At 61.5% G+C, this 56,544-nt stretch carries 51 protein-coding genes and 1 tRNA gene (1 of these 52 only partly in view); 25 read left to right on the top strand and 27 right to left on the bottom strand.

Annotation, left to right across the window (positions count from 1 at the left end; translation table 11 throughout):
* Positions 1–77: 77 nt before the first annotated feature.
* Entirely contained in the window at positions 78–1,415 is a 1,338-nt protein-coding gene (locus ACEN83_RS17940; protein ID WP_218474515.1) for a 2-hydroxycarboxylate transporter family protein, read from the bottom strand.
* 128 nt (positions 1,416–1,543) lie between these two features.
* On the opposite strand from ACEN83_RS17940, the gene ACEN83_RS17935 reads away from it, so the two are divergent.
* Positions 1,544–2,458: a LysR substrate-binding domain-containing protein gene (locus ACEN83_RS17935; protein WP_476200787.1), complete on the top strand. Its 915-nt coding sequence runs from the start codon at positions 1,544–1,546 to the stop codon at positions 2,456–2,458.
* Positions 2,459–3,088: 630 nt separating this feature from the next.
* Here ACEN83_RS17935 and leuD read toward each other — a convergent pair.
* The gene (gene leuD, locus ACEN83_RS17930; protein ID WP_495577927.1) at positions 3,089–3,697 is read right to left on the bottom strand and encodes a 3-isopropylmalate dehydratase small subunit; all 609 of its coding nucleotides are present in this window, start codon (positions 3,695–3,697) and stop codon (positions 3,089–3,091) included.
* 3 nt (positions 3,698–3,700) lie between these two features.
* On the bottom strand, positions 3,701–5,122 hold the full coding sequence (leuC, locus tag ACEN83_RS17925) for a 3-isopropylmalate dehydratase large subunit (RefSeq protein WP_495577926.1): 1,422 nt from the start codon (positions 5,120–5,122) through the stop codon (positions 3,701–3,703).
* A gap of 251 nt (positions 5,123–5,373) precedes the next feature.
* Here leuC and ACEN83_RS17920 point away from each other — a divergent pair, with 251 nt between their 5' ends.
* From ACEN83_RS17920 to ACEN83_RS17910, 3 genes are all read left to right on the top strand, one after another.
* On the top strand, positions 5,374–5,997 hold the full coding sequence (locus tag ACEN83_RS17920) for an NIPSNAP family protein (protein WP_495577925.1): 624 nt from the start codon (positions 5,374–5,376) through the stop codon (positions 5,995–5,997).
* Positions 5,998–6,114: 117 nt separating this feature from the next.
* Positions 6,115–6,495 (top strand): RidA family protein, encoded by a 381-nt coding sequence (locus ACEN83_RS17915; RefSeq protein WP_116582778.1) that lies wholly within the window; start codon positions 6,115–6,117, stop codon positions 6,493–6,495.
* 1,223 nt (positions 6,496–7,718) lie between these two features.
* Positions 7,719–9,707 carry a peptidase U32 family protein gene (locus ACEN83_RS17910; protein WP_495577924.1) on the top strand — a complete coding sequence of 663 codons (1,989 nt, stop codon included), beginning with the start codon at positions 7,719–7,721 and terminating at the stop codon, positions 9,705–9,707.
* A 41-nt stretch (positions 9,708–9,748) separates the two neighbouring features.
* On the opposite strand, the gene ACEN83_RS17905 is transcribed toward ACEN83_RS17910, so the two are convergent.
* Complete coding sequence (locus tag ACEN83_RS17905; protein ID WP_495577923.1) at positions 9,749–10,324, bottom strand: hypothetical protein; 576 nt, start codon at positions 10,322–10,324, stop codon at positions 9,749–9,751.
* Positions 10,325–10,435: 111 nt separating this feature from the next.
* The gene (locus ACEN83_RS17900; protein ID WP_007980517.1) at positions 10,436–10,864 is read right to left on the bottom strand and encodes a hypothetical protein; all 429 of its coding nucleotides are present in this window, start codon (positions 10,862–10,864) and stop codon (positions 10,436–10,438) included.
* A gap of 322 nt (positions 10,865–11,186) precedes the next feature.
* On the opposite strand from ACEN83_RS17900, the gene ACEN83_RS17895 reads away from it, so the two are divergent.
* Positions 11,187–11,261, top strand: a tRNA-Gln gene (locus ACEN83_RS17895).
* A 279-nt stretch (positions 11,262–11,540) separates the two neighbouring features.
* Entirely contained in the window at positions 11,541–11,969 is a 429-nt protein-coding gene (locus ACEN83_RS17890) for a TOBE domain-containing protein (protein WP_008021531.1), read from the top strand.
* A gap of 100 nt (positions 11,970–12,069) precedes the next feature.
* Here ACEN83_RS17890 and ACEN83_RS17885 read toward each other — a convergent pair whose 3' ends face one another.
* The gene (locus tag ACEN83_RS17885; protein ID WP_495577922.1) at positions 12,070–12,732 is read right to left on the bottom strand and encodes a glutathione S-transferase family protein; all 663 of its coding nucleotides are present in this window, start codon (positions 12,730–12,732) and stop codon (positions 12,070–12,072) included.
* Positions 12,733–12,888: 156 nt separating this feature from the next.
* On the opposite strand from ACEN83_RS17885, the gene ACEN83_RS17880 reads away from it, so the two are divergent.
* Both ACEN83_RS17880 and ACEN83_RS17875 read left to right on the top strand, forming a co-directional pair.
* On the top strand, positions 12,889–13,821 hold the full coding sequence (locus ACEN83_RS17880) for a GlxA family transcriptional regulator (RefSeq protein WP_495577921.1): 933 nt from the start codon (positions 12,889–12,891) through the stop codon (positions 13,819–13,821).
* 102 nt (positions 13,822–13,923) lie between these two features.
* Positions 13,924–14,898 (top strand): nitrilase-related carbon-nitrogen hydrolase, encoded by a 975-nt coding sequence (locus tag ACEN83_RS17875; RefSeq protein WP_495577920.1) that lies wholly within the window; start codon positions 13,924–13,926, stop codon positions 14,896–14,898.
* Positions 14,899–15,138: 240 nt separating this feature from the next.
* Here ACEN83_RS17875 and ACEN83_RS17870 read toward each other — a convergent pair whose 3' ends face one another.
* Positions 15,139–15,645, bottom strand: coding sequence for an HvfX family Cu-binding RiPP maturation protein (locus ACEN83_RS17870; RefSeq protein ID WP_495577919.1), 507 nt, complete (start codon positions 15,643–15,645; stop codon positions 15,139–15,141).
* 389 nt (positions 15,646–16,034) lie between these two features.
* Here ACEN83_RS17870 and ACEN83_RS17865 point away from each other — a divergent pair, with 389 nt between their 5' ends.
* Positions 16,035–17,537, top strand: coding sequence for an aldehyde dehydrogenase family protein (locus tag ACEN83_RS17865; RefSeq protein WP_495577918.1), 1,503 nt, complete (start codon positions 16,035–16,037; stop codon positions 17,535–17,537).
* Positions 17,538–17,598: 61 nt separating this feature from the next.
* Here the strand turns inward: ACEN83_RS17865 and ACEN83_RS17860 are convergent, their stop codons facing one another.
* Together ACEN83_RS17860 and cynS are read right to left on the bottom strand one after the other, a co-directional pair.
* A complete protein-coding gene (locus ACEN83_RS17860) occupies positions 17,599–18,258 on the bottom strand; it encodes a carbonic anhydrase (RefSeq protein ID WP_095967594.1) in 660 nt (219 codons plus the stop codon).
* A gap of 61 nt (positions 18,259–18,319) precedes the next feature.
* On the bottom strand, positions 18,320–18,787 hold the full coding sequence (gene cynS / locus ACEN83_RS17855) for a cyanase (RefSeq protein WP_007971791.1): 468 nt from the start codon (positions 18,785–18,787) through the stop codon (positions 18,320–18,322).
* 123 nt (positions 18,788–18,910) lie between these two features.
* On the opposite strand from cynS, the gene cynR reads away from it, so the two are divergent.
* Positions 18,911–19,792, top strand: coding sequence for a transcriptional regulator CynR (gene cynR / locus ACEN83_RS17850; protein WP_495577917.1), 882 nt, complete (start codon positions 18,911–18,913; stop codon positions 19,790–19,792).
* Between the two features lie 192 nt (positions 19,793–19,984).
* Here the strand turns inward: cynR and ACEN83_RS17845 are convergent, their stop codons facing one another.
* The 3 genes from ACEN83_RS17845 to ACEN83_RS17835 all read right to left on the bottom strand — a co-directional run bounded on the left by ACEN83_RS17845 (position 19,985) and on the right by ACEN83_RS17835 (position 23,483).
* On the bottom strand, positions 19,985–20,314 hold the full coding sequence (locus ACEN83_RS17845; RefSeq protein ID WP_043302583.1) for a hypothetical protein: 330 nt from the start codon (positions 20,312–20,314) through the stop codon (positions 19,985–19,987).
* Positions 20,315–20,837: 523 nt separating this feature from the next.
* The gene (locus ACEN83_RS17840; protein WP_116582788.1) at positions 20,838–21,341 is read right to left on the bottom strand and encodes a GNAT family N-acetyltransferase; all 504 of its coding nucleotides are present in this window, start codon (positions 21,339–21,341) and stop codon (positions 20,838–20,840) included.
* Between the two features lie 195 nt (positions 21,342–21,536).
* Positions 21,537–23,483 carry a DNA topoisomerase III gene (locus ACEN83_RS17835; RefSeq protein ID WP_495577916.1) on the bottom strand — a complete coding sequence of 649 codons (1,947 nt, stop codon included), beginning with the start codon at positions 23,481–23,483 and terminating at the stop codon, positions 21,537–21,539.
* 280 nt (positions 23,484–23,763) lie between these two features.
* Here ACEN83_RS17835 and ACEN83_RS17830 point away from each other — a divergent pair, with 280 nt between their 5' ends.
* Positions 23,764–24,132 (top strand): DUF427 domain-containing protein, encoded by a 369-nt coding sequence (locus ACEN83_RS17830; protein WP_008046975.1) that lies wholly within the window; start codon positions 23,764–23,766, stop codon positions 24,130–24,132.
* Positions 24,133–24,186: 54 nt separating this feature from the next.
* Here the strand turns inward: ACEN83_RS17830 and ACEN83_RS17825 are convergent, their stop codons facing one another.
* The gene (locus tag ACEN83_RS17825; protein ID WP_104447437.1) at positions 24,187–25,809 is read right to left on the bottom strand and encodes an MFS transporter; all 1,623 of its coding nucleotides are present in this window, start codon (positions 25,807–25,809) and stop codon (positions 24,187–24,189) included.
* 215 nt (positions 25,810–26,024) lie between these two features.
* Complete coding sequence (locus ACEN83_RS17820) at positions 26,025–27,671, bottom strand: GMC family oxidoreductase (RefSeq protein WP_495577915.1); 1,647 nt, start codon at positions 27,669–27,671, stop codon at positions 26,025–26,027.
* A 132-nt stretch (positions 27,672–27,803) separates the two neighbouring features.
* On the opposite strand from ACEN83_RS17820, the gene ACEN83_RS17815 reads away from it, so the two are divergent.
* Positions 27,804–28,691 (top strand): LysR family transcriptional regulator, encoded by an 888-nt coding sequence (locus tag ACEN83_RS17815; RefSeq protein ID WP_116582791.1) that lies wholly within the window; start codon positions 27,804–27,806, stop codon positions 28,689–28,691.
* A 133-nt stretch (positions 28,692–28,824) separates the two neighbouring features.
* Here the strand turns inward: ACEN83_RS17815 and ACEN83_RS17810 are convergent, their stop codons facing one another.
* Positions 28,825–29,922, bottom strand: a complete 1,098-nt coding sequence (locus ACEN83_RS17810; protein WP_495577914.1) for a DNA alkylation repair protein — start codon at positions 29,920–29,922, stop codon at positions 28,825–28,827.
* Positions 29,923–30,075: 153 nt separating this feature from the next.
* Complete coding sequence (locus tag ACEN83_RS17805; protein ID WP_495577913.1) at positions 30,076–31,884, bottom strand: monovalent cation:proton antiporter-2 (CPA2) family protein; 1,809 nt, start codon at positions 31,882–31,884, stop codon at positions 30,076–30,078.
* 156 nt (positions 31,885–32,040) lie between these two features.
* On the opposite strand from ACEN83_RS17805, the gene ACEN83_RS17800 reads away from it, so the two are divergent.
* Positions 32,041–32,955, top strand: a complete 915-nt coding sequence (locus tag ACEN83_RS17800; protein WP_495577912.1) for a LysR family transcriptional regulator — start codon at positions 32,041–32,043, stop codon at positions 32,953–32,955.
* On the opposite strand, the gene ACEN83_RS17795 is transcribed toward ACEN83_RS17800, so the two are convergent.
* Positions 32,945–33,721: a substrate-binding domain-containing protein gene (locus ACEN83_RS17795; protein ID WP_495577911.1), complete on the bottom strand. Its 777-nt coding sequence runs from the start codon at positions 33,719–33,721 to the stop codon at positions 32,945–32,947. The two genes, ACEN83_RS17800 and ACEN83_RS17795, sit on opposite strands and share 11 nt — an antisense overlap.
* Before the next feature lie 26 nt (positions 33,722–33,747).
* The gene (locus ACEN83_RS17790) at positions 33,748–35,052 is read right to left on the bottom strand and encodes an MFS transporter (protein ID WP_495577910.1); all 1,305 of its coding nucleotides are present in this window, start codon (positions 35,050–35,052) and stop codon (positions 33,748–33,750) included.
* Between the two features lie 215 nt (positions 35,053–35,267).
* Between ACEN83_RS17790 and ACEN83_RS17785 the strand changes: the two genes are divergently transcribed.
* A complete protein-coding gene (locus ACEN83_RS17785) occupies positions 35,268–35,873 on the top strand; it encodes a LemA family protein (protein ID WP_495577909.1) in 606 nt (201 codons plus the stop codon).
* Positions 35,874–35,897: 24 nt separating this feature from the next.
* The gene (locus tag ACEN83_RS17780) at positions 35,898–36,938 is read left to right on the top strand and encodes a M48 family metallopeptidase (protein WP_495577908.1); all 1,041 of its coding nucleotides are present in this window, start codon (positions 35,898–35,900) and stop codon (positions 36,936–36,938) included.
* A gap of 160 nt (positions 36,939–37,098) precedes the next feature.
* On the opposite strand, the gene ACEN83_RS17775 is transcribed toward ACEN83_RS17780, so the two are convergent.
* Positions 37,099–38,172, bottom strand: coding sequence for a diguanylate cyclase domain-containing protein (locus tag ACEN83_RS17775; RefSeq protein WP_495577907.1), 1,074 nt, complete (start codon positions 38,170–38,172; stop codon positions 37,099–37,101).
* A gap of 173 nt (positions 38,173–38,345) precedes the next feature.
* On the opposite strand from ACEN83_RS17775, the gene ACEN83_RS17770 reads away from it, so the two are divergent.
* The gene (locus ACEN83_RS17770; RefSeq protein WP_495577906.1) at positions 38,346–38,684 is read left to right on the top strand and encodes an FKBP-type peptidyl-prolyl cis-trans isomerase; all 339 of its coding nucleotides are present in this window, start codon (positions 38,346–38,348) and stop codon (positions 38,682–38,684) included.
* Between the two features lie 3 nt (positions 38,685–38,687).
* Here ACEN83_RS17770 and ACEN83_RS17765 read toward each other — a convergent pair whose 3' ends face one another.
* The gene (locus ACEN83_RS17765) at positions 38,688–39,719 is read right to left on the bottom strand and encodes a D-cysteine desulfhydrase family protein (RefSeq protein WP_495580888.1); all 1,032 of its coding nucleotides are present in this window, start codon (positions 39,717–39,719) and stop codon (positions 38,688–38,690) included.
* 186 nt (positions 39,720–39,905) lie between these two features.
* Between ACEN83_RS17765 and ACEN83_RS17760 the strand changes: the two genes are divergently transcribed.
* A complete protein-coding gene (locus tag ACEN83_RS17760) occupies positions 39,906–40,379 on the top strand; it encodes an MEKHLA domain-containing protein (RefSeq protein ID WP_116582799.1) in 474 nt (157 codons plus the stop codon).
* Positions 40,380–40,386: 7 nt separating this feature from the next.
* Here ACEN83_RS17760 and ACEN83_RS17755 read toward each other — a convergent pair whose 3' ends face one another.
* On the bottom strand, positions 40,387–41,508 hold the full coding sequence (locus ACEN83_RS17755) for a cytochrome P450 (protein ID WP_495577905.1): 1,122 nt from the start codon (positions 41,506–41,508) through the stop codon (positions 40,387–40,389).
* Positions 41,509–41,587: 79 nt separating this feature from the next.
* Here ACEN83_RS17755 and ACEN83_RS17750 point away from each other — a divergent pair, with 79 nt between their 5' ends.
* Positions 41,588–42,355, top strand: coding sequence for an ArsR/SmtB family transcription factor (locus ACEN83_RS17750; protein WP_495577904.1), 768 nt, complete (start codon positions 41,588–41,590; stop codon positions 42,353–42,355).
* Between the two features lie 91 nt (positions 42,356–42,446).
* Here ACEN83_RS17750 and ACEN83_RS17745 read toward each other — a convergent pair whose 3' ends face one another.
* The 5 genes from ACEN83_RS17745 to ACEN83_RS17725 form a co-directional block, all read right to left on the bottom strand.
* The gene (locus ACEN83_RS17745) at positions 42,447–43,466 is read right to left on the bottom strand and encodes a branched-chain amino acid aminotransferase (RefSeq protein WP_007976584.1); all 1,020 of its coding nucleotides are present in this window, start codon (positions 43,464–43,466) and stop codon (positions 42,447–42,449) included.
* A gap of 243 nt (positions 43,467–43,709) precedes the next feature.
* On the bottom strand, positions 43,710–45,092 hold the full coding sequence (lpdA, locus tag ACEN83_RS17740; RefSeq protein ID WP_495577903.1) for a dihydrolipoyl dehydrogenase: 1,383 nt from the start codon (positions 45,090–45,092) through the stop codon (positions 43,710–43,712).
* 18 nt (positions 45,093–45,110) lie between these two features.
* On the bottom strand, positions 45,111–46,385 hold the full coding sequence (locus ACEN83_RS17735) for a dihydrolipoamide acetyltransferase family protein (RefSeq protein WP_495577902.1): 1,275 nt from the start codon (positions 46,383–46,385) through the stop codon (positions 45,111–45,113).
* Positions 46,386–47,444: an alpha-ketoacid dehydrogenase subunit beta gene (locus ACEN83_RS17730; RefSeq protein WP_495577901.1), complete on the bottom strand. Its 1,059-nt coding sequence runs from the start codon at positions 47,442–47,444 to the stop codon at positions 46,386–46,388.
* 1 nt (position 47,445) lies between these two features.
* Positions 47,446–48,681, bottom strand: a complete 1,236-nt coding sequence (locus ACEN83_RS17725) for a 3-methyl-2-oxobutanoate dehydrogenase (2-methylpropanoyl-transferring) subunit alpha (RefSeq protein ID WP_495577900.1) — start codon at positions 48,679–48,681, stop codon at positions 47,446–47,448.
* Positions 48,682–48,866: 185 nt separating this feature from the next.
* Here ACEN83_RS17725 and bkdR point away from each other — a divergent pair, with 185 nt between their 5' ends.
* On the top strand, positions 48,867–49,355 hold the full coding sequence (gene bkdR, locus ACEN83_RS17720; protein WP_007976593.1) for a Bkd operon transcriptional regulator BkdR: 489 nt from the start codon (positions 48,867–48,869) through the stop codon (positions 49,353–49,355).
* Between the two features lie 712 nt (positions 49,356–50,067).
* Here the strand turns inward: bkdR and ACEN83_RS17715 are convergent.
* Positions 50,068–50,931, bottom strand: a complete 864-nt coding sequence (locus tag ACEN83_RS17715) for an MBL fold metallo-hydrolase (RefSeq protein WP_495577899.1) — start codon at positions 50,929–50,931, stop codon at positions 50,068–50,070.
* Between the two features lie 104 nt (positions 50,932–51,035).
* Here ACEN83_RS17715 and ACEN83_RS17710 point away from each other — a divergent pair, with 104 nt between their 5' ends.
* From ACEN83_RS17710 to nahK, 6 genes are all read left to right on the top strand, one after another.
* A complete protein-coding gene (locus ACEN83_RS17710; protein WP_007976596.1) occupies positions 51,036–51,377 on the top strand; it encodes an ArsR/SmtB family transcription factor in 342 nt (113 codons plus the stop codon).
* Positions 51,378–51,542: 165 nt separating this feature from the next.
* Entirely contained in the window at positions 51,543–52,787 is a 1,245-nt protein-coding gene (locus ACEN83_RS17705; RefSeq protein WP_495577898.1) for an NAD(P)/FAD-dependent oxidoreductase, read from the top strand.
* A 9-nt stretch (positions 52,788–52,796) separates the two neighbouring features.
* A complete protein-coding gene (locus tag ACEN83_RS17700; RefSeq protein WP_495577897.1) occupies positions 52,797–53,603 on the top strand; it encodes a sulfite exporter TauE/SafE family protein in 807 nt (268 codons plus the stop codon).
* Positions 53,604–53,813: 210 nt separating this feature from the next.
* On the top strand, positions 53,814–54,998 hold the full coding sequence (locus ACEN83_RS17695) for a porin (protein WP_116582806.1): 1,185 nt from the start codon (positions 53,814–53,816) through the stop codon (positions 54,996–54,998).
* Between the two features lie 154 nt (positions 54,999–55,152).
* Positions 55,153–56,310: a nitric oxide-sensing protein NosP gene (gene nosP, locus ACEN83_RS17690; protein ID WP_095967634.1), complete on the top strand. Its 1,158-nt coding sequence runs from the start codon at positions 55,153–55,155 to the stop codon at positions 56,308–56,310.
* On the top strand, positions 56,240–56,544 hold the beginning of the coding sequence (gene nahK, locus ACEN83_RS17685) for a hybrid sensor histidine kinase/response regulator NahK/ErcS' (RefSeq protein WP_495577896.1). Its footprint extends 2,329 nt past the window's final position; 305 of the gene's 2,634 nt are visible here — the first part of the coding sequence; its start codon is at positions 56,240–56,242; its stop codon lies off the right edge, out of view. Before nosP ends, nahK begins: the two co-directional genes overlap by 71 nt.

Here is a 56,544-nt window from a genome sequence, read left to right as displayed (position 1 = left end):
TACATTCAACATCTATGTATCAGGCACAACGCTATCGCGAGCAAGCTCGCTCCCACAGGGTTTGTGTGTTGAGAACTTCAGACAAACAGCCGCAACAGTATCGTCGCCAGAATCACCGTCGAAGCCCCGCCAATGCGCGTGGAAATCTGCGCGAACGGCATCAGCGACATGCGGTTGGACGCCGAGAGGATCGCCACGTCTCCGGTGCCGCCCAGGCCGCTGTGACAGCAGGTCACGATGGCCGATTCGATGGGGTACATCTTCATCAGGTTGCCAATGAAAAAGCCGGCCACGGTCATCGACACCACCACCGAGACGCACACCAGCACATAGCCGACCGAGAACACTTTCACCACGCTGTCCAGCGGCACGTAGAGCATGCCCAGGCCGATCATGACCGGCCAGATGAAGGCCGACGACACCAGCTTGTAAAAGGTGTTGGCGCCTTTCTCGAGTTTCTCCGGCAGCACCCGAAGGTACTTAAACAGCACCGCCACGAGGATCATCATCACCGGACCGGGAATGCCCACGACTTTTTCCAGCAGGCCGCCGAGGACGAAGAACGCGCAGATCACCAGCACCCCGGCACCCATGACGCGGAAGTCGACAAGGGAGCCGGTGTCTTCCTTGACCTTGAATTTATCGTTCTCGTCCTTGGCGCGGATCAGGGAACCTTCGCCATTGATGTTCGGGCGCTTGAGGGCCAGGCGCGCGAGAAAACCGGCACAGATGATCGCCGCGATGTTGCCGACCACGGCGGCGGGCGCCAGTTGCGCCACGTAGATATCCGGGGTGCCGCCGAGGATCGACGAGTAGGCCAGCGACAGGGGCAGGATCCCTTCGCCGATCCCGCCGCCAATGATCGGCACGATGATGAAAAAGAACGTGTGGTGAAAGCTGTAGCCCACCAGTTTGCCGACCAGCAGTCCGCTGGCAACGGCGGCCAGGGTGCCGACGAGCAGGGGAATGAACATCCGCAGCATGCCCTGGACCAGGATGAAACGACTCATCCCCAGAATGCTGCCGACCACCAGGCTGGCGATCACGAAGTACAGGAAGTTGGCTTCCTTCATGAGCATTTTGGTGGCGTCGATCGTCGCCGGCCCGAAGAAGCCGTAGAACACCAGGATCGACGGCAGCATCAGGCACAGGATGGCGCCGCCGCCGATTTCCTTGAGGATCGGCAGGCGCGAGCCCAGTTGGCCGAAGAACACGCCCATGGTCATGATCACGGCGAGCCCGCCGATCATGTTCTTGGGCAGGAAGCCCAGATGGGCAGAGAGATAAACGATGACCGCGATGCCGAGAAAGATCGGCAGCGGGATGACGCCGATTTCGTAGGCGCAGAGGCTGCGCAGGCGTTGCACGAAACCGCCGTCGGGGGCGTTAAGGGTTTGCTCGTAGGGCTTGTTCATGTCGCGCTTTCCTCATGTTGTTTTTATCGAGGATTCAGAAACCACGGTTGGCCGGGGATGGATTGCCACTCGGTAGATCGATGCTATCCTTCGCGAATAACACGATAAACAGCAAAAGTATGAGGCGTATGAACACGAATCGTGATCAATTTCCCTTGCCTGAAGACCTCAAGGTGTTCCTCACCGTCGTGCGCAAAAACGGCTTCGCCAGCGCCGCCGAGGAGCTGGGGTATTCGCCGGCCTACATCAGCAAACGCATATCCGTGCTGGAAACCACGCTCTCGACCCGCCTGCTGCACCGCACGACAAGACGCATCGCACTGACCGACGACGGTGAGCGGGTGCGGGTGTGGGCGGAGAAGTTGCTGGGTGATTTCGATGATTTTGTCGGCGAAATATCCGAGGCGCGGCAGCAGCCCATGGGCTCGTTGCACATCTGCAGCAGCTTCGGTTTTGGCCGCAACCATGTGGCGCCGGCCATCTGCGAGCTGTCGCAGACCTATCCGAAACTCGAGCTGCGCCTGGACGTGTTCGATCGCGTGGTCGATATCGTCGGCGAGGGCTTCGACCTGGAGATTCGCGTGGGGGATGACCTGCCGGGCCAGCACCTGGGGCGCAAACTGGTGAGCAACCGGCGGGTGCTGTGTGCGACGCCCGAGTACCTGGAACGGCGCGGTGTGCCGCAGTCGCTGGCTGACCTCAAGGACCACGATTGCCTGGTGCTCAAGGAGCGCAACAACGCGTTCGGCGTATGGAGCCTGACGAAGGACGGGCAGGAAGAATCGGTGCGTGTCAGCGGGCCGTTATCCTCGAACAACGGCGAGATCGTCCTGCAGTGGGCCTTGAGTGGCGGCGGGATCCTGTTGCGCTCGATGTGGGATGTGAAGCCGATGCTGGAGCAGGGGCGACTGGTGCAGGTACTGCACGATTACACCCAGAGCGCCAACGTGTGGGCGGTATACCCGACACGGCTGAGCCAGTCGGCCAAGCTGCGGGTTTGTGTCGAGTTTCTCGAGGAGTATTTTCGTCATCTGTCTCTGTAGGAGCGAGCTTGCTCCGGGCGGCGATCCGACGATGGATTCAAGAGCGCCGCGTTTAGCCAGTAAACACGCGTTATCGTTAACGACCATCGCGAGCAAGCTCGCTCCTACAGGAATCTGTTCGGCCCGTTACAACGTGGTGCCAATGGCATGCAGCCCCACCGGCGTGATTATCCTCTGTAGGTGCGCATCCCGCGTCCGCTGACCCGCAACCGTGTCGCGACCACCATGAAGGCGATGGCCACACTGGGATGTGAAAATGCCAAACGGCGCCCCAGGGCGCCGTTTTTTTACACCTGCCATACACCCCTTGTAGGAGCTGCCGCAGGCTGCGATCTTTTGAACTTGATTCGGGCCCGTCAAAAGCCAAAAGATCGCAGCCTGCGGCAGCTCCTACAAGGAAGGTCAGGTGCGTATCCCGCGTCCGCTGACCAGCAACCGTGTCGCGACCACCCTGAAGGCGATGGCCACACTGGGATGTGAAAATGCCAAGCGGCGCCCCAGGGCGCCGTTTTTTTACATCTGCCATACACCCCTTGTAGGAGCTGCCGCAGGCTGCGATCTTTTGATCTTGATTTGGGCCCGTTAAAAGCCAAAAGATCGCAGCCTGCGGCAGCTCCTACAGGATCCTTGTCAGACCAGCCAGGGATTTTCCGCCAGGTGCCGGGCTTCGAACTGGCGAATCTGCTCGGCCCGTTGCAACGTGGTGCCAATGGCATCCAGCCCCAGCAGCAACGATTGCTTGCGCAGTTCATCGATCTCGAACGGGATCACGTTGCCGTCCGCCAGTTCGATGGTTTGCTCCGGCAGGTTGACGCTGATTCGAGCCGTTGCCGGGTTGCTGGTCAACGCGGCAATCTGCTTGAGTTGTTCCTCGGTCAGCTGAATCGCCAACACCCCATTGCGCTGGCAATTGTCGTAGAAAATGCCGGCGAAACTGGTGCCGATCAGTGCGCGGATGCCCACTTGCTTCAGCCCCCAGACCGCATGTTCGCGACTCGAACCACAGCCGAAATTGGCACCCACCACCAGAAACGCAGCCTCGCTCCAGGCCGGTTGGTTGAAGATGAACCGCGGATCGGGTTCGCCGGACTCAAGGAACCTCAAGTCAAAGAACAGACCCTTGTCCAGGCCCTTGCGATCAATCCCTTTGAGGAACTGCTTGGGCATGATCACGTCGGTGTCGATGTTGGCGGCCAGAAGCGGGGCGGCGCTGCCGCTGACGATAGCGAAAGGTTGCATGGTTCAAGCCTCCAGCGCGAAGGTGCGCACGTCGGTCAAGTGCCCGGTAATCGCAGCGGCGGCGACCATGGCCGGGCTCATCAAATGGGTGCGCGCACCGGCGCCTTGCCGGCCTTCGAAGTTGCGGTTGGTGCTTGACGCACAACGATCACCGGGGGCGAGCACGTCGTCATTCATGGCCAGGCACATCGAGCAACCCGACTGGCGCCATTCAAAACCGGCATCGAGGAAGATCTGCGCCAATCCTTCGTCTTCGGCCTGGTCACGCACCATCGTCGAACCGGGAACAATCATGGCCCGCACGTGGGCCGCCACCCGTTTGCCGCGCACGACGCGGGCGACATCGCGCAGGTCCTCGATGCGCGCATTGGTGCACGAGCCGATGAAAGCGTGGCTGATCACCACGTCGCTGAGCGGCATGCCCGGCTCCAGGCCCATGTAGCTCAAGGCGCGTTGCATGCCCTGGCGCAGGATCAGGTCAGGCTGCGCGGCCGGGTCCGGCACATGCCCGCCCACCGGTGCGGCCTGATCGGGGCTGGTGCCCCAGGTGACCATGGGTTCGAGCGCCGCGACATCCAGGGTGACTTCGCGATCAAACACCGCCCCATCGTCGCTGTGCAGACCACGCCATGTTGCGACGGCCTGTTCCCACAGCTGGCCCCGGGGTGCACGGGGCTTGCGTTGCAGGTAGGCGAAGACCTTGTCGTCCGGGGCCATGAACGCGCCTCGGGCGCCGGCCTCGACGGCCATGTTGCAGATGGTCATGCGCGCTTCGACGCTGAGGTCGCTGATCGCCGGGCCGGCGAATTCGATGGCATAACCCGTGGCGCCCGAAGCGCCGATTTTCTCGATCAGGGCCATGATGATGTCCTTCGACGTGACGCCAGGCCCGAGCAGGCCATTGACCGTCACGCGCATCGTCTTCAGGCACTTGTAGACCAGGGTTTGCGAGGCCAGCAGGTGTTCGATTTCCGAGGTGCCGATGCCGAAACCGAAGGCACCCAGGGCACCGTAGGTGGTGGTGTGGCTGTCGCCGGCGGCAACGACCATGCCAGGCAGGATAAAGCCTTGTTCGGGGGCCACGACGTGCTCGATGCCCTGACGCTTGTCCAGCACATCGAACAGTTCGATGCCGAAGTCGCGGCAGTTTTCTTCGAAGTAGGACACCTGACGGGCGCCGCCAGCGTCCGGCATGGCGGCAACGCGTGTCGGCGCCGTGGGATTGACGTGGTCGACCACCGCCAGCGTCGCGCTCGGCCGCCAGGCTTTGCGACCTGCGTCGCGCATGCCGCTGAAGGCTTGCGGGCTGGTGTATTCGTTGGCGACCTGGCGGTCGATGTACAGCAGCACATGGCCCTGATCGTCGAGGGCGCAGACGGTGTGACTGTCGATATGTTTCTGGTAGAGCGTTCTGGGGCTGTGCATGGTGTGGGCTCTTGTTGTCATGCGAGATCACGGAAACGTACCCACAGCATATTCGTCGCAATTTCTGCATCAAGCGTCATTAAGTGAAGGCATTGAACACGTTGTGTGAATGATCGATGGCTGCCCCGGCGTAAAGAAATCACCTGGAACACTAGGGGAAATGCCGTAATCGATGGGGTTCTTATCAATATCCCGCCTGCGGGGGCTGCCTTAGGCTGTGGGCTTTTGGCAAACCAATGGGCGGAGTCGCCATGCGTTTTTTTGAACTGATCACTTTCACCGTGCGGGTGCGCACGGTGGCGCAAGCATTGGCGCAGATCGAGGCGGCGCTGGACGATCCGAACGTCGGCGGCACGCTGATGGGCTGCTGGGCCTCTGAGATCGGCCAGTTGAACCAGATCGCTGTGCTGCGCGGCTACGCAGATGAGCACCTCAGGCAAGCGGAACGCGAGCGTTTCCTGCTGGGGGGCGGGGCGTTTGGCGTCAACGAGTTCATCACCGATCTGCGCATCGAAAACTACACGCTGTTTCCCTTCCTCGAGCCCTTGAGTGCTGGCCAGCACGGTCCGTTCTATGAGTTGCGCGTTTACGATCTGGTCAGTAGCGGCTTGCAGCCGACACTCGACGGCTGGAGCAAAGCCATCGAGGCGCGAACCGCAGAGCAATATTCGCCGGTGTACGCGGCGTTTTATGCCACCGACGGCGCGCTGCCGCGTTATCTGCACATCTGGCCGTGGGCCACCCTTGAGCAGCGCTTGCAGGTGCGCACCCAGGCGGTCGCCGACGGCGTCTGGCCGCCGGAAAACTCCGGCCCGCAACTGCGCGACATGCGCTCGACGATCTACCTGCCGGCGAAGTTTTCGCCGTTGCAATGACGAGGGCTCGGCTGATGCGCAGTCGAGCGCTGCGCATTAGCGACGCGCCGGGAATGGCCCTGTAAACTGGCGGCGCAAAAGGCGCTTGCCTTACCCTTTCCAGCAAGAGAACTTCCAATGGCAAACCACGACCTGACCTTTACGCCTGACCTCGATGCCGATTCGATTTCCTCCGACGTCGTCGGTTTCGCCGGTGTGCTGGTCTCCACCCAGATCCCCACCCGTGCCGATGGCAGCCTGGAGCTTGGCGACATCACCCTGCAAAGCGAATGCACCCTGCAAGCGCTGAAGGTTGCGCTGGAACGTGCCGGCAGCTCCATGGACCGCGTGATGCACCTGACCATCTACCTCACCGACATGGCCGACCGCGCCGCGTTCAACGAGGTCTACAAGCGCTACTTCGCCAAGCCGTGGCCAGTGCGCGCCGCTGTCGGCGTTGCCTCGTTGGCGGTGGAAGGCATGCGCGTGGAAGTGACCGCGATGGCGGCCAAGGCCTGATCGCTGCGATACACACAAAACCCCTTGTGGGAGCGGGCTTGCCCGCGAAGGCGGCGTGTCAGCTTGCACAGGTGTTGACTGATCCAGCGCTTTCGCGAGCAAGCCCGCTCCCACAGTTGAATGTTGTTGTGCACAAATTCTGGGTACGACATGAAATCCCCTTGTGGGAGTGGGCTTGCTCGCGAAGGCGGCGTGTCAGCTTGCACAGGTGTTGACTGACCCAGCGCTTTCGCGGGCAAGCCCGCTCCCACAGTTAAATGTTGTTGTGCACAAATTCTGAGTACGACATGAAATCCCCTTGTGGGAGTGGGCTTGCTCGCGAAGGCGGCGTGTCAGCTTGCACAAGTGTTGACTGACCCAGCGCTTTCGCGGGCAAGCCCGCTCCCACAGTTGAATGTTGTTGTGCACAAATTCGGAGTACGACATGAAACCCCCTTGTGGGAGTGGGCTTGCTCGCGAAGGCGGCGTGTCAGCTTGCACAGGTGTTGACTGACCCAGCGCTTTCGCGGGCAAGCCCGCTCCCACAGTTGAATGTTGTTGTGCACAAATTCTGGGTACGACATGAAATCCCCTTGTGGGAGCGGGCTTGCTCGCGAAGGCGGCGTGTCAGCTTGCACAGGTGTTGACTGACCCAGCGCTTTCGCGGGCAAGCCCGCTCCCACAGTTGAATGTTGTTGTGCACAAATTCTGGGTACGACATAAAGCCCCTTGTGGGAGCGGGCTTGCTCGCGAAGGCGGCGTGTCAGCTTGCACAGGTGTTGACTGACCCAGCGCTTTCGCGGGCAAGCCCGCTCCCACAGTTGAATGTTGTTGTGCACAAATTCTGAGTACGACGTAAAGCCCCTTGTGGGAGCGGGCTTGCTCGCGAAGGCGGCGTGTCAGCTTGCACAGGTGTTGACTGACCCAGCGCTTTCGCGGGCAAGCCCCACAGTTGAATGTTGTTGTGCACAAATTCTGGGTACGACATAAAATCCCCTTGTGGGAGTGGGCTTGCTCGCGAAGGCGGCGTGTCAGCTTGCACAAGTGTTGACTGACCCAGCGCTTTCGCGGGCAAGCCCGCTCCCACAGAGGATCTTGGGCATTTGGCCGACGCCGATCAAATAATGTAGGAGCGAGGCTGGCCAGGCTTGCCCGAAACGCCACCGGGCAGCATACGGGTGCCGGTCGGGCGTTTCGCCGCTACAATGCACGCCTCGACCGTGACAAGCCTGACTAAAAAAACTATGTCTTTGCCCAAACATCACCTGGAATTGCTCAGCCCCGCCCGCGATGTCGCCATCGCCCGCGAGGCTATCCTGCATGGTGCCGATGCCGTGTACATCGGCGGCCCGAGCTTCGGCGCCCGCCACAACGCCTGCAACGAGGTGAGCGAGATTGCCGAACTGGTGGAATTCGCCCGTCGTTATCACGCGCGGATCTTCACCACCATCAACACGATCCTGCACGACAACGAACTGGAACCGGCCCGCCAGCTGATCCACCAGTTGTACGACGCCGGCGTCGATGCGCTGATCGTCCAGGACCTGGGTGTGATGGAGCTGGACATCCCGCCGATCGAGCTGCACGCCAGTACCCAGACGGACATCCGCACCCTGGAGCGGGCGAAGTTCCTCGATCAGGCCGGTTTCTCGCAACTGGTGCTGGCCCGTGAGCTGAACCTCAAGGAAATCCGCGCCATCGCCGACGAAACCGAAGCGGCCATCGAGTTCTTTATCCATGGCGCGTTGTGCGTGGCGTTTTCCGGCCAGTGCAACATTTCCCACGCGCAGACCGGGCGCAGCGCCAACCGTGGCGACTGCTCCCAGGCTTGCCGCCTGCCGTACACCCTCAAGGATGAAAAGGGTGGCGTGATCGCTTACGAAAAGCACCTGCTGTCGATGAAGGACAACAACCAGAGCGCCAACATCCGCGCGCTGGTCGAGGCGGGCGTGCGCTCGTTCAAGATCGAGGGCCGCTACAAGGACATGGGCTATGTGAAGAACATCACGGCCTACTACCGCCAGCGTCTCGACGACGTCCTCGAAGACCGCCCGGACCTGGCCCGCGCTTCCAGCGGCCGCACCGCGCACTTCTTCCTGCCTGACCCGGAAAAGACCTTCCACCGTGGCAGCACCGATTACTTCGTCACGGACCGCAAGATCGATATCGGCGCCTTTGACTCGCCGACCTTCACCGGTCTGCCGGTGGGTGTGGTCGAGAAGGTCGCCAAGCGTGACATGCAGGTCGTGACGCACGAACCGCTGTCCAACGGTGACGGCCTCAACGTGCTGGTCAAGCGTGAAGTGGTGGGGTTCCGCGCCAACATCGCCGAACCCAAGGGCGAATTCGAGGAGGACGGCGAGAAGCGTTATCGCTATCGCGTCGAGCCCAACGAGATGCCGGAGGGGATGTACAAGCTGCGCCCCAACCATCCGCTGAATCGCAATCTCGATCACAACTGGCAACAGGCGCTGCAACGGACCTCTGCCGAGCGTCGCATCGCCCTGAGCTGGGTCGCTCGCCTGCGTGAAGAACAGCTGGAGCTGACCGCGACCAGCGAGGAGGGCATCAGCGCCAGCGTCACCCTGGCCGGCCCGTTCGGCGCGGCCAACAAGCCGGAGCAGGCGCTGGAGCAATTGCAGGATCTGCTCGGCCAGTTGGGGACCACCCAGTACCACGCGATCGACATCAAGCTGGATGCGCCGCAGGCGTTCTTCATCCCGAACTCGCAGCTCAAGGCCTTGCGCCGTGAAGTGATCGAGGCCTTGACCCAGGCGCGGGTCGCCGCCCACCCGCGCGGCAGCCGCAAAGCCGAAACCACGCCGCCGCCGGTGTACCCGGAGTCGCACCTGACCTTCCTGGCCAACGTCTACAACCAGAAGGCTCGCGACTTCTATCACCGCCATGGGGTCAAGCTGATCGACGCGGCCTACGAGGCCCACGAGGAAGCCGGCGAAGTGCCGGTGATGATCACCAAGCACTGCCTGCGTTTCTCCTTCAACCTGTGTCCGAAACAGGCCAAGGGCGTGACCGGCGTGCGCACCAAGGTCGCGCCGATGCAGCTGATTCATGGCGATGAAGTGCTGACGCTGAAGTTCGATTGCAAGCCGTGCGAAATGCACATCATCGGCAAGATGAAGGGCCACATCCTCAACCTGCCGCAACCGGGCAGCGTGGTCGGTCACATCAGCCCCGAAGACCTGCTCAAGACCATCCCGCGCGCACCGCACTGAGTGACCGGCGAGCGCGCCGCAACGGCGCGCTCACCTGTTGTTCAAAATCCCGTGTAATTGAAGTAGACGACTGCCACGGCAACCGCGAGGCCAAAGGCTGCCAGGGCTTTTGCCTGTGCGCTGGCCTGAAATCCACTCGCCGCCTGCTCAAGGGGATGCGCGTACGCGGTGGGGTCCTGGCGGCGCTGCCGCATGGCCCGATAGCTATAGCGCAAGCCGATCAGCAGGGAAATGGCGATCAGGCCGAGGATCAGCCTGCGTATCGGTGGTTTTCCAGTGGCAGCCAGGCTGCCCTCGTGTTCACAGGCCGGACTCCCGAACTCCACCACGGAAATCGGTTGGTAGGCCGCCGGGGACTGCTTTGCATCCTGCAGCGCCGCCATCTGCTCCAGATCCAGTGCCTGATACTTCCACAGTGTCGACGATCCTTCCCGGCAGTAAGTGAACGCAACGGGGCTCGAGGCGCCGATGACGCACGCGTCATTGATGCCGATTTTTTTCAGGGTTTCGGTCGCAGACCGGGTGAAGTCCAGTTCGAGGACAGGAATGACGCCGTTGGCAGACACCGCGACCGACACCAGCAGGCCCGCCATGGCGCAGAGGATTGATAGTTTCAAGGTATGGGCGTCCTCGTTTGTAGTTTTTTTTGTTTTAAACGCGGAGTCTGGTTGCAACCTGCTCTTGCTGGAGTCTAGACGCTGGCGACAAACCCGCAGCTGCAGTCGTTGCTATCCACAGGTCTCGAGGACGGCTTTTTCAGCTCGTTTGAATTCCTGTTTGATGTCGGTGGGGATGCGTTGCTTTTTGAGTTCCTGGCCGAGGAAGGGTTGATCGCTTCGGGAGTGGACCTCGGCGTCTTCGGCCGTTATCTGTGCTTCGATGGCGGCGGCGTGTTTGTCGATGACGGCATTGACCTCGGCTTCGTTCCTGGCCGTATCGAGTGCCAGGACCAACTGGCCGGCCTCGGCTTTTTCGGCCTCGGCATAGGCTTCGACCGTCAACCCGGAGGCCAGGGCTCGCGCCTGGGTTTCCAGGCCGTTGAGATGCTCCCGGGCAGCCCTGCAGACCGCTTCCTGTCGCTGGCTCTCGATGTGTTCCCAGGTGTTCAGTCCATAAATCGCGGCCCCGACCACCAGAATGGTTGCAAAGGTGCCCATCAGTTTGCCTTTCACATTTTGCGCCCTCAAATGGCAAAGGAAGGGTGTTGAGCAAATGATTCCTGATTCCATCCCCTAAAGGAAAAGCGTAGCAGACGTGATCGGGCCGAATGTGCGCCGACCACTTCTCCGGGACCCGGCTGAACACTAAGCGTCTGTTTTAAAAAACAAATTGTTTTATTGGGGCTTCCCAGACGAGACAAAAGTTGGTAAATTGCCGCCCACTCTTGCACAGGTCCTCAGGGAACCAGTCACGCAAGCAGGCAACAGCACTTGTTGCCACTCAAGAAAGCGAGTGCCTGGCACTCATCGCAACAGATACAGGGGCGTCGCCAAGCGGTAAGGCAGCAGGTTTTGATCCTGCCATGCGTTGGTTCGAATCCAGCCGCCCCTGCCATTTTTTCTTCCTGCTCAATCAGAAAACACTCGACCGACGGTTGTTATTCGTCGATTCGCCGGTTTTTTGCGCTCGTTGTCCATGTCCCGGATGCTCCCTTGCAAACCAGCGTGCAGCCAAGGCTCGCGGACGTTCTTTGTGCGCGTCTGATGAAGATTTTCTGAGTGATCCGGCCGTCTGTCACTGAACCAGAGCTGCGCTGTAGTTGTTTCTACACAGCGCTTACACTGAAGATGCCGGGCAATTCCTAACTCTCAAGTCAAGAAAAGGACGCCTCAAATGAAAGTCAGTGCACGCAACGTATTCAAAGGCAAGGTCAGCCAGGTCCAGCCGGGCGCGGTCAACGCTGAAGTGGTGTTGACCCTGGCGGGCGGCGAGCAACTGGTTGCCGTCGTTACCATGGAAAGCATCAAGAGCCTGGGCATCGCCGTCGGCAAAGAAGCCGTCGCGCTGATCAAGGCACCCTGGGTGATGTTGATGACCGAATCGAGCGACATTCGCCTGTCGGCGCGTAACTGCCTGGAAGGCAAGGTGCTGAGCGTGACCGACGGTGCGGTCAATGCTGAAGTGGTGATCGAGCTGGCTGGCGGTTCGAAGGTCTATTCGATCGTGACCCGCGATGCGGTGGCAGAACTGGGTCTGGCAACCGGCGTCAGCGCCACGGCCGTGATCAAGGCTTCCCACATCATTCTGGGCGTTCCGGCCTGATCACACGCCGGCATTGTTCACTGATCCCCGTGATCCATTGCTTGATGGATCACGGGGATTTTTTGTATCTGCCTCCCGTTCCCCGGCCGCGTGGGTGCCTCTAGCGAAAGCGCTCCGGGATGGCCTCGGCAAACGGATACCAGGCAAACCAGGGCCTTGCCTCGTCGATCACCCGCTTGACCGAGGGTCTTTCCGTCAACCTGTCGAAATAAGCGCTCAGGTGGCGCTGATCGTCGGCAAAGGGGACGAGGGTGCTGGCGTAGAACAGCGCCGGGGCGGCGGCGCAATCGGCCATGCTGAATGCCGGGCTGGCCACCCAGGTTTTTGCCGCCAGTTGCCGTTCAAGCAGGCCGTACGCCGTTGTCAGCGCGGCGCGCTCGCGGGTCAGGTCGCCGTTGGCGGCGTTCAGGCGGTCTGCGACGATCTTCTGCATCGGCACCTGGACATGGAGGTCGAAAAAGCGATCCCACAGCCGCACTTCCAGGGCGGCTTCCCAATCGTGGGGAATCAGGTGCGCCTGGCCGGTATGAAGCCGGTCCAGATATTCAATGATCACACTCGACTCCGGCACGTTCTTTTGCCGGGTGTGATCGCGAAGCACCGGGAACTTGCCGATTGGCCACAGCGCTTGAAGTTCGGCCCGGTCGACGTCGTTGCCCAGGTCGATAACCCTTTTTTCAAACTCGATGTCCAGTTCATAGAGGGCGATCAACGCTTTGTGGCAGAACGACGAGAGCGGGTGGAAATAAAGAGTCAGTGACATCCTTCCATTCCTCGGTGAGATGCAAACCGCTTCATTATCCGTCGCCATCGGCCAATGCGCGAGGCGCTCCATCATGATGTCCGGTGCGGGCGGTTCGGGTTAGAGTGTAGATCCTGGCCTGAATATCAGGCATGCCACGTTCAGGGTCATACCGCCATGCACCAGATCGGACTCATCGTTTATCCCGGTTTTCAGGTTCTGGGGCTGGCCATGTGTGCTGCCTTCGAATTGGCCAACAGTGCCGGTGACGAGCCGTTGTACCGCATTGCCTTGTTGTCCGAGCCGGGTGGCCTGGTGCAAACGTCCGCCGGTTTTGCCGTGCAGACCGAAGCGTTCGATCAGCGCGCGTTCGATACGCTGCTGGTCCTGGGCGACAACCTGATCCGCCCGACCACTGCGGGCATGCTGGCGTTCTTGCGCCGCGCCAGTCATGGCACCCGACGCCTGGGCTCGATTTGCACGGGGGCGATTGCCTTGGCGGAGGCCGGTTTGCTTGATGGTCGGCGGGCGACCACCCACTGGGCGCATGTGCCGGCCTTTCGCAAGGCGTACCCGAACGTGAAGGTCGAGCAAGACCGGATCTTCGTCAATGATGGTCATCTGTGGACGGCGGCGGGCATGAGCGCATGCGTGGACCTGGCGTTGGCGCTGGTGGAGCAGGACCTGGGCGCCGACCTTGCACGCAAGGTGGCGCGGCAACTGGTGGTGTACCACCGGCGTTCCGGCGGACAGTCGCAGTTTTCAGTGATGCTGGAACTGGCCCCCAAGACCGATCGGATTCAGGCCGCGCTGAACTACGCCCGGCAGAATCTCAAGTCCGCGTTGTCGGTCGAGGAGCTGGCCAGCGCGGCCAATCTCAGCCCCCGGCAATTCAGCCGGGTGTTTCATGCCGAAACCGGCCAGTCTCCGGCCAAGGCCATCGAACGCCTGCGGGTCGAGTCGGCTCGGTTGATGATGGAAAGCGGACGGCACTCCATCGATGTGGTGGCGACGGACACCGGTTTTGGTGACCGGGAGCGGATGCGTCGTGCTTTCATTCGTGCCTTCGGGCAACCGCCGCAGGTGATTCAGCGGGCCAGTCGGGGTTGATTTAATGATGTCCTGAAAAGTGGTGTATACGACATTCAAGCCTTAATATGATGGGCGTAATCTGGATCTCGTTGAAACCCTTCCCTCAGTGAGATCACCGCCATGACCATTGTCAAAGCCGCCGCCGTACAAATCAGTCCCGTTCTTTACAGCCGTGAAGGCACCGTCGACAAAGTGGTGCAGAAGATTCTCGAACTCGGTGAACAGGGCGTGCAATTTGCCGTGTTCCCGGAAACCGTCGTGCCGTACTACCCGTACTTTTCCTTCGTACAGTCGCCGTTCGAAATGGCCGCCGAGCACCTCAAGCTGCTGGACCAGGCAGTCACCGTGCCTTCGCCGGCCACCGATGCCATCGGCGCGGCAGCCAGGCAAGCAGGCATGGTCGTGTCCATCGGCGTCAACGAGCGTGATGGCGGCACGCTGTACAACACGCAGTTGCTGTTCGATGCCGACGGCTCGCTGATCCAGCGTCGCCGCAAGATCTCCCCGACCTACCATGAACGCATGATCTGGGGCATGGGCGACGGTTCCGGCCTGCGGGCCGTCGACAGCGCGGCAGGGCGCATCGGGCAACTGGCCTGCTGGGAGCATTTCAACCCGCTGGCCCGCTATGCCTTGATGGCCGATGGCGAACAGATCCATGCGGCGATGTACCCGGGGTCGTTTGCAGGTCCCCTGTTCGCCTCGCAAATGGAAGTCAGCATTCGCCAGCATGCCCTGGAGGCTGCGTGTTTCGTGGTCAACTCCACGGCATGGCTGTACCCCGAGCAACAGGCGCAGATCATGGCGGATACCGGCTGCGCCATCGGCCCGATATCCGGCGGTTGCTATACCGCGATCATCAGCCCGGATGGCACGGTGCTGGGTTCGTTGCAGGAAGGTGAGGGCGAGGTGATCGCCGACCTCGACATGGGCCTGATCGACAAGCGCAAACGCATGATGGATTCCCGCGGCCACTACAGTCGCCCGGAACTGCTGAGCCTGCTGATTGACCGTACACCGCACGCCCATGTGCATGAACGCAATGCGCATTCGACGCTGGCCGAACAGACCGGGATGGAAGAAGTGATGGGGTAGGTTGTTCAGGCAACTGCGGGGAGCCTGACACCCCGCGGTGCTCTCGGGTTTTTCGCGAGCAGGCTCGCTCCTACAGGGCCTCGTTGTTTGGTGGTGCACGCGCTCCCCTGTAGGAGCTGCCGAAGGCTGCGATCTTTTGATCTTGATCTTCAGCAATCTCCAGATCGCAAAAGCAAGATCAAAAGATCGTCCGAACGCGGCCCGAGCCTGCGGCAGCTCCTACAGATATTTCGTGATCTGTCAGCGACGCCAGAAGTAACGCGTCAGCAAGGCATCGAGGCTGAGCTTGCCGGCACCGGACAGCAACAGCGGAGTGAGGGCCACAAGGTAGATCAAGGGCAGCTTGAAGTTGCCGTAACCCTTGTTGCTGATGGCGTAACCTTGGGCAAGTTCACTCAGGGTGTGCCAGTCGGCGGGCCAATGCACGGCGGCGGTGGCGACGAGGGTCACCACCATCAGGCTCAACGCCGAGAAACGCGTGCCCAGGCCCAGCAGTAAGGACATGGAAAAGATCAGTTCGGCCCACATCGACAGTTCCCAGTTCAGCGTCGCCGGAAGGTGGTCGAACGGAAACGGGAAGCGCTCCTGGATATCGGTGAACCAGTTCTGGCCGTTGAATTTTTCCAGGCCTGACTCGAGGAATTCCCAGGCAAGGAACACTCGCAGCGCCAGGGGCGCAACCCAGTTGCCGGCGCGGTCGAGGTTCAGGTTCAGGCCTTTGACGGCCGAGGAAATGGAGGTGTTCATGGACGATGATCTCCTTCAGGTCGGGGAGACGGGGCAAGGGCATGCCCCGTGAGTTGAGCGCTTTGATCGGCCAGGCCAATCGACCGGCGTATTTCATCAACGGGGTGTATCTGCGGTGTGTCGTTGGGGTGGGGTTTTGCGTGCGGGGTGTGTCCGGGGCGGGGCGGTATACATTGAGATACGTAACCATGAGATTTTTCATCCAGTGCACAACCATTGTGGGAGCGGGCTTGCTCGCGAAAGCGGTGTGTCAGCCAGACTGATGTTGCCTGACACACCGCTTTCGCGAGCAAGCCCGCTCCCACAGGGGGATCACCGGTGCGAAGCGTGACGCTCCGGGGAAATTGCTATACATTTTCCGGCCGCCCACTGCATGGTGAAACCGCTTCATGTCTCTCGCGCTCGAACGTCTAGTCGCTGGTACGCCCATCCCTTTTGCCGGCAATCGTGTCACTGTCGTCAGCCCCGAACTGGCGCAACGCTTCCAGCCCGGTGATCATCTGCTGGTGGAGCAGGTCAGCGGCGAGTTGTTGTTGATCCCCGTGGCGGACCAGCAAGCGGCCAACGTCGCGATCGAGCGTGCTCAAGCGGCGTTTACCGCGCTGTCGGCGGTGTCCGATCAAGCGATCAGCGCCTTCTTCGACCTGTTTGCCCAACGCCTGGAAACCCCGGAATGCTGGACCTTGATCGAGGCTGCCAACCTGGCCGACATCGAACGGGCCAAGGCGCGCGGTCGTTCGACCACCCGGTTGCTGGCCGATGAGCGCATGCGTCGCGACATGATCGCCGGCCTGCGCGCGTGGCGTGATGCTGCGGCCAGTCGGGGCAAGGTGATCAGCTGCGTCGAGCACGATGGCTGGAAAGTCGAGCAAGTGGTCTCGCCGTTGGGCATTGTCGCGTTCGTCTTCGAAGGCCGGCCGAATGTGTTTGCCGATGCGGCCGGTGTGTTGCGCACTGGCAACACCGCCGTGCTGCGCATCGGCAGTGATGCGTTGGGCACCGCCCAGGCGATCGTTACCCATGCACTGAACCCGGCACTGAGCGACGCCGGCTTGCCGGCCGGTGCGGTGTCGCTGGTGGAAAGCGTCAACCACGCCGCCGGTTGGGCGATGTTCGCTGACCGGCGCCTGTCACTGGCGGTAGCCCGTGGTTCGGGGCGTGCCGTCAGCCAGTTGGGCAGCATCGCGCAGCAGGCCGGCACGGCGGTCAGCCTGCACGGCACCGGTGGCGCCTGGCTGATCGCCAACGCCGATGCCGACGCCCGGCGTTTTGCCGCCGTGGTGCGCAACTCCCTGGACCGCAAAGTCTGCAACACCCTGAACGTCTGCCTGATCCACCGCGACCGCGCCGCTGAACTGGTGCCGCTGTTTCTCGATGCACTCAAGCAGGCCGGCGCCGCGCGGGGGCAGGGCTGCAAGCTGCACATCGTAGAAGGCAGCGAGTCGCATCTGCCGCAAGACTGGCTGGCTGCCACGGTCGAGGTGTACCGCGCCGAGGGCTATCAGACCGAAGCCCAGGCCGAGCCGTTGCCGGAAGATCAATTGGGCCGCGAATGGGAGTGGGAAGAAACCCCGGAAGTCAGCCTGAAAATCGTCGACGACCTGGACAGTGCCATCGCCTTGTTCAATCGCTACAGCCCGCAGTTCACCGTGTCCTTGATCAGTGAAAGTGCCGACGCCCAGGAGCGTTTCTACAACGCGGTCAACGCGCCTTTTGTCGGCAATGGCATCACCCGTTGGGTCGACGGCCAGTACGCGTTGAACAAGCCTGAACTGGGCCTTTCGAACTGGGAGAGCGGGCGCCTGTTTGCGCGCAGTGCGATTCTCTCGGGCGATGGCGTGTTCACCATCCGTAGCCGCATGACCCAGATCGATCTGGGCGTCAAACGCTGAGACAGTGGAACCCGTGACCGCTGCAAGGGCGGTCACTTTTTTCAACAACCGGTGGTTCCGGTCAAGCGGCTTTGATCGCCTTGGCCGATACCGCACAAGTGCCCGGATGCTCGACCAGCGACACAAAGCTGCGGCTGTCGGCATCCAGCGCATCGATCGAACCGGTCTCGATGTCGTACACCCAGCCATGCAGGTTCAACAGGCCTTTTTCCTGGGCCAGCCGCACGCTCGGGTGCGTCTGGATGTTGGCCAGTTGGGCGATGACGTTTTCCCGCACCATCGAACTGACCTTGGCCGCTTCGCTGGCATGTGGCCGGGCTTCGTTGATCACTTTCGCCGACTCGGCGTGTTGCAGCCAGCCGCTGACGGCGGGCAGGTGATCCATGCAGGTGCACTTGGCCACCGCCGTCATGGCGCCGCAGTCCGAATGGCCGCAGATCACGATGTCGGTCACGCCGAGCACCGCGACGGCGTATTCGACCGTGGCCGATACGCCACCCGGATGCGGGCTGTAGGACGGCACGATGTTGCCGGCGTTGCGGATCACGAACAGTTCACCGGGCTCTTGCTGGGTCAGCAGTTCCGGCACGACACGGCTGTCGGAGCAGGTGATGAACAGCGTGCCCGGATGCTGGGTGGTGGCCAGGTGTTTGAACAGGTCGGTACGTTGCGGAAAGGCTTCTTTCTGGAACTTCAGGAAACCGTCGATGAGCGCTTTCATGATCGTGTCCTCATGGGTGGGCAGGGTTCGGCCCGCACGGAGCGTATGGGCCGGTATCAACTTAGAAAGGGCGCAGTGGCAGGAACTTGCCGTCGAGGGTGATGACGGCGCGGGAGCCGCCTTCCGGATCTTCGACTTTCTTCATGTCGAGCTTGAAGTTGATCGCGCTGATGATGCCGTCGCCGAACTGCTCATGGACCAGGGCTTTGAGGGTGGTGCCGTAGATCTGGATCATTTCGTAGAAGCGGTAGATGGTCGGGTCGGTCGGCACACCCGAGAGGCTGCCGCGCAGCGGGATGATCTGCAACCGGGCCACGGCGTCGGCGTCCAGTTCGAGTTTATCGCCGACCACTTTGGCGGCGCTTTCCGGTAGCGGGTGCTGACCGAGCAGGGCGGCGGTGACGTAGGCCAGGCTCAAACCGGTGCCATCGGCGAGGTCCTGCCACGACAGGTTCTTGCGCGCCTTGGCATCAAGGACAGAAGTGGTCAGGGCCAGGCTTGGGTCGTTGTAGGCGTGGGACTGTTGCATGGTGATTCTCCTATCGGGAGTGGCGTTGCTTGGGTGTGGGGCCATCTTCTGCCGATCCATCCATAGCGTCCAAGACCGATATATAATGCAATGCATAAGCACTGCCTATAGATGGAGAGTCCGATGTTGCTTCGCCATTTGCGTTACCTGCTGGCGGTGGCCGACCAGGGCGGTTTCACCCGCGCCGCCGAAGTGCTGCATGTGTCCCAGCCGACCTTGTCGCAGCAGATCCGCCAACTGGAGGAATCACTGGGTGTGAGCCTGTTCGACCGCACCTCGCGCACGGTCAGGCCCACCGATGCCGGCCAGGCTTACATTGAATGCGCGCGGCGGGTACTGGTGGAGCTGGAGGCGGGCAGGCGTGCGTTGCATGACGTAAAGGATTTGTCCCGCGGCACCTTGCGCCTGGCCATGACACCGACCTTCATGGCTTATCTGGTCGGGCCGTTGGTGCGCGACTACGTGGCGCGCTACCCGAACATTCACCTGGAGATTTTCGAGCTGTCGATGGACGGGATCGAAGCCGGGCTGGCGGATGATTCGCTGGACATCGCGATTGCGTTTGATCAGGTGCGCAGCACCGACATCGAATCGATCCCGGCGTTTACCGAGACCCTGGGGTTGATGGTCGGGCGCGATCACCCGCTTTACGAGCATCAGGACGCGTTGTCCGCGCAAGAGGTGGCTCAACTGGAGTTTGCGCTGTTGACCCCGGACTACATCACCCGCACCTGCATCGATGAGTTTTTCGCCAAGGCGCAGATCACGCCCAAAGTGGTGATTGAAGTGAACTCGGTCAACACGCTGCTGGAAGTCATCCGGCATTCCGCCATCGCCACCATCCTGCCGGAACCTATCGCCACGCAGGATCGGGCATTGCGCAAGCTTTCCATGCAGGGGGCAGCGCCGGAGCGCGGGGCTGCGTTGCTGCGGCGCAAGAACAACTACCACAGTGCGGCGTCGGTGGCGTTTGTGGAGCTGGTGTTGGGAATGGATTTTTCTTGACTACTACAACTCCCCCTGTGGGAGCGGGCTTGCTCGCGAAGGCGGTGTATCAGTCAATACTTATGTTGAATGACACACCGCCTTCGCGAGCAAGCCCGCTCCCACAGTTGATCTTTGTACGGGCATAAAAAAGGCCTGCTCCTTAATGGGAGCAGGCCCTGTTTTTCAATAAGTCAGTGACGACTCATTCAATTAGTAGAACCGGTCAATCACCCGAACTTCGTTCTGATTCTGCATCGAGGCCCAGGCCTGTTTCAGGGTTTGCAGAACATTACCGATGAAGTCCTTGTCGGCTGCGGCCTTCTTGCCGACATAGCCCTGGCCGCGACGGTACATCTTCAGTCGGGCCAGCAGGTTCTGGTTGTTCTGGTCGAACTCTGCTTCATGGGCGTGCGGCGACAGGCAGTCGATATGAACCTGGCCACACTTGCTGATCCAGAGAATATGGCTGTCGTGGCTGTCTTTCTTTGCAGCGAACATACGAGCCAGTTCATCGATAGTTGGTTGATTGTTCAGATTCATCATAAAGCCCCTTGACCAATTGGTGATCTTTCAAAGTTGATTCGCTAATACAGGTAGCCCATCGGTTAGTTGATCCCTGGCACCGAAACCAGGACGTCAGCGTTCGACCGCCTTATCGGGCGGGGTCCTGCGTCTGTTGCATGTAGTCGTGTTGAATAACTGCTACGCAATAGCGTCACAACGAAGAGAAGCGGCGAAAACCTTAAGGCCACTGCCGACATTTTCAGGGTCGGCCACAAGCATCATGAGGATTGCTCGCCAAGACTTCTCGCCCTTGTACTGGACGTTCAGGCCAGGTCAGCTTCTTCAATCTGCCTTGTGGGCAGCGTGTATCCGGGAAAAACAGCTCGGCGGTCAGACGAGCTTGCTCAAACGTGTTGCCTGTACTCCCGATCGGGGAGACGTCTGCATCATGCAAGGGCAAAACGGAGGCGTCAACGGTTTTGTAGTGATTATTTTCAGTCACTACATATTGTCGGACAAAGCTGTTCGGAATTAGCGAGGGGAGTCGAGGGCGTGTCGATCAGGACGACAAAGGCGGACACGCAAAGCGGTAAAAAGTGCAGGGATGACCGTCTACCTGCTGCTGATGCAAGGTGAACGCGCCAACGCCGAGCCCCGGCATCACGCTGGCCCAGAACAGGCGTGCTGGCTGATTCGCCTCGAGATGGAAAATCTGCCATTGACCGGGGAATTGACTCAAGAGGGTGGACACGACAAATCGCGCGACACCCCGGCCACGAAAGCGTCGACTGACAAACAGATAGCCGATGTTGTAGTCGGCAGCGGGGAGGTGAGTCCGGTTATCCACGGTCACGAAGCCGGCCAGTTCCCCGTCGACCTTGATCAGATAAGGGCGGGTGGCCGGGTGTCGCCAGTACTCCGGCATGGGCAGGATGTTGAAGAATCCGGATTCACCCAGTTTTAGCGGCAGCCATTCGCTGAAGTCGTAGGTGTAGAACTGCATCAGGTTTTCGATGGTTTCCAGTTCGTCGCGTTGGGCGGCGTGCAGTGCTATCGAAGACATACGGGGGGGGCTCCCGATCGGCCAAGGGACACATTTGATTATGGTCGGCGTCGCACGAACTGTGGCGAGGGAGCTTGCTCCCGCTGGACCGGTCCGCGTTCGGGCGCAGCAGGCCCATTCATTTTGTTAGGGAATGGGGCCGCTCTGCGGCCCAACGGGAGCAAGCTCCCTCGCCACAAGGGCTCAGTCTCAGGTCTACGTTTTGACTGCCGGCTTTGCCCTGCGCTTGGCGCCGCTCGCGGGTTTGCGCGGGGGGCTCTTGCGCTTTTTCTTCCAGGGGGCTGCGGCGGATCCGCTGGGCGGCGGACCGCTGATGGTCAGGCTCAGTCCGGCGCAACGGCTGACCTGCTTGCTCATCCACGCCGCCTGTTTGGTGACGAACTCTTCCAGGCTCATGTCTCCGCTTTGCACCATGTCCAGGGCCTGTTCCCAGATCGCCGTGGTGCCCGGGTCGGCGATGGCCCGGGGCACGGCGTCGATCAGGCTGAACGCGGCCGGCGTGGCGGCCAGGGCCTTGCCGTTCTTGACCAGATAACCACGGTCGAGCAGGCCCTGGATGATCGACGCACGGGTCGCTTCGGTGCCGATGCCGGTGGTGTCCTTGAGCTTTTGCTTGAGCAGCGGGTCTTCCACCAGTTTGGCGACGTTCTTCATGGCCTTGATCAGATCGCCTTCGGTGAACGGCTTTGGCGGTTGCGTCCAGAGGTCCTTGAGTTGCACGCCGGCCACTGCGCAATCGATGCCTTCGGCCAGGTTGGGCAGTGTCTGTGGCGCTGGAGCTTCGCGTCCCTTGGTCGCAGCCAGTGCCTCGGGCAGGGCGCGTTTCCAGCCCGGCTCGATGATCTGCTTGCCGACAGCGCGCAAGGGTTCGCCGGCGCAATCGAAGTCGGCCTGGGTGCGGTCGTACTCGTGATTGGGCAGGAACTGCGCCAGATACCGCGCGCGGATCAGTGTGTAGACCGCGCGCTGCTTGCCCGCCAGCTTGTCGAGGTTCTTCGCCGCTGCGGTGGGGATGATGCCGTGGTGAGCGCTGACCTTGGCATCGTTCCAGGCCCGTGAGCGCCGTTGCGGATCGAGGTGATCGTGCAAGGCGTTCAGCGCCGGGTCGGCCTGGCGCAGCGCCGCCAGAATGGCCGGTGCCTCGCTGTGCTGGCTGAGGGGCAAGTAGCCGCAATCACTGCGCGGATAGGTGATGACTTTGTAGGTTTCGTACAGCGCCTGGGCGATGTCGAGCGTTTCCTGGGCGCCGAGGCCGAGTTTCTTTGAGCAGACCTCCTGCAGGGTGCCCAGGTCGAACGGCAGCGGGGCCACTTCGCGCATCCGTTCGGTGCGCAACTTGACCACCCGCGCACTGGCCGCACCGCGCATGGCGTCTGCCGCTTGTCGGGCCAGCGCCTGGTTCAGGCAGCGGTCCTGATCGTCGCAAACCTCGGATGTCGCGCGCCATTGCGCGGTGAACGCGGTGCCGTTGTGCAGCAGTTGCACATCGATGGCCCAATAGGGGACGGGCACAAAGTCGGCGATGCTGCGATCGCGATCCACCACCAGGCGCAAGGTCGGTGTTTGCACCCGGCCCACCGGCAACACGCCTTGATAGCCGGACTGGCGCCCCAGCAAGGTGAACAGCCGGCTCATGTTCATGCCGATCAGCCAGTCGGCCCGGGAACGCCCCAGGGCCGAGTGATAGAGGCTGAACGTCTCGTTGCCCGGTTTCAGTGCCGCGAGGGCCTTGCGGATGGATGCATCGTCCAGGGCCGACAACCAGAGGCGGCGGATCGGCCCGCGATAGCGGCAATGCTCCACCAGTTCCCGGGCGATCATCTCGCCCTCGCGGTCGGCGTCCGTGGCAATGATCAGTTCGCTCGCCTCACCGAGCAGGCGCTTGACCGCCTTGTACTGGCTGGCGGTGCGTGGCTTGACGGTCATTTTCCACTTTTCGGGAATGATCGGCAGGTCGGCCAGCACCCAGCGCTTGTAGCGCGCGTCGTAGGCATCCGGCGGTGCGGTTTCCAGCAGGTGGCCGATGCACCAGGTCACCGTGACGTCTGTTCCCAGCCAACAGCCATCGCCCCGGCGCCGGGCGCCGAGCACGGCTGCAATGTCTTTGGCCTGGGAAGGTTTTTCACAGAGGTACAGCCGCATAACCACCATCGTCGATCTATGTGTCAGGGGTGCACAGAATGGCGCTTGATGGACGCTGGAGCAATCTTTATCTGTATGGATGTACAGTTTTATATGTCGTGCCGACGGACTGTGCCGGCAGGCTCCGTTCGGCTGTGAAGCCATCGGGAGGGGGAAACTTGGGTTATACCTGATAAGTCGTGGTCTCAGGTTTTGGGGCTGCTGCGCAGCCCATCGCGGGCAAGCCACGCTCCCACAGCATCGATTTGCAGGTCCATCACCGTCATGAGGAACGTTTTCCATGAAAAGCTCCGGTCCTAGCCCTGTCATCACCATCGCCGAGCAGCCTGGCTGTCTGCTGGTGAGGTTCCACGGCATTCAGGTCGCCGCTTCGGCTCGCGCGCTGGTGTTGCTGGAAGCCAACTACCCGCCGGTGTACTACGTGCCGCGGGAGGATATCGACGAGAAATATTTCGCCCGCACCGACCACACCAGCTATTGCCCGTACAAGGGCGATGCGAGTTATTTCAGTCTGCAGGTGCCGGGGCATGAGAGTGCCAACGCGGTGTGGAGCTACGAAGACCCCAAGGTGTCGGTGGAGCAAATCCGCGGATACCTGGCGTTCTACCCGGATCAGGTGAAGTTCGAGTTGCTTGACGCCGAAGTTTGATTGGAGCTGATCGCCGCGACGAGGGAGCCAGCTCCCTCGTCGGCAGGCATGACCTCAGTTCTTGTCGAGGTCGACGTTACGCGTCTCACGCAGGCATATCATCCCCACCACCAGGCTCACCCCTGTGATCACCACCGGATACCACAGCCCGTAGAAGATGTCCCCGGTGTACACCACCAGCGCGAACGACACCGTCGGCAGGAAACCGCCGAACCAGCCGTTGCCGATGTGGTAGGGCAGGGACATCGAGGTATAGCGGATGCGGGTCGGGAACAGTTCGACCATCAACGCCGCCAGCGGGCCGTAGCACATGGCCGAGATGATGATCAGCGCGACAATCAGCGCCACGATCATCGGTTTGTTGATCTGTTGCATGTCCGCCTGTTGCGGGTAGCCGGCGAGGGTCACGGCGCCGCGCAGGGCGGCTTCGTCGAAACCATCGATCTTCACGTCACCGACGCTCACCTGCACGCCACTGCCGGCCGGGGCCGCTGCGCTCTGGTAGGGCAAGCCCTGCTTGACCAGGAAGGTCTTGACCTTGTCGCACGGGCTGTCGAATTTCGCCTTGCCCACCGGGTCGAACTGGAAGGTGCAGGTGGCCGGGTCGGCCATCACGGTGATCGGTGCCTGGCGGCTGGCCTGGTCGATGGCCGGGTTGGCGTAGTGGGCCAGGGTCTTGAAGATCGGGAAGTACAGCGCTGTGGCCAGCAGCAGGCCGATCATCAGCACCGGTTTGCGTCCGACCTTGTCCGACAGCCAGCCAAAGAAAATGAAGAAAGGGGCGCCAATGGTCACGCTGACAATCAGCAGGCCGTTGGCCACGGCCGGGTCCATTTTCAGGAACTGGGTGAGGAAGAACAGCACATAGAATTGCGCGGCGTAGAAGGTCACCGCTTGCCCGGCATTGATGCTGAACAGCGCGATCAACACCACCTTGAGGTTTTCCCATTTGCCGAAGGAATCGCGAATCGGCTGTTTGCACAGCTTGCCTTCCTCTTTCATTTTCACGAAGGCCGGCGACTCGTGCAGGCTCAGGCGAATCCAGGTGGAGATGCCCAGCAGCACGATGGAAAACAGGAACGGAATGCGCCAGCCCCAGACTTCGAACTGATCGCCGGTGAAGTAGCGGCAGCCCAGCACCACCAGCAGCGAGAGCAGCAGGCCCAGGGTCGCGGTGGATTGAATCCAGCTGGTGTGGAAGCCGCGCTTGCCCATGGGCGCGTGTTCGGCGACATAGGTCGCGGCGCCACCGTATTCACCGCCCAGGGCCAGGCCCTGGAGCATGCGCAGCACCACCAGGATGATCGGCGCGGCGATGCCGATGCTGGCATAGGTCGGCAGCAGCCCGACACAGAACGTCGCCAGGCCCATGAGGATGATGGTGGCGAGGAAGGTGTACTTGCGCCCGATCATGTCCCCCAACCGACCGAACACCAGCGCGCCGAACGGCCGGACGATGAAACCGGCGGCGAAGGCCATCAGCGCAAAGATGAACGCCGTGGTGTCGTTGACCCCGGCGAAGAACTGTTTGCTGATGACCGCCGCGAGGGCGCCATAGAGGAAAAAGTCGTACCACTCGAAAACGGTCCCGAGGGACGACGCGAAGATGACTTTCTGGGTTTCCTGGCTGGTGCCCGCGCTGCGCACGGCTTCCAGGGGCTGAACGTGTTCTGACATACCGGTATCCCTCACAGTGATTGTTTTTGTTGTTCCACTGTCGGCGCCGGCCTTGTGGGCGGGTGCCGCTACTGTCCATGCATCGGGTTTGCTTATGTACTCGTTCGTTGAATGGCCGGTGTAGGAGCTGCCGAAGGCTGCGATCTTTTGATCTTGTTCTTAAAGATCAAAAGATCGCAGCCTTCGGCAGCTCCTACGGGGGCCGTGTGTGGTTTTCAGGCGTTGGTGGGGATCTCCTTTTCCGGGGCAAAGGTCCTTGTTTCGGGGTTGAGGATCAGTTGAGCCGCTTTCTCTGCAATCATCAGCGTCGGCGAGCAGGTGTTGCCGGAGGTGATGCGCGGCATGATCGAGGCATCGGCGATGCGCAGGCCGGGGATGCCATGGACCTTGAGTTGCGCATCGACCACGGCGTCGGCGTCGTTGCCCATGCGGCAGGTGCCCACGGGGTGGAAAATCGTGGTGCCGATGCGCGCGGCGGCTTCGTGCAGTTGTTCCTCGCTTTGCAGGCTGGCGCCGGGCAGGTATTCCACCGGATTGAAGGCGCGCAGGGCCGGGGCGGCGACGATGCGCCGGGTCAGGCGAATGGCGTCGGCGGCGACCCGCAGGTCTTCCGGGTGGCTCAAATAATTGGGCTGGATCAGCGGTGCTTGTTGCGGATCCGCCGAGCGGATATCCACCCGGCCACGGCTTTGCGGGCGTAGATCGCAGACCGATGCGGTGAACGCCGGGAACCCATGCAGCGGTTCGCCAAAGCGCTCCAGCGACAGCGGCTGCACGTGGTATTCGAGGTTGGCTGATGTCTGTTCCGGCCCCGAGCGGGCAAAGGCGCCCAACTGGCTCGGCGCCATGGACAGCGGGCCGCTGCGGTCATACAGGTAGCGCAGGCCCATGCCCAGCTTGCCCCACAGGCTGCCGGCCATCTGGTTCAGGGTGCGGGCATTTTCCAGCTTGTAGATCAGGCGCAGTTGCAGGTGATCCTGCAGGTTGCCGCCGACACCGGGCAGCTCATGGGCGACGCCAATGCCCAGCCGTTCCAGCAGTGGGCGCGGGCCGATGCCGGAGCGTTGCAGGATGCCCGGCGACCCGACCGAACCGGCACAGAGGACGATCTCCTTGCGCGCCTTGAAGGTCTTCACCGCGCCTTGCCAGCGGGCGCTGACTGCCGAGGCGCGGCCATTGTCCAGCAGCACACGGTCGACTTCGACACCGGTCAGCACTGTGAGATTGGGGCGTTGGCGAATCGGCTTGAGAAACGCCTTGGCCGCGTTCCAGCGGATGCCGGCTTTCTGATTGACCTGGAAGTAGCCGCAACCTTCGTTGTCGCCCTGGTTGAAGTCATCGATGCTGGCGATGCCGCTTTGTTCGGCAGCATTGCGGAAGGCGTCGAGAATCGGCCACGACAGGCGCTGGCGTTCGACGCGCCATTCACCCGCGTCGCCGTGAAATTCGGCGGCGCCGGCGAAGTGGTTTTCACTCTGCTTGAACAGCGGCAACACGTCTTGCCAGCTCCAGCCGGGGTTGCCGTCGGCGGCCCAGCGGTCGTAGTCACCGGCCTGGCCGCGCATGTAGATCATGCCGTTGATGGAGGAGCAGCCGCCCAGTACCTTGCCTCGCGGATAGCTCAGGGCGCGACCTTGCAGGCCCGGTTGCGCTTCGGTCTTGAAGCACCAGTCGGTGCGCGGGTTGCCGATGCAGTACAGGTAACCCACGGGGATGTGAATCCACGCGTAGTTGTCGCGGCCGCCGGCTTCAAGCAACAACACGCGATGTTTAGGGTTGGCCGACAGTCGATTGGCCAGCAGACACCCGGCCGGCCCGGCTCCGACCACGATGTAATCGTATTCATCAAGGGAAGCCTGCATCCCTGACCTCGTTTTGTTGTTCTTGTTGTCTGTCATCCTAGTTGTTAGCTTTCGTCAAAAGAATGTTAGTTTTTGCGCAGCCGCTGTGCGTTTTTAAACAGCATCCCGAACGGCAACGAACAAGGACGCTTCATGTTCGACTGGAATGACCTGCGGTTTTTTCTCGAGTTGCAGCGCAGCGGGCGTTTGCTCACGGCTGCCCGGCGCTTGAACACCACCCATGCCACCGTGGCGCGGCACATCGAGGCCATCGAAAAGAGCCTCGGTACGGCATTGTTCGTCCAGCATGCCCAGGGTTATGAGATGACCCCGGCGGGCGAGGCGTTGCTCAAACACGCCGAGGCGATGGAGAACGTGGCGCTGCTGGCCCAGGAGGAAATCACCCAATCCACCGCGCCGCTGGGCAAGATCCGCGTCGGCGTGACCGAAGGGCTGGGCATCATGTTTCTCGCCAGTCGCATGAACGGCTTGTTCGAACGCTATCCGGGGCTGGAAGTGGAGCTGGTGGCGGTGCCGCGGTTTGTCAGCATCCTCAACCGCGAGGCGGAAATCAGCATCCACCTCGAACGCCCGGCCGCCGACATGCTGGTCACCCGCAAGCTCACTGACTATCGCCTGGCGTTGTATGCCAGCCAGGAGTACCTCGATCGTTCGCCGCCGTTGCGCAGTCGCGAGGATCTGGGGCGTCATGCCTGGATCGGCTACGTCGACGACTTGCTGTTCAGCCAGGAACTGATGTTCCTCAACAGCTTCTGCCGCAACCCGCAGGTGGTGTTTCACAGCACCAGCGTGATCGCCCAGCAACAGGCTGCGCGCTCGGGTCTGGGGATCGCGGTGCTGCCGTGTTACATGGCCAGTGCCGATCCGGGGCTGGTGCCGCTGTTGCCGGACGAAAGCATCCAGCGCAGTTACTGGATCAGCACTCGCCGGGAGTTGCACAAGTCGGTGCGGTTGCGGGTGCTTTGGGATTATGTGGTGGAGTTGTGTGAGCGGGAGCAGGGGTTGCTACTGGGTGGCTGACCTGACGCCATCGCGGGCAAGCCCGCTCCCACAGGTTTTTGTGCTGTCCACTCCAACTGTGTAACGCAGCAGATCCCTGTGGGAGCGGGCTTGCCCGCGAAGGCTGCAAAACATCCAATATCCATCTTGAGGCTTAAGCAACAATCTCGAACGCCGTGCTGGCCAACCGCTCGCCATTGACCATGACATGCACCGCATGGCGCCCCGCATAATGCCGGCGGGTGGTGAGTTCCTTGATCTGCTGCCCACGGCTGACGACTTCGCTGGCGTTGCCGGGCAGTGTCAGTGCCTTTAGCTTGAAGACCTTCGCCGAGGTGCTGCCGTTGGCCTTGACGTAATCGATGGCGTAGTCGATCACCAGGCGCTGGCTGCTTTCTACCGTGGATCTGATGGCAAACGACAGGGTGATCTTTTCCCCCAGGCCAATCACCGGCGGTTCGACTTTCACATCGACGATCTCGACTTCAGGCTTGCCGCCCGCGCCGATGATCGCCAGTGCCCGCTGGTTGCCCTGTTTGATCAGGCTGCGCAGGGCGTGCCTGGCGATCCATGCGGTGTGCCGGTTGTCCAGCGACCAGCCTTCGATCAGGTCCAGCACCCAGCCTGGGTGGTCCTTGGTGATGTCGTTGAGGTGGTTGGCCACGGATTTGCGCACGTACAGGCTGGTGTCGGCCTTTAGGTTGTCGAGGATCTTCGCGGCGAGTGTCGGGTCGGCCTGGACGGGTTCCAGGCGGAATGACCAGGGCAGGCGTGGCCGGCAACCTTCACTGGCCAGGCGGCGTACGTGTTCGTTGTCGTCCATCGACCAGTCGTGCATCAGCTCGAGCGAACGTTGGAGGTCGTTGCGCAGAAAGTGGCGGATCGCGAATTCCGAAGAGCCGAAAGCGGTGAAGTACTTCAGCGCGTCCATCGACTGCTCGAACGCATGGGCGCCGTAGCGGGCGACGTAGTGCGGCAGGCACATGCTGACGAAACCGCTGTTCAGGCGTGGCGCGAGGGCGCGCAGCACCTGTAGCGATGCTTCATAGTCCAGCGGCAGCACTGCGTGCAGGCATTCGCTGACCCGGGCCATGCGCTGCATGACGCTGAGGTCTGCCAGGCCGGACTGGGCCAGCTTGAGGAATTTCCTGCCGTCAAAATCGGGGTACACCGCCGTCATTTCTGTGGCGATGTGCTGGAGGCGCTCGGTGTTGAAGATTTCCTTGAGGGCGGGGGCAGGTTGGTCGGCCATGGTGGTTCCTTTGAAATTGTGGTTATTCCGTCACACCGCGTTATCGTTCTTCGCGAGCAAGCCCGCTCCCACAAGGGGACTCTGCCAGGCTCAATATTTGTGAGCAGCTCAGATCCAGTGTGGGAGCGGGCTTGCTCGCGAAGGGGCCCCGCCTCATTTCTTGCCCGCCTGCTCCTGCAGTTGATCCGACTCGAACAACCTGGCCAGTTCCGCCCGCGCTTCCTGTGCCGTCTGCATCACTTTCACGGCGTCGTCATACACCGCGTGCTGGGCTTCCAGCACCTCTTCGTCGTGCTGCTTGAACCGCTTGATCCGTGCATCGGCCTGGGCATGGGTCAATCCCAACCCGATCAGGGTTTGCCGGCTCATTTCCAGGCTCGAGAAAAAGGTCTCGCGCACGGCGTGGGCACCGACGTCCATCAGCCGGTGCACATGCTGACGGTTACGGGCGCGGGCGATGATTTTCATATGCGGGTAGAGCTTGCGCACCAGTTCGGCGGTCTTGATGTTGGTGTTCGGGTCGTCTGTGGCGATCACAAAAAACTCGGCTTCGCCGACTTTGGCCGCGCTGAGGATTTCCGGGCGCATCGGGTCGCCGTAGAACACCGGCACGCCACCGAAGCTGCGGGACAGCTCGATGGTTTCCACCGAGGTGTCGAGGGCCACGAACTTGATGTTCTGTGCGCGCAGAATCCGCGCAACGATCTGGCCCATGCGGCCCATCCCGGCGATCACCACCCGTGGCGCGTCGGCGTCGATTTCGCGGAACTTCTCCGGTACTTCCACCGGTTGCACTTTCGGGCTGACCAGGCGTGCGCAAACCAGCAGCAATAGCGGCGTCACGGCCATGGACAGGGTGATGGTTAACACCAGCAAGTCATACAGCCCGGCGGCGAACAGCCCATGATCGCGACCGATCTTGAACACCACAAAGGCAAATTCACCGCCGGCCGCCAAGACGATACCCAGGCGGATCGCACTGACGTTCTTCAGACCTCCTGCCAGGCGGCCGACAATAAACAGCAGCGGCAGTTTGATCGCGATCAGCAGCAGGGTCAGGCCCAGCACCGCGACCGGCATGCTCAGCAACAGGCTCAGATTCGCGCCCATGCCGACGCTGATGAAAAACAGCCCCAGCAACAGGCCCTTGAACGGTTCGATCTGGGCTTCCAGTTCATGGCGATACTCGGAGTCCGCCAGCAGCAGGCCGGCGAGGAAGGCGCCAAGGGCCATGGAAATACCGACCAGTTCCATCAGCCAGGCCGTGCCGATCACCACCAGCAACGCGGTGGCGGTGGAGACCTCCGGCAACGCGGTCTTGGTCACCACGCGGAACACCGGCCGCAGCAGGTAACGCCCGCCGATCACCACCACGGCGATGCTGGCCAGCACTTGCAGGCCATGGTTCAGGTTTTCGCTGGCGCTGGTGCTGTGATCGCCACCGGCGAGCAGCGGCACCATGGCGATCAGGGGGATCGCGGCGATGTCCTGAAACAACAGGATCGCGAACGCCAGTCGCCCGTGAGGGCTGGTCAGTTCCTTGCGTTCAGCCAGACTTTGCAGGCCGAACGCCGTGGACGACAGCGCCAGGCCCAGGCCGAGGACGATCGCAGTGTTCAACGGCTGGCCAAACAAATACAAAGCCACCACGCCAATCACCGTGCCGGTCAGCAGCACTTGCGCCAGGCCCACGCCGAACACTGATTTGCGCATCACCCACAAGCGTCGTGGCGACAGCTCCAGGCCGATGATGAACAGCAGCAACACCACGCCAAGTTCGGAAATGTTCGCGACGCTTTGCGGGTTGTCGATCAACCCCAGCACCGACGGGCCGATGATCACTCCGGCGAACAGATAGCCCAGGACCGCCCCCAGTTGCAGGCGCTTGGCCAATGGAACGATGAGCACGGCCGCCATCAGGAACACGACAGCGGCTTGTAGCAGGTTGCCTTCATGGGGCATTGGAAAACTCCAGGACTCGGTACAGCGGGGGTGACAAGAATAAAGGCTGAGCCCTTCGGCGTCAGCAAAGCGCTCGGCCTCAGATGTTACAATTTGCATTAGTTAGTTACATTTATAGGATTCGCTGATCAATCAGCGTCGCTGGCGAGTAACCCCATGGCGATCAACTTCGACCTCAATGACCTGCAAGCCTTCCGTGCCGTGGTCGAGCAGGGCAGTTTTCGCAAGGCCGCCGATACGGTGCGCATTTCCCAGCCCGCGTTGAGCCGGCGGATCGAAAAACTCGAAGATGCCCTTGGCGTGCGCCTGTTCGAGCGCACCACGCGCAAGGTCAGCCTGACCCAGGCCGGACGGGGTTTCATGCCCAGCGTCGAGCGCCTGCTGGACGATCTGGACGTGGCATTGCTGGGCATCAGCGAAGTCGCTTCGACCCGGCTCGGCCATGTCACGGTCGCCTGTGTACCCTCGGCGGCTTACTACTTCATGCCGCGGGTGATCGCGCACTATCACCGGCAGTTTCCGCGGATCAAGGTCAAGGTGCTGGACTCGAGCGCCCACGACGTCTTGAGCGCGGTGGTCAATGGCGAAGCGGATTTCGGCCTGAGCTTCATGGGCACGCTGGAGGCCGAAGTGGATTTCGAGCCCCTGGTGCAGGAAGGGTATGTCGTGGCGTGCCGGCGCGATCATCCGCTGGCGGGGCGCAGCAGTGTCACCTGGGACGAGTTCTATCGGCAGGATTACATCTCGCTGGATAAAACCTCGGGCAACCGCTTTCTGCTGGATCAGGCGTTGACCGGCGTGGTGCCGCAGCGGTCGAGTATTTGTGAAACCCGCCATGTGACCACCATGATCGGTCTGGTGGAGGCCGGGTTGGGCGTGGCGGCGGTGCCGTTGATGGCGATGCCGGCGGCGGATCATCCGATCCTGACGCGGGTGCCGCTGACCGATCCGCAAGTGATGCGCAGCGTCGGTCTGATCAAGCGCCGGGGTCGAACCCTGACCCCGGCGGCATTGGAGCTGGAACGGCTGGTGGTGGAGATGAAAGTCCTGCAGCCGCCGGTCAGCGACTGACCGAGTCCAGTCCGGTCGCTTTCACATCCGGTTGAGCCTGGGTCGAGGCCAGGTATTCCAGCAAGGCCTTGGCTTCGGCCGGGTGCTGTGCCCCTACCGGGATGCCGGCGGCAAACCGGGTCACCGATTGCACGGACTCCGGAATCTTCGCCACGAAGCTCACCCCCGGCACTGGCAACAATTCGCTGACCTGCTGAAAGCCCAATTGATAATCGCCAGTGGCAACCACCGAGCCCACCGGGACTTTCGGCACCATCGTCGATTTGCGCTTGAGCTGGTCTTCGATCCCCAGGCGTTTGTACAGCTGCTGCTCGATGTACACGCCGCTGGCACTGTCGGAGTAGGCCACCGATTTCGCCTCGAGCAATGTCTTTTTCAGGCCCTCGACATTGCTGATGTCCGGCTTCGGTGCACCTTCGCGCACCACCAGGCCAATGCGCGAATCCGCCAGTTCGACCCGTGAAGCAGGGTCGACCTTGCCCTGTTTGATCAGATCGTCCAGGGCGTACCCGACCATGATCACCACGTCGGCTTGCTCACCCCGGGCCAGGCGATTGGGGATCGCTTCCGGGGCCTTGCCCATGGAGGGACCTAGCGCGGTGTCGAGGGTGTTGCCGGTGGCGGCGGCGAACTTCGGGCCGAGGATCTTGTAGGCCGCCGTGAAGCCGCCGGAGGTCATCACACGGATCTCTTCAGCCTGGGCAATGCCGCTCAATCCAAGGCTGGCCACCAACGCGATGGCGGCAAAACCGAACTGTTTTTTCATGATTGTGTTCTCGATCAAGGGCAGGTTCACGACGCCACCGGTTGCAGATGATTCGAGGCGCGGCGATAGAGCATGAGCGTCGCGCACAGTGCGCACAGTGCTGCAAAACTCATCCAGTAGCCCGGCGCCGCCTTGTCGCCGGTGTACTGGATCAGCAAGGTCGACATCGCCGGGGTGAACCCGCCGAACACGGCCGTGGCCAGGCTATAGGCGAGGGAGAAACCGGCCACCCGGACTTCCACGGGCATGATCTCCGTCAGCGCCGGGATCATCGCGCCGTTGTACAGGCCGTAGATGAACGACAGCCACAACAGCACCAGCAGCATGTGGATGAAGCTGGGCGCGTTCACCAGGTAGGTCAGCACCGGGTAAGTGGTGGCGATGGCCAGCAATGCCATGGCGATCAACACCGGGCGTCGACCGATACGGTCGGAAAGTGCACCGCCAATCGGCAGCCAGATGAAATTCGAAACACCCACCAGCAATGTCACCAGCAGCGCATCGGACGTGCTCAGGTGCAGGACGGTTTTACCGAAGGTCGGTGCGTACACCGTGATCAGGTAGAACGCAGTGGTGGTCAGGGCGACCATCATCATGCCGGCGAACACGATCAGCCAGTTTTGCCCCAGGGTGCGGAACACCTCACTCATGCTCGGACGGTGTTTACGGGTGGCGAACTCCTCGGTTTCTTCCAGGTTGCGGCGCAGCAGGAAGATGAAGGGCACGATCATGCAGCCGACGAAGAACGGAATCCGCCAGCCCCAGTCGGCAATCACACTCGGCGCCATCCACTGGTTCAAGGCGTAACCCAGTGCGGCGGCGACGATGATCGCCACTTGCTGGCTGCCCGACTGCCAACTGGTGAAAAAGCCCTTGTGGCCGGGTGTGGCGATTTCGGCGAGATACACCGACACGCCACCCAGTTCCGCACCGGCGGAAAAGCCCTGCAGCAGCCGCCCGATCAGCACCAGGGCCGGGGCGAACAAACCGATGGTCTCGTAACCGGGCACCAGCACTATCAGGATGGTGCCGCTGGCCATGATCGACAGGGTCACGATCAAGCCTTTGCGTCGACCCACATCATCGATGTAGGCACCCAGCACCACGGCGCCCAATGGACGCATCAGGAAGCCTGCACCGAACACGGCAAAGGTCATCATCAGCGAGGCGAATTCGCTGCTGGCCGGAAAGAACACGGCAGCGATCTGCGTGGCATAGAAACCAAAAAGAAAGAAGTCGAACTGTTCGAGGAAGTTGCCCGAGGTGACCCGGAAGATTGCGCTGGCCCGGGAGCGACCGGCAGTCGCGGGCCGTTGGATTGATGCTGTCATTGATCTGTACTCCACCGCTTTTATGACGTGCGCCGGCTGGACGCGGCGCACGGTTCTTATTAGGGCGGATAGTGGAGCAGGGGCATCGATATGTTAATTGCATAGTTGGCATGCATTGATGTGCAAAGCGGATCAATGCGCGTGCTCACATAAAACAGGATATTCCGTTAACATCCTGCGCAATATTCCCCCTGCGTGAACAAGGACATCACACCATGAGTACTAACGGCATCATCCTGCTGGTCATTCTGGCCGTTCTGACTCTCTGCATTCTGTATGCGATCGGGCTCTACAACGGTTTGGTCGCCCGTCGCAACGAAATCAAAAATGCCTTCGCGCAGGTTGAGGTTCAACTCAAGCGGCGCTACGACCTGATCCCTAACCTGGTAGCAACCGCCAAGGGCTATCTGGCCCACGAGCGCGAAACCCTTGAGGCCGTCGTTACCGCACGCAATACCGCGTTGGCCGGGCTCAAGGCAGCCCAGGCGCAACCGGGTGATGCGCGCAATATTGCACAACTGAGTCTGGCTGATGGCGCACTCAACAGCGCCATGGGGCGTCTGAACGTCACCCTGGAAGCCTACCCTGAACTCCAGGCTTCGCAGACCATGCAGCAACTGAGTGAAGAGATCAGCAGCACCGAAAACAAAGTGACGTTCGCACGTCAGTTGTACAACGATGCCGTGCTGGCTTACAACAATCTCAAGCAGAGCTTCCCCGCCGTGCTGTTGGCAGCCCGCTTCGGCCATGCCGCCGACGCTACACCGCTGGAGTTTTCCGACACCGCGTCCATTCAACAAGCCCCCCAGGTTTCCTTCTGACGCAATTTGCCCACGGACGGTCCGATGAACTTTTTTGAACAACAGCGTCAGTCCAGACACCGAACGGCGCTACTCGTGATATTGATGATCCTGGCGGTGCTGAGCCTGATCACCATGACTTCCCTCGTTTTCAGCCTCAAACATGCCGACGATGGCAGCGATGCTCTGGCGATCAACTGGGAAGCGGTGCAGATTACGGCATCGGTCATCACCGCCGTCGTACTGATGGGCAGTTTGTTCAAATACGCAGAACTACGGCACGGAGGCAAAGTCATCGCCGAAAGCCTGGGCGGGCGTCTGATCAATCAAGGCGCCCGAACGCTCGAAGAGCAGCGCCTGATCAACGTCGTCGAAGAAATGGCTCTCGCCTCGGGCATGACCGTACCGCCAATCTATCTGCTACCGGATGAGAGCATCAACGCCTTCGCGGCCGGGTTCACTCCGCAGGACGCAGTGATCGGCGTGACGCAGGGGGCGATATCGCTGCTCACACGCGAAGAACTGCAAGGGGTGATTGCCCATGAGTTCAGCCACATCTTCAACGGCGATATGCGCCTGAACATGCACATGCTGGCGACCGTCAACGGCTTGCTGGTGCTTGGCCTGGCGGGCAGTCTGATACTGCTGAGAGTGAGTCGAGTCAGTAACCGTGAGAACGGTGACAACCGTCTTAAGCTGGTGGCCCTGCTGGTCGGCGTGGTTTTGTGCATCGCCGGGTTTGCCGGGAGTTTTATGGCCAGCCTGATCAAGGCCGCCGTAAGTCGGCAACGGGAGTTTCTGGCTGATGCCACCGCGGTGCAGTACACCCGTAACCCACACAGTATTGCCGGCGCATTGAAAAAAATTGGCGGCCATGCGCAAGGCTCGCACATGGGCGCAGACCGGGCAGACGAGTTCAGTCACCTGTACTTCTGTGCGGGCGGGACTTCGTCCCTGGACCGTTTGCTGGCCAGTCATCCTGATTTGAGTGAGCGAATCTGGCGCATCGATGCGCAGTGGGATGGCGTGTTTCCTGCCGTCAAGGCGCCAGGGTTCCAGCGTAGAAAGAAGAAAGTGAGCGTTTAGCAGGAACAACGATCAGCACCGCTCGAGTGTCTCCAGTCGTGGAGGGTGTTGGGCTGTCTGTTTGCCGGGGTGATCATTGACCCATCGGTACCGTGCCTGATCTACAAACCGCAAAGAGTCGCGAATCTTTCCGGAACTGGCGTAGTCGGACGACGCAGCCTTATTGGCTATACAACCGCACCACGCTCTCGGTGCCCAGCCGATACTGATTGTTCCCGCTGCGCTTGGCCTCGTACATCGCCAGGTCGGCAATGTGCAGCAGGCGATCAATGCTCGGCGCATGATCGGGGAACACGGCGACGCCCAGGCTGGTGCCGATGTGGCGCTGGTCGTTGCCGATGGTGATGGGCGGGGAGAGCTCGGCGAAGATGTTCTGGCAGATGGTGCGCGCTTCGTCCTGCAGGCTGTTGCCTTGGGGCAAGTCCTGGAGGATGACCACGAATTCGTCGCCACCGATCCGGGCGACGGTGTCGGAGCCGCGCAGAATGCGTTTGAGCCGTGTGGCGGTAGTGACCAGCACACGGTCGCCGGCCGCATGGCCATAGCGGTCATTGATCGCCTTGAAACCATTGAGATCGACAAACACCAGCGCCACCCGCGTTGCGCTGGCGCGCGCCTGCTCCAGCGCTTCGGACAGGCGCTCTTCGAGCACCAGGCGATTGGGCAGGCCGGTCAGCGGGTCGAAATGGGCCAGGTGCTTGAGGTAGTTGGCCGAGGCCTTTTCTTCGGTGATGTCTCGTACCACGCCCATCATCTTGATCGTCTCGTCGTGGTCATTCTTGACCACGTTACCGGTTTCCCGCAGCCAGCGGATCGTGCCGTCGGGCCAGACCACGCGGTACTCCTCATCATGGTTTTCGCCGGTTTCCAGGCAGCGCAGTTCGCCGGCCCGGACCCTCAGCCGGTCGTCGGGATGCACGCAGGAGCAGAACAGGGCGTAGGAGGGCGTCACTTCGCCAATCTTGAACCCGAACATGCCGAAAATCGCGTCGGACCAGTACAGGCGGTCGGTGTCGACATCCCAATCCCAGGTGCCGATGCGAGCGAAATACTGGCTGCGCTTGAAGCGCTCGGCGTCGCCATCCTGATGGATGTTCCGGCCTTCGGACAGGCTGTTGATGATCGCGCGGTACTGCGCCAGTTGCTTGTGCAGCGAGTGTTCGCGCCAGACCAGCGCGACGATCAGGGTAAGCGTCGTCGAACCAAGGATGACGCTGGTCCAGAGCAGGATCATTCGGGCATGGCCATCAGGGCGTTGAACCGTACGGGTAATAGTTGATTATTTTAGTTCAGCCAACAGCTTTGAACGCGGCGCGCGGTGACGGCAATGGTTGCCAATTGCGGGCAAATCTGGGAAAACGGCGCCCATCGGGCCCTTGTGGGCGAGTGAGCATACGAGTGAATTCAATGAATGACGAGCTTCAGGTTATCGATCTTAAGTTGGGTGACGGAAAAGCTGCGGTAAAAGGCGCGCTGATCACTACCCAGTACCGTGGCTGGCTGGAGGATGGGAGCGAATTCGATTCGTCCTACAACCGAGGCAAACCCTTCCAGTGCGTGATCGGCACCGGGCGGGTCATCAAGGGCTGGGACCAGGGCATCATGGGCATGCAGGTCGGTGGCAAGCGCAAGTTGCTGGTGCCGGCGCACCTGGCCTATGGCGAACGCACCATGGGCAAGATCACGCCGAATTCGAACCTGATCTTCGAAATTGAATTGCTGGAAGTGCTGACGCGGGATGATTGACCGTCAGGCCTGAAAGGTTTCCCGATAGGCATACAGGCCGGGTGTACCGCCGGTCATGACGAACAGCACATTGTCCCCGGGAGCGAAGCGCCCTTGCTGCAGGTCGGCCAGTACTCCCGCGAAGGCTTTGCCGGAGTACACCGGGTCGACCAGCAGGCCTTCGGCACGCGCCATCAGGCGTACCGCGTCCTGCATGGCGGCGGTTGGCAGGCCATAGCCGGCACCCAGCTGGCTGCCGTCGATCACCATCCCGGCCGTCTGCACCTCGGCGTCACTGCCCAGTAGCGCCAATGTCTCGCGGGTCAGTTGTAGGGTTCTCGCGGCTGATGAGTCCTGGTCGGACAACACCGAGAACGATTTGACCACGCAGGTACCCCGGCCCAGCAACTGGAAGCCCGCCGCGAGCCCGGCATGCGTTCCGGCGCTGCCATTGGGGACCACCACTTGATTGAACGTGAGTTGCAGTTCGGCCTCTTGCCGGGCGATTTCCGCTGCGCAGCGGGCATAACCCAGGCTACCCAGGGGCGTTGAACCACCAGTCGGCAGCACCATCACCTTGCGTCCGCCATCCCGAAGCTGCGCCGCCCTGGCCTCGGCTTTGGCCAGTGAATCGGTACCGCCGGCAAACACTTGCATCTGCGCGCCGAACAACTGGTCGAGCAGCACGTTGCCATTGAGTTCGTAATCCACCTCGGCTTTGGCCACGGCCCGGGTCAGGAACAACTCGCAGGCGATGCCCAGCCGGGCGCACACCGCGGCGGTCAAACGAGCATGATTGGACTGGATGCCGCCTACGGTAATGATCGTATCGACTCCGGCTTGCAGCGCCGCGCCGATGTGGAATTCAAGCTTGCGCAGCTTGTTGCCGCCCGCGCCGATCAACATATGGTCGTCGCGTTTGAGAAACAGGCCGATCCCCTGTTTGTCCAGGCCCAGCCGTTGTTCGAGTCGCGCAGCCCGCTGAATGGGCGTGGGACCTTGCAGCAGGTCGGCCCGCGCAAAAACACTCAGTGACTTGTCCAGTGGGGTCTGCATCAATCGAGCCTCGTTGTTCACCATGATCCAGGTGACTTTATGGAGAAAGGCCTGCGGGATAAATGCACTTCCCGTCATGACTGTTTTAACCCGGTGTAACCAATCAACCGGGCAGCAGGACTTTTCTGGCGGCTTTGGTTAGGCTGGGCCGGGTTTGAAACCAGGATCTGATTAGGAGAGGGCGGGTTGCCAATCAACGAATACGCCATGGCGATCGAACTGCTGGATGAGTCTTATCGGCACTGGACCGGCGAACATCTGCCAGCACCGCCGTCGCTGGCAGGAAGGGAGCGCCTGCATTGGCTGCACGCCCACGCGCCCTACAGTTTGCTGGCCCACGGTACTGAAGACGACCCACTTTTCTTCTACGCCAATGAACAGGCGCTGGCGTGCTTCAAGTACCCGCGCCCGGAGTTTCTGGGCATGCCCTCACGCTTCAGCGCCTCGCCACTGGACCGCGCCCGGCGCCAGACCCTGCTGGAGCAGGTCACGGCCCATGGCATAGCGCATGGCTACAGCGGTTATCGGGTGGATCGGCAGGGCAATGCCTTCATGATTCATGAAGGCAAGGTGTGGACGCTGGTTGATCAGCAGGGTGTGCGTTTGGGGCAGGCGGCGTTGTTCTGGCCGGATGCTGCACGGGTTGGGCAGTTGGAGTGAGCGTCGATCAAGCGACCGGCCAATCCCTGAACAGCGGAATTCGTCCATTGGCGGACGGGCGGTAATCCCAGGTCAGGCGATCCAGTTCCGGCTTCATCGCCAGAATGTGCCGGACGGTAGCGCCAGCGATGCTCAACGCCAGTGCCTGCCCCGGACATTGATGGCGCCCCGCACCAAAGGTGAAGCTGCGCCGGTTCGGGCGGTCGAGCAGGAGGTCGTCGGGGTTGTCGTTGAGCTGTGGGTCGCGATTGGCCGAGGCCAGCAGCACCAGGATCACGTCCCCGGCATTCAGCCTTGTGCCGTCAATCTCGCAGGGTGCGGCGACGAAGCGACGGGTGTTCTGTACCGGCGGGTCAAAGCGCTGCACTTCGGCCAGCAGATCGTCGACATGGGGGGATTGGCTGAGTAACGGCGGGTGTTGAATCAACGCCAGCACAGTGTTGCCGATCAGCCCGGCCGTGGCGTCGAACGTCTGGGAAAACAGGCCGATCAGGTTGGCGATCAGCATTTGCGGTGCGCCGCCGGTGAAGCGCTGGCGGATGCCAGCAAGCAGGCGGCTGTGGTTGTCCGGATCGGCCAAAAGCTCGACACAGTAACCGCTCAGTTGTTCGGCGGCGGCATGGGCGGCAGCCAGCTGTGCCGAGGTGCTCAAGGGCGACAGGCAAGCCACGAAGTCCGCCGTCAGTTCACTGATGATTCGACCCTGAGCCGGGGTGAATCCCAGCAACGCCGCCACCACGCACACCGGCCCACGGAACATTGCGTTGTGCAGGCCGACGGCGTCGGCGGAGATCAACCGGGCGCTGACCAGACTCTCGACTTCCTGCGTATCGATCAACTCCAGCCCTGGCGCAATCGCCGACCGTGGACAACGCTGGCGCTCACCCTCATTCATGCGCATCAACTGGCCGAACACCTGGCCGGCCATGCCATCGGCAATCGCCCTGGGGACTGGCTCCTGCGCGGGGCGAACCTGGCAATCGGCATGCGCCAGCACGGCAGTCACCGCCCGAGCGCTGCTGGCCACCCACATGTTCAGCCCCGGATGGAAAGCCAGCCCGCCTTCGGCACGCAGTTGTGCGTAGTAGGGATAAGGATCGGCATGGGTCACAGCGATGATCGGGTCCATGGGTCACAGCCTTCTGTTGTTGGAAAGTATTGCTACTATCTCCAGTCCGAAAGGGCGTTGATTCGTCCGGGAGCGAAATATGAGCGCAGAACAACACGACATGGGCGTCTCGCAGGTGGCGGCGGCTATCGCGGAGCCAGCGCGGACGAAAATCCTCTGTTCGCTGATGGACGGCCACGCCCGCACCAGCACCGAACTGGCGGCGGTGGCCGAAGTCAGCGCGTCGACCGCCAGTGCCCACCTGGCCAGACTCAAGGAGCTGGCGCTGGTGCGGCTGCACGTCCAGGGACGTCACCGCTATTACAGCCTGGCGGACAAACGCGTTGCCCAGGCCCTGGAAGCGCTGATGGTGATCGGCCAGAACACGGCGCCGCGCTTCCAGGCGCGGACCCCGGATCGCCTGCAGTTTGCCCGCACCTGCTACGACCACATGGCGGGCACCCTGGCGGTATTGCTACACGACCGGATGCTCGAAGCGGGCTGGCTGGAGGAAACCGACGAACAGGCCTATCGCTTGAGTGACAGTGGTTCGGCAATGTTTCAGGGGCTCGGGATCGACGTACAGGACTTGAGCACCTTGCGCCGCCGCTTTGCCTGTCCGTGCCTGGACTGGAGCATGCGCCGGCCGCATCTGGGCGGGTCGCTGGGCGCGGCGTTGCTGCAAACGGCGCTCAAGCGCCAGTGGGTGACCCAGGATCTGGACAGTCGGGCGTTGGCGTTGACGGCGTTGGGGCGCAAGGAGATGGCGGGGCGGTTTGGGCTTGAGTTGCGGTTGGATATTGAAGAGAAGAGCAAAAGATCGCAGCCTGCGGCAGCTCCTACAGTGGCCGCGAAATACCCCCTGTAGGAGCTGCCGAAGGCTGCGATCTTTTCATTCGGCCATGAAAAAGCCCCCCGTCAGTCACCCGATGGGGGGCTTTTGTGCGTCTGGCGTCAGGTCAGACCTTGACGATCCAGCCCGCTGGCGCTTCGATGTCGCCGGTTTGCACGCCGGTCAGCTCTTTGTAGAGCTTCTGGGTGACCGGGCCGACTTCGGTTTCGCTGTGGAACACGTGCAGGTGGTCGTTGTAGTCGATGCCGCCAATCGGCGTGATCACCGCCGCAGTACCGCAAGCACCGGCTTCCTTGAAGTCGGAGAGCTTGTCGATGAACACGTCGCCTTCAACCACTTCCAGGCCCAGACGGGTCTTGGCCAGCTCGATCAGCGACAGACGGGTGATGCCCGGCAGTACCGATGGCGAGTTCGGGGTCACGAACTTGTTGTCGTGGGTGATCCCGAAGAAGTTGGCCGAACCGACTTCCTCGATCTTGGTGTGGGTCATCGGATCCAGGTAGATGGCGTCGGCAAAGTGGGCTTTCTTGGCCTTGGAGCCCGGCATCAGGCTGGCGGCGTAGTTGCCACCGACCTTGGCCGCACCGGTGCCTTGTGGCGCCGCGCGGTCGTAGCTGGAGATCTGGAAGTTGTGCGGGGTCAGGCCACCCTTGAAGTAGGCGCCGACCGGGATGCAGAAGATCGAGAAGATGAACTCGGGGGCGGTACGCACGCCGATGTTGTCACCCACGCCGATCACGAACGGGCGCAGGTACAGCGCGCCGCCGGTGCCGTACGGCGGAATGAAACGCTCGTTGGCGCGGACCACGGCCTTGCAGGCTTCGATGAATTGCTCGGTGTCGACTTGCGGCATCAGCAGACGGGCGCAGCTGCGCTGCATGCGCAGGGCGTTCTGGTCCGGGCGGAACAGGTTGATCGAGCCGTCCTTGCAACGATAGGCCTTCATGCCTTCGAAGCATTGCTGGCCATAGTGAAGGGCAGTGGAGCCTTCGCTGATGTGCAGCACGTTATCTTCGGTCAGGGTGCCCTTGTCCCATTCGCCATTGCGAAAGTACGACAGATAGCGCTTGTCGGTCTTGATGTAGTCAAAACCCAGCTTGTCCCAATTGATGCTTTCGTTACCCATGACACCCTCTATCACTTAACAACCGCCGAAACGGTTCAAGGCTTCTGACGTTTTTCCGGATGGGCACAACAATACTTCATTCTTGGGCTAAATCGCAGCCCAGACTATCGGCTGATCAGCAGATAATTCGCGTTGACCTTGAGAATTCGCGAGCAAGCCCGCTCCCACATTTGAAATGCATTCCCCTGTGGGAGCGGGCTTGCTCGCGAAGAGGCCAACACAGCCACCATCAATCACCCTGAATCAAAGGTGCAACGCATGTCCCAGCGCACGCAACGCCGCTTCCTGCACCGCCTCACCGAGCGTCGGATGCGCATGGATGGTGCCGCCGATGTCTTCCAGCCGCGCACCCATCTCCAGGCTTTGCGCGAACGCCGTGGACAATTCGGACACGCCAACCCCCACCGCCTGCCAGCCGACAATCACATGATTGTCCCGACGGGCGACCACACGCACGAAGCCGCTTTTCGACTCCAGTGTCATCGCCCGGCCATTGGCGGCGAACGGGAAGCTCGACACGATGCAGTCCAGGCCTGCTGTCCTGGCCTCGTCCGGAGTCTTGCCGACCACCACCAGTTCCGGGTCGGTGAAGCACACGGCGGCGATGGCGGTCGGGTTGAACTCGCGGGATTTACCGCTGATCAGCTCGGCGACCATCTCGCCCTGGGCCATGGCCCGGTGCGCGAGCATCGGTTCGCCGCTCAGGTCGCCGATGGCATAGACGTTGCGCATGCTGGTCTGGCAACGGTTGTCGATCTTGATCGACGAACCGTTCATGTCCAGGTTCAGCGCTTCGAGGTTCCAGCCCTGGGTGTTCGGCTTGCGACCGACGGCCACCAGCACCTGGTCGGTTTCCAGGTTCAGGGTCGCGCCGTTCGGGGCCAGTACTTGCAAGGTATGTTGTTCTGAATCAAAGCCTTGCACGCTATGTTTCAAGTAAAGCTTCACGCCGAGTTTTCTCAGTTCATCGTGCACAGGCTGGGTCAGTTCGGCGTCGTAGGCCGGCAGGATGCGCTCCTGCGCTTCCACCACGCTGACCTCGGTGCCGAGCTTGCGATAGGCAATGCCCAGTTCCAGACCGATGTAGCCACCGCCGACCACAATCAAACGCTTGGGCACGGATGTCGGCGCCAGGGCTTCGGTGGACGAGATGATCGGCCCGCCAATCGGCAACATCGGCAAGTTCACGCTTTTCGAACCGGTGGCCAGCACCAGGTGCTCGCACTGGATGCGTGTGTCGCCGACCTCGACGGTTTTACCGTCAACCACTTTGGCCCAGCCTTGAATGACCTGGACCTTGTTCTTTTTCAGCAGCGCGGCAACGCCGGTGGTCAGGCGATCGACGATGCCGTCTTTCCATTCGACGCTCTTGGTGATGTCGAGGGTCGGCGCTGAAACGCTGATGCCCAGGGCCGACAGCTGATGGTGCTGCTGCGTCTGATGAAACTGCTCGGCGACGTGAATCAGTGCCTTGGACGGGATGCAGCCAATATTCAGGCAGGTGCCGCCCAGGGATTGGCCTTCCACCAGGATAGTCGGGATGCCCAGCTGGCCGGCGCGGATCGCCGTCACATAGCCGCCGGGGCCGCCGCCGATGATCAGCAGCGTGGTGTTCAGGGTCTGCATGACTTTCTCCACAAATGCTTAATCGACAAAGAGCGTGGCGGGTTGTTCGAGCAGGCCACGAATGGCCTGGATGAAGAGCGCCGCGTCCATGCCGTCGACCACGCGGTGATCGAAGGAGCTGGAGAGGTTCATCATCTTGCGGACCACGATCTGGCCTTTGATCACCATCGGCCGTTCGACGATCTTGTTCACGCCGACAATCGCCACTTCCGGCAGGTTCAGCACCGGCGTGCTGACGATGCCGCCCAAGGCGCCGAGGCTGGTCAGGGTGATGCTCGAGCCGGACAGCTCATCGCGGCTGGCCTTGCCATTGCGCGCGGCGGTGGCCAAACGCGAGATTTCCGCTGCGCTGTCCCACAGGCTGCGGGCTTCGGCGTGACGTACCACCGGCACCATCAGGCCAATATCGGCTTGCGTGGCAATACCGACATGCACGGCGCCGAGGCGGGTGATGACCTGGGCTTCATCGTCGTAGCGGGCGTTGATCTGCGGGAAGTCGCGCAGGGCGACGACCATGGCGCGGACCAGGAACGGCAGCAAGGTCAGCTTGCCGCGAGTCGCACCGTGTTTTTCGTTGAGGTGCGCACGCAGCTCTTCCACGGCGGTGACGTCGATTTCCTCGACGTAGCTGAAGTGGGCGGCGCGCTGGGTGGCGTCCTGCATGCGCTGGGCGATCTTGCGGCGCATGCCGATCACCGGGATCTGCTGTTCGTCGGTGCGCTGGGTGTAAGCGCTGCTGACCGTCGATGCATTCGACTGACCCTGAGCCAGGTAGGCGTCCAGGTCTTCATGCAGCACGCGGCCGGCCGGGCCGCTGCCACGCACCAGGCGCAGCTGAATGCCCAGGTCCAGTGCATGCTTGCGCACGGCCGGGGAGGCCAGCGGACGTTCATCGGCCGCGCGAGCCACTATCGGGCCCTGGCAGACAGCCGCTTTCGGCGGCGCTGGGGCCGCGACCGGTTTGCTTTCCACCACGGCTTCGACTTTCGGTGCTGCGACTGGCGCTTCTTTCACAGGAGCCGGTTGCGCCGACTCCTTAACGTTGCCCGCGCCTTCGACTTCAATGCTGATCAGCACACTGCCAACCGCCATGACTTCGCCCGGCTGGCCACCGAGGGCAATCACCTTGCCATGCACCGGCGACGGGATATCGACCATCGCCTTGTCGGTCATGACATCGGCCAGCACCTGATCTTCGACGACCATGTCGCCGACCTTGACGTGCCAGACCGACAATTCAACTTCTGCAATGCCTTCACCAATGTCCGGCATTTTAATGACGTGCGTGCCCATTCAGACCTCCATGACCCGTTTCAACGCCGCGCCCACTCGGGACGGCCCTGGGAAATACGCCCACTCTTGCGCGTGCGGGTAAGGGGTGTCCCAACCGGTGACGCGTTCGATCGGCGCTTCCAGGTAGTGGAAGCAATGCTCTTGCACCAGCGACACCAGTTCGGCACCGAAACCGCAGGTACGGGTCGCTTCGTGCACCACCACGCAACGGCCGGTCTTTTTCACCGATTTGACGATGGTTTCCAGATCCAGCGGCCACAGGCTGCGCAGGTCGATGACTTCGGCGTCAACGCCGCTTTCTTCAGCAGCGACTTGCGAGACGTACACCGTGGTGCCGTAGGTCAGCACGGTGACGTCCTTGCCCGGACGGGTGATCGCAGCGACGTCCAGCGGCACGGTGTAGTAACCGTCCGGCACTTGCGCGGCAGGGTGTTTCGACCACGGGGTTACCGGGCGGTCGTGGTGACCGTCGAACGGGCCGTTGTACAGGCGTTTCGGCTCGAGGAAGATCACCGGGTCATCGTTTTCGATGGAGGCGATCAACAGGCCCTTGGCGTCGTACGGGTTGGACGGCATCACCGTGCGCAAACCGCAGACCTGGGTGAACATCGCTTCGATGCTCTGGCTGTGGGTCTGGCCGCCGTAGATGCCCCCGCCGCACGGCATGCGCAGGGTCATCGGTGCGGTGAACTCGCCTGCCGAGCGATAACGCAGGCGTGCGGCTTCGGAAATGATCTGGTCGGAGGCCGGGTAGACGTAGTCGGCGAACTGGATCTCGGCCACCGGGCGCAGGCCGTAGGCGCCCATGCCCACGGCGACACCGACGATGCCGCTTTCGGAGATCGGCGCGTCGAACACCCGGGAGGTGCCGTACTTGTTCTGCAGGCCTTCGGTGCAGCGGAACACGCCGCCGAAGTAGCCCACGTCCTGGCCGAAGACCACGACGTTGTCGTCACGTTCAAGCATCACATCCATGGCCGAGCGCAGGGCCTGGATCATGGTCATGGTGGTCGTGGTCATGGCGGTTTCCAGCTCGATATTGTTGTTGTGATCGTTCATGTCAGATCCCCAACTCTTGACGCTGGCGCTTCAAGTGCTCCGGCATCTCTTTGTAGACGTCTTCGAACATGGTCGCAGCGCTTGGAATCTGGCCGCCGGCGAGGGTGCCGTACTGTTCGGCTTCTTTCTGAGCAGCGATCACTTGGGCTTCGAGCTCGGCGCTGACCGCGGCGTGTTCCTCTTCGGACCACTGGCCGACCTTGATCAGGTGCTGCTTGAGGCGCGCAATCGGATCGCCGAGCGGGAAGTGGCTCCAGTCATCGGCAGGGCGGTATTTCGACGGATCATCGGAGGTCGAGTGCGGGCCGGCGCGGTAGGTGACCCATTCGATCATGGTCGGGCCGAGGCCGCGGCGCGCACGTTCGGCGGCCCAGGCGGAGGCGGCATACACGGCGTAGAAATCGTTGCCGTCGACCCGCAGGGAGGCAATGCCGCAACCGACGCCGCGACCGGCGAAGGTGGTGGCTTCACCACCGGCGATTGCCTGGAAGGTGGAGATCGCCCACTGGTTGTTGACCACGTTGAGGATCACCGGCGCGCGGTACACGTGGGCGAAGGTCAGCGCGGTGTGGAAGTCCGACTCGGCGGTGGCGCCGTCGCCGATCCAGGCCGAAGCGATTTTGGTGTCGCCCTTGATCGCCGAGGCCATGCCCCAGCCCACGCCCTGGATGAACTGGGTGGCGAGGTTGCCGGAGATGGTGAAGAAACCGGACTCCTTGACCGAGTACATGATCGGCAATTGCCGGCCCTTGAGCGGATCGCGCTCGTTGGACAGCAGCTGGCAGATCAGGTCGACCAGCGGTACGTCGCGGGCCATCAGGATGCTTTGCTGGCGGTAGGTCGGGAAGCACATGTCGTCGATGTTCAAGGCCAGGGCCTGGGCGCTGCCGATGGCTTCTTCGCCGAGGCTCTGCATGTAGAACGACATCTTTTTCTGACGCTGGGCGACCACCATGCGGTTGTCGTAGATGCGGGTCTTGAGCATGGCGTGCATGCCCTTGCGCAGGATCTCCACCGGCACGTTTTCGGCCCACGGCCCAAGGGCATTGCCCTGGTCGTCGAGCACGCGGATCAGGCCACGGGCCAGGTCAGCCGTGTCAGCCGGTTCAACGTCGATTGGGGGTTTGCGCACCGTGCCGGCATCGGTCAGATGCAGGTAGGAGAAGTCGGTTTTACAGCCGGGACGGCCCGAGGGTTCGGGGACGTGCAGGCGCAGCGGTTCATACGCTTGGGTCATGGCTTCTACGCTCGATCTTGTGAATTTCTTGTAGTGAGCTGACAGATTTCGTTCGGTAGAAGAAATCTTGTCCTACAACAATCATAGGCCCGCCCAAGAAGAATATTTCTCTCTGTTTCGTTGCACCAAAGATCATTTGCAGATAAAAAACCTGCATAAACAAAAAAAACAGGTGGTTTTGTCTCATGCGCAAACTGGACCGTACCGACATCGGCATTCTCAACAGCCTTCAGGAGAATGCGCGCATCACCAATGCCGACCTCGCACGCTCGGTGAACCTCTCGCCGACGCCGTGTTTCAACCGGGTCAAGGCCATGGAAGAACTGGGGGTGATCCGCGAGCAAGTGACGCTGCTCGATGCCGACCTGCTGGGGTTGCACGTGAACGTGTTCATTCACGTCAGCCTGGAGAAGCAGGTGGAGGAGGCGTTGCAGCATTTCGAAGAGGCGATTTCGGACCGCCCCGAGGTGATGGAGTGCTACCTGATGGCCGGCGACCCGGACTACCTGATCCGGGTGCTGGTGCCGACCATCCAGTCGCTGGAGCGTTTCATGATGGATTTCCTGACCAAGGTGCCCGGGGTGGCGAACATTCGATCAAGCTTTGCGCTCAAGCAGGTGCGGTACAAGACCGCGCTGCCGCTGCCGGCCAATGGCCTGACGTTGGGCAACTGAAAATCAAGGATCGTGCTGTGTAGGAACTGCCGAAGGCTGCGATCTTTTGATCTTCAGAGAGCCACCTTTAGCCAGAATCAAGAGATCGCAGCCTGCGGCAGCTCCTACAGGGGCAGAGCTGATTGATGGGGGCTTTCAGGTGGCACCTGAAAATCTAGGATGGCGCTGTGTAGGAGCTGCCGAAGGCTGCGATCTTTTGATCTTCAGGGATCTACCTTTCGCCAGAATCAAGAGATCGCAGCCTGCGGCAGCTCCTACAGGGGCAGAGCTGATTGATGGGGGCTTTCAGGTGGCACCTGAAAATCTAGGATGGCGCTGTGTAGGAGCTGCCGAAGGCTGCGATCTTTTGATCTTCAGGGATCTACCTTTCGCCAGAATCAAGAGATCGCAGCCTGCGGCAGCTCCTACAGGGGCAGAGCTGATTGATGGGGGCTTTCAGGTGGCACCTGAAAATCTAGGATGGCGCGGTGTAGGAGCTGCCGAAGGCTGCGATCTTTTGATCTTCAGGGATCCACCTTTCGCCAGAATCAAGAGATCGCAGCCTGCGGCAGCTCCTACAGGGGCAGAGCTGATTGATGGGGGCTTTCAGGTGGCAACTGAAAATCTAGGATGGCGCTGTGTAGGAGCTGCCGAAGGCTGCGATCTTTTGATCTTCAGGGATCCATCGGTTGCCAGAATCAAAAGATCGCAGCCTGCGGCAGCTCCTACAAGGTCAGAGCTGATTGATGGGGATTTTCAGGTAGGTGACGCCGTTGTCCTCGGCCGGCGGCAAGTTCCCCGCCCGCACATTCACCTGGATCGCCGGCAGTAACAGTGTCGGCATGCCCAACCCCGAATCGCGCCGGGTGCGCATTTCCACGAAGGCGTTTTCGTCGATACCGTCGCGCACGTGAATGTTGTTTTTGCGTTGTTCACCGACGGTGGTCATGCATTCGGGGGCGCGTCCTTCCGGTGGGTAGTCGTGGCACACGTACAGGCGCACGCTGGCGGGGAAGGCCAGCAGCTTGCGGATCGAGGCAAACATCTGGTTGGCATTGCCACCGGGGAAATCACAACGGGCAGAGCCGACATCGGGCATGAACATCGTATCGCCCACCAGAATCACATCACCGTCGATCAGGTAGGCCATGTCCGCCGGCGTATGGCCGGGCACGTGCAGGGCGGTCGCCTTGAGGTTGCCGATCATGAACGACTCGTCGGGGGCGAACAGGTGATCGAACTGCGAGCCGTCGACGCGAAATGATGGCTCCAGATTGAACAGCGCCTTGAACACGTCCTGCACCTTGCTGATCGACTCGCCGATGGCGATTTTGCCGCCCAGTTGCTCGCGCAGGTAGGGCGCGGCGGACAGGTGGTCGGCGTGGGCGTGGGTTTCCAGCAGCCATTGCACTTGCAGTGTGTGGGCGCGGACGAAGGCGATGATTTTGTCAGCCTGGGTGGTCGCGGTACGCCCGGCCGCACCGTCGTAGTCGAGCACGGGGTCGACAATCGCACACTGCCCGCCATCAGCCTCGTAGACCACGTAGCTGTAGGTCGAGGAGGCGGGGTCGAGGAACGCTTCAATCAGTGCGGGCATGGACATGAACCTGAGCAAGAGGACGAAATTTCGATCACGGGTTGCAACAATATATGTTTAAACATAATGTTCGCAGCTTAAGTGACGTTGAAGGCATCCTGCAAATGCAATCCAGTCTGACCGAATGTGAAGTCGCCCAACTGCGCGCCTCGGCCTCCAAGGCCTGTGCGCTGCTCAAGGCCTTGGCCAATGAGGATCGCCTGTTGATCCTGTGCCAGTTAACCCAGGGCGAGCGCAACGTCGGCGAGCTGGAAAAAATGACCGGTGTGCGCCAACCGACCCTGTCCCAACAACTGGGGATCCTGCGCGATGAAGGACTGGTCGCGACCCGTCGTGAAGGCAAGTACATTTTTTACGGTCTCGCCAGTCACGAGGTGATCCAGGTGATGAAAACCCTCTCCGGGCTGTATTGCGGGGCGGTGCTTAAAAGCTGGGTTCAACCTTGATCTTGTTCAACACACCGAACCTGTGGGAGCGGGCTTGCTCGCGAAGGCGGTGTGTCAGCCAACGTTAATGTCTACTGACATACCGCTTTCGCGAGCAAGCCCGCTCCCACAGTAGTTTTGTGTCGCGGCTAATAGAAAACTTGCGTGCAGCAAAAGGAACAAGCAATGAACGATCAACACTGGGGCCCATCCATCAGTGCAGATATCGTGGTGATCGGCGGCGGCACGGCGGGCATAGGCCTTGTCGCCAGCCTGCTCAAGCGTAACCCGCAGATGAACATCACCCTGATCGAACCCGACTCCCGGCACTACTATCAACCGGCCTGGACGCTGGTCGGCGGTGGAGCCTACAACGTGGAAAACACCGTGCGGCCGATGGCATCGGTGATGCCGCGCGGGGTCAATTGGGTGCAGGCTGCCGTGACCGGCATCGACCCCGACCATGGCTGGCTGATCCTCAGTGACGCGCGCAGGGTCAGCTATCAGAACCTGGTGGTCTGCCCCGGCCTGCGCCTGGCCTGGGAGAAAATCGAAGGCCTGGAGGAGACCCTCGGCCAGCACGGCGTGACCTCCAACTACAGCTACCGGCACGCGACCTACACCTGGGACCAGGTGCAGAAACTGCGCGGCGGCAAGGTGCTGTTCACCCAGCCGGCCATGCCGATCAAATGTGCGGGAGCGCCTCAAAAAGCGCTGTACCTGTCCTGTGATCACTGGAACAGGAGCGGTGCGCTGAACAACATTGACGTCGAGTTCAATCTCGCGGGCGCTGCATTGTTCGGCGTGGCGACCTTTGTCCCGCCGCTGATGAAGTACATCGAGAAGTACAAGGCCCGGCTGGCATTCAATTCGAATCTGGTCAAGGTCGACGGCCCGGCGAAAACCGCGTGGTTCGACATCAAGGACGCCGAAGGCACTGTCACCCGCCAGGCAAAAACCTTTGACCTGCTGCATGTCGTACCGCCTCAGGTGGCCCCGGATTTCGTCGCCCGGAGTCCGCTGGCCGACGCCGCCGGCTGGTGTGAAGTCGATCCCCACAGCCTGCAGCATCCGCGTTATCCAGGCGTCTTCGCGCTGGGGGATATCTGCGGCACCACCAATGCAAAAACCGCCGCGGCGGTGCGCAAGCAGATAGTGGTCGTGGCCGAAAACCTGCTGGCTTTGCGCAAGCAACAACCATTGCCGCTGAAGTACGACGGCTATGGCTCCTGTCCGCTGACGGTGGAGAAGGGCAAGGTGATCCTGGCCGAGTTCGGTTATGCGGGCAAATTGCTGCCGACCTTTCCCCTTGACCCGACGACGCCGCGCCGCTCGGCGTGGTGGCTCAAGGCAACACTGCTACCGTGGTTCTATTGGAACGGTATGCTCAAGGGTCGCGAGTGGCTGACGCGTCTGTCCAGGGTCGACTGAGAACTCCCTATGTTGCTGGCAAGTCTGTTTGGCGTGGTGATGGGGTTGGTATTGGGGTTGACTGGAGCGGGCGGCGGGATTCTCGCGGTGCCGGCCCTGGTATTGGGATTGGGCTGGAGCATGACCCAGGCCGCTCCGGTGGCGTTGTTTGCAGTGGGCAGTGCGGCAGCGGTCGGCGCCATCGATGGATTGCGCCATGGCCTGGTGCGGTATCGCGCGGCGTTGCTGATCGCCGCACTCGGTGCGGTGTTTTCGCCGGTGGGCATCTATTTCGCCCATCAGTTGCCGGAAAAAATCCTGATGATCCTGTTCAGCCTGCTGATGGTCATGGTGGCCTGGCGGATGTTGCGCCTTGAACGCAAGGACGAAGGCCCGAGCGACCACGGGCACGCGAACTGGGGCCAGAAAAACTGCATGCTCGATCAACAGACCGGGCGCTTTTCCTGGACCGCCAAATGCACCGCGACCCTCGCCGCGCTCGGAGCGGTCACGGGTGTGGTCTCGGGGTTGCTGGGGGTGGGCGGCGGCTTTCTGATCGTCCCGGCATTCAAGCAACTGACCGATGTGCAAATGCGCGGAATCATCGCCACCTCGCTGATGGTGATCAGCCTGATTTCGGCCATCGGCGTGATCGGCGCGTTCCATGCCGGCGTGCGCATCGACAGTGTGGGGGCCACCTTCATTGGCGCGAGCATCATCGGCATGATCATCGGCCGCAAGCTGTGCGCCCGGGTGCCGGCGCGGGCGTTGCAGGTCGGGTTCGCCAGCATCTGCGTAGTGGTTGCCGCCTACATGTTGCTCAAGGCCAGCGCCTAGCCGGTAGCGGTTCCTGTGGATGCCAGTCGGGTCCACAGGCCTACGCCCTAAGTGGCGAGCCTCGCCGACGAGCGGTCTTACGCCGTAGCGGTCACGCGCCGCCAGCCAATCCAAAGCACCTCAAAACCAGCCCCAAGGCAGCGTATGGCGCCGCCCGTCAGGTTTCGATAATCGCCTCCGACACTCAGTCCCCCCGTTTCGGAGCGCGCCATGCACAACAATAAGAACGTCACGCATCGTTTTCTGCCTGCCTTTATCGCCAGCCTGTCTGCCCTGGGCCTGAGCCAGGTGGCTGAGGCGGACATCATGCTGTACGACAAGGACCAGACCACGTTCTCCACCGACGGCTACATCAACGCCTTCTACGTAAACAGCGATGTCGACCGCGCCGGCGATCAGTACGACCGTCGGCAGTCACGGGTCAAGATGGGCTTTTTGCCCAACTACCTGGGGTTCAACATGGGCAAGCAGGTGGACGATCTCAAGCTCGGCGCCCGCGCCTCGTTCTGGGTCACCATCAACGACAGCCAAACCAACGGCACCGACACTGCCATCGACGTGCGGCAGTTCTTCGGCACCGTGGCCAACCCGGAGTGGGGCGAGGTGCTGATCGGCAAGGACTTCGGGTTGTTCGCCCGTTCCAACATCCTGCTCGATGAAATGCTCGCCGGTTACGGCCAGGTCAGCGATACGTTGGGGCTGGTGGATGGCGGCGGGGTGTCGTTCGGCAACATCGGCACCGGTTACCCGTATCCGTTCCCGACCTCGCAGATCACCTATCGCACCCCGGTGATGGACGGTCTGCGCGTGGCGGTCGGCATCATGGACCCGGTGGACACCAACGACAGCAGCCCGACGGGCAAGGCCTATCAGGAAAACCCGCGTACCGAGAGCGAAGTCACCTATCAGTTCGACCTGGCCGGGGCAAAGATCTACAGCTGGGTCAACGGTAGCTACCAGACCTCGGACAACACCGACTCGACGGTCGAGACCGTTACCTCCAAGGGCGTTGGTTATGGCGTGCAGGCGAAGATGGGCGGCTTGTCCCTCACCGGGTCCGGTTTCCAGGCCAAGGGCATCAACCCGTTTTTCACCAACAATGCCGGCGAGCCGACCCTGCGCAACGTCGACAGCGACGGCTACCTGATGCAGGGCTCCTACAAACTGGGCAAGAACCGCCTGGCCTTGTCCTACGGCAAGACCAATGACGACGGCAACGGCGTGGTCGGCAGCGGTGCGGACTACGAGACCCGTGGCATCGCGTTGTTCCATGACGTGAACGACAACCTCAAGCTGGTGGCCGAGTACAACCAGTTCGAAATCAACGGCCACGACACCGATGAGCAGAACGAAGACACCGACACCTTTGCCGTGGGCGCGGTGCTGACCTGGTAACCCCGGGAGGTGGCCCTGGCCGTGCGCATCGCGGCGAGGGCCGCCAACCGTCTCATCCCATCGAAGCGGCTACCCGCTACCCAAGTAGCATTCGTCGCCCCCCACAGACTTCGTACACTCGTGCCTCATACACACGCACCTGCGGGAGGTAAGGATGCAGCAGAGCGAAGGCGTCGTCAGTGCAATGTCCCAGGCCACCGATGCCCGGCAGGTCGCGCAGGAACTGGCACGACAGCTGTTGCACCCGCACCTGGGGTTCGTGCTGTTCTTCTGTTCCGCCGAATACGACTTGCAGGCGCTGGGCCAGGCCTTGCAGCAAAGCTTCGGCGGCATTCGCCTGGCGGGCTGCACCAGCGCCGGGGAAATCACTCCGCTGGGCTATGGGCGCAATTGCGTGACGGCGGTGGGTTTCGACCACCGGCACTTTTCCATCTCGATCGAGCTGATCGACCAGATGGAGCACTTCAGCCTGATCGACGCCCAGCAAATGGTCGAGCGCCTGGTCAGTGGCTGTCGCAGCAACACCCTGGCCCCGATCAAGGGCAACAGCTTTGCCCTGACCCTGCTCGATGGCCTGTCCAGCCGCGAAGAAATGGTCCTGGCGGCCTTGAGTGCGGCCTTGGGCGACATTCCGCATTTCGGCGGCTCGGCCGGCGACGATAACTACCTGACCCATACCCATGTGTACTTCGATGGCGAGTTCCACAGCGGCGCGGCCGTGGTGGTGCTGGTCAATACCTGGCTGGATTTCGAAGTGTTCACCACCCACCACGTGTTGCCCCGCGCCGAAAAGCTGGTGGTCACCGGGGCCGACAGCACCTTGCGCCGGGTCTTCGAGCTCAATGCGGAGCCTGCCGCCGAGGAGTACGCCCGGCACATCGGCGTGCCGGTGGCGCAGCTCGATCACCGGGTCTTCGCCGCGCACCCGTTGGCGGTGCGGATCAACCAGCAGTACTACGTGCGGGCCATCCAGCAGGTGCATCCGGACCTGAGCCTGAGTTTCTACTGCGCCGTGGAAAACGGCATCGTCCTCACCGCCATGACCCCGGGGCCGATGCTGCCGAACCTGCAGCGCCTGTTCGAGGGGTTGCAGGAGCGCCTGGGGGATTTGCTGCTGACCATCGGTTGCGACTGTTTCCTGCGGCGTCTGGAACTCGAAGACGACGGAAGCCTTGATCAGATCGGCGGTTTTTTGCGCGAGCAACGGGTGATGGGTTTCAACACCTACGGAGAACAGTTCAATGGCATGCACATCAACCAGACCTTCACCGGCGTTGCCATTGCCCGCGGCCGTGCCCCAGGACATCGCTGAGCTGCAGGCCGAGTTGGCCGTGCTGCGCCTGGATAACCATAAACTGCAGCGCATCAATGCCGCGCTGATCGAACGGGTCGAGTCAGGGGGAACCCGCGGCAACGATCCGTATGCGGCATTCCAGCATTCGGTGGTGCTGGCCGAGCAAGTGCGCGAACGCACCGATGCCCTGAACCAGGCCATGGCCGAACTCAAGGCCGGCAATCATTTGCTCAGCGAAGCCCGCCTGCGCGC

The sequence above is a fragment of the Pseudomonas sp. Pseusp49 genome (assembly GCF_059491875.1).
The sequence above is the reverse complement of the archived record's forward strand: the minus strand, read 5'-3'. Positions and strand labels throughout refer to the sequence as shown.

Coding starts and splice junctions, on each gene's coding strand:
- ACEN83_RS17715 (WP_495577899.1), bottom strand. CDS start 50,931: ATGCCCGCACTGATTGAAGCGTTCCTCGACCCCGCCTCCTCGACCTAC.
- ACEN83_RS17815 (WP_116582791.1), top strand. CDS start 27,804: ATGTTCGACTGGAATGACCTGCGGTTTTTTCTCGAGTTGCAGCGCAGC.
- ACEN83_RS17865 (WP_495577918.1), top strand. CDS start 16,035: ATGTCTCTCGCGCTCGAACGTCTAGTCGCTGGTACGCCCATCCCTTTT.
- ACEN83_RS17880 (WP_495577921.1), top strand. CDS start 12,889: ATGCACCAGATCGGACTCATCGTTTATCCCGGTTTTCAGGTTCTGGGG.
- ACEN83_RS17765 (WP_495580888.1), bottom strand. CDS start 39,719: ATGCAGACCCCACTGGACAAGTCACTGAGTGTTTTTGCGCGGGCCGAC.
- ACEN83_RS17780 (WP_495577908.1), top strand. CDS start 35,898: ATGAACTTTTTTGAACAACAGCGTCAGTCCAGACACCGAACGGCGCTA.
- ACEN83_RS17935 (WP_476200787.1), top strand. CDS start 1,544: ATGAACACGAATCGTGATCAATTTCCCTTGCCTGAAGACCTCAAGGTG.
- bkdR (WP_007976593.1), top strand. CDS start 48,867: ATGCGCAAACTGGACCGTACCGACATCGGCATTCTCAACAGCCTTCAG.
- ACEN83_RS17805 (WP_495577913.1), bottom strand. CDS start 31,884: ATGCCCCATGAAGGCAACCTGCTACAAGCCGCTGTCGTGTTCCTGATG.
- ACEN83_RS17790 (WP_495577910.1), bottom strand. CDS start 35,052: ATGACAGCATCAATCCAACGGCCCGCGACTGCCGGTCGCTCCCGGGCC.
- ACEN83_RS17820 (WP_495577915.1), bottom strand. CDS start 27,671: ATGCAGGCTTCCCTTGATGAATACGATTACATCGTGGTCGGAGCCGGG.
- ACEN83_RS17770 (WP_495577906.1), top strand. CDS start 38,346: ATGAATGACGAGCTTCAGGTTATCGATCTTAAGTTGGGTGACGGAAAA.
- ACEN83_RS17860 (WP_095967594.1), bottom strand. CDS start 18,258: ATGAAAGCGCTCATCGACGGTTTCCTGAAGTTCCAGAAAGAAGCCTTT.
- ACEN83_RS17825 (WP_104447437.1), bottom strand. CDS start 25,809: ATGTCAGAACACGTTCAGCCCCTGGAAGCCGTGCGCAGCGCGGGCACC.
- ACEN83_RS17775 (WP_495577907.1), bottom strand. CDS start 38,172: ATGATCCTGCTCTGGACCAGCGTCATCCTTGGTTCGACGACGCTTACC.
- lpdA (WP_495577903.1), bottom strand. CDS start 45,092: ATGCAGACCCTGAACACCACGCTGCTGATCATCGGCGGCGGCCCCGGC.
- ACEN83_RS17920 (WP_495577925.1), top strand. CDS start 5,374: ATGCGTTTTTTTGAACTGATCACTTTCACCGTGCGGGTGCGCACGGTG.
- ACEN83_RS17870 (WP_495577919.1), bottom strand. CDS start 15,645: ATGAACACCTCCATTTCCTCGGCCGTCAAAGGCCTGAACCTGAACCTC.
- ACEN83_RS17875 (WP_495577920.1), top strand. CDS start 13,924: ATGACCATTGTCAAAGCCGCCGCCGTACAAATCAGTCCCGTTCTTTAC.
- ACEN83_RS17795 (WP_495577911.1), bottom strand. CDS start 33,721: ATGAAAAAACAGTTCGGTTTTGCCGCCATCGCGTTGGTGGCCAGCCTT.
- ACEN83_RS17695 (WP_116582806.1), top strand. CDS start 53,814: ATGCACAACAATAAGAACGTCACGCATCGTTTTCTGCCTGCCTTTATC.
- leuC (WP_495577926.1), bottom strand. CDS start 5,122: ATGCACAGCCCCAGAACGCTCTACCAGAAACATATCGACAGTCACACC.
- ACEN83_RS17725 (WP_495577900.1), bottom strand. CDS start 48,681: ATGACCCAAGCGTATGAACCGCTGCGCCTGCACGTCCCCGAACCCTCG.
- ACEN83_RS17885 (WP_495577922.1), bottom strand. CDS start 12,732: ATGTCACTGACTCTTTATTTCCACCCGCTCTCGTCGTTCTGCCACAAA.
- ACEN83_RS17735 (WP_495577902.1), bottom strand. CDS start 46,385: ATGGGCACGCACGTCATTAAAATGCCGGACATTGGTGAAGGCATTGCA.
- ACEN83_RS17830 (WP_008046975.1), top strand. CDS start 23,764: ATGAAAAGCTCCGGTCCTAGCCCTGTCATCACCATCGCCGAGCAGCCT.
- ACEN83_RS17755 (WP_495577905.1), bottom strand. CDS start 41,508: ATGGACCCGATCATCGCTGTGACCCATGCCGATCCTTATCCCTACTAC.
- ACEN83_RS17810 (WP_495577914.1), bottom strand. CDS start 29,922: ATGGCCGACCAACCTGCCCCCGCCCTCAAGGAAATCTTCAACACCGAG.
- ACEN83_RS17835 (WP_495577916.1), bottom strand. CDS start 23,483: ATGCGGCTGTACCTCTGTGAAAAACCTTCCCAGGCCAAAGACATTGCA.
- ACEN83_RS17750 (WP_495577904.1), top strand. CDS start 41,588: ATGAGCGCAGAACAACACGACATGGGCGTCTCGCAGGTGGCGGCGGCT.
- ACEN83_RS17900 (WP_007980517.1), bottom strand. CDS start 10,864: ATGGGCACCTTTGCAACCATTCTGGTGGTCGGGGCCGCGATTTATGGA.
- cynR (WP_495577917.1), top strand. CDS start 18,911: ATGTTGCTTCGCCATTTGCGTTACCTGCTGGCGGTGGCCGACCAGGGC.
- ACEN83_RS17705 (WP_495577898.1), top strand. CDS start 51,543: ATGAACGATCAACACTGGGGCCCATCCATCAGTGCAGATATCGTGGTG.
- ACEN83_RS17915 (WP_116582778.1), top strand. CDS start 6,115: ATGGCAAACCACGACCTGACCTTTACGCCTGACCTCGATGCCGATTCG.
- ACEN83_RS17800 (WP_495577912.1), top strand. CDS start 32,041: ATGGCGATCAACTTCGACCTCAATGACCTGCAAGCCTTCCGTGCCGTG.
- leuD (WP_495577927.1), bottom strand. CDS start 3,697: ATGCAACCTTTCGCTATCGTCAGCGGCAGCGCCGCCCCGCTTCTGGCC.
- ACEN83_RS17845 (WP_043302583.1), bottom strand. CDS start 20,314: ATGAATCTGAACAATCAACCAACTATCGATGAACTGGCTCGTATGTTC.
- ACEN83_RS17840 (WP_116582788.1), bottom strand. CDS start 21,341: ATGTCTTCGATAGCACTGCACGCCGCCCAACGCGACGAACTGGAAACC.
- ACEN83_RS17710 (WP_007976596.1), top strand. CDS start 51,036: ATGCAATCCAGTCTGACCGAATGTGAAGTCGCCCAACTGCGCGCCTCG.
- nosP (WP_095967634.1), top strand. CDS start 55,153: ATGCAGCAGAGCGAAGGCGTCGTCAGTGCAATGTCCCAGGCCACCGAT.
- ACEN83_RS17910 (WP_495577924.1), top strand. CDS start 7,719: ATGTCTTTGCCCAAACATCACCTGGAATTGCTCAGCCCCGCCCGCGAT.
- ACEN83_RS17700 (WP_495577897.1), top strand. CDS start 52,797: ATGTTGCTGGCAAGTCTGTTTGGCGTGGTGATGGGGTTGGTATTGGGG.
- ACEN83_RS17730 (WP_495577901.1), bottom strand. CDS start 47,444: ATGAACGATCACAACAACAATATCGAGCTGGAAACCGCCATGACCACG.
- cynS (WP_007971791.1), bottom strand. CDS start 18,787: ATGCAACAGTCCCACGCCTACAACGACCCAAGCCTGGCCCTGACCACT.
- ACEN83_RS17785 (WP_495577909.1), top strand. CDS start 35,268: ATGAGTACTAACGGCATCATCCTGCTGGTCATTCTGGCCGTTCTGACT.
- ACEN83_RS17940 (WP_218474515.1), bottom strand. CDS start 1,415: ATGAACAAGCCCTACGAGCAAACCCTTAACGCCCCCGACGGCGGTTTC.
- ACEN83_RS17745 (WP_007976584.1), bottom strand. CDS start 43,466: ATGGGTAACGAAAGCATCAATTGGGACAAGCTGGGTTTTGACTACATC.
- ACEN83_RS17890 (WP_008021531.1), top strand. CDS start 11,541: ATGAAAGTCAGTGCACGCAACGTATTCAAAGGCAAGGTCAGCCAGGTC.